Origin of the sequence: Rhizobium sp. CB3090 (assembly GCF_029714285.1) — a bacterium.
GTDB lineage: Bacteria > Pseudomonadota > Alphaproteobacteria > Rhizobiales > Rhizobiaceae > Rhizobium.
Map to the genome: position 1 here is coordinate 169,604 of NZ_CP121665.1, position 57,671 is coordinate 227,274.

The 57,671-nt window shown below is 59.9% G+C and carries 43 protein-coding genes and 10 pseudogenes (2 of these 53 running past the window's edge); 31 read left to right on the forward strand and 22 right to left on the reverse strand.

Annotated features, from left to right (window positions below; all coding sequences use genetic code 11):
* The 4 genes in view from QA646_RS30265 to QA646_RS30280 are tightly spaced (at most 2 nt apart) and all read left to right on the forward strand, a layout consistent with a single transcriptional unit that may run on beyond the window.
* On the forward strand, positions 1–3,032 hold the 3' portion of the coding sequence (locus QA646_RS30265) for a PAS domain-containing protein (RefSeq protein WP_283061081.1). Its footprint begins 1,030 nt before the window's first position; only the last 3,032 of its 4,062 coding nucleotides appear in the window; its start codon lies beyond the left edge, outside the window; the stop codon is at positions 3,030–3,032.
* Positions 3,029–3,670, forward strand: coding sequence for a response regulator (locus QA646_RS30270; protein ID WP_283061082.1), 642 nt, complete (start codon positions 3,029–3,031; stop codon positions 3,668–3,670). Before QA646_RS30265 ends, QA646_RS30270 begins: the two co-directional genes overlap by 4 nt.
* 2 nt (positions 3,671–3,672) lie before the next feature.
* The gene (locus QA646_RS30275) at positions 3,673–4,050 is read left to right on the forward strand and encodes a response regulator (protein WP_283061083.1); all 378 of its coding nucleotides are present in this window, start codon (positions 3,673–3,675) and stop codon (positions 4,048–4,050) included.
* A gap of 1 nt (position 4,051) precedes the next feature.
* Positions 4,052–4,747: a response regulator transcription factor gene (locus QA646_RS30280; RefSeq protein ID WP_283061084.1), complete on the forward strand. Its 696-nt coding sequence runs from the start codon at positions 4,052–4,054 to the stop codon at positions 4,745–4,747.
* A 33-nt stretch (positions 4,748–4,780) separates the two neighbouring features.
* Here QA646_RS30280 and QA646_RS30285 read toward each other — a convergent pair.
* Positions 4,781–5,361, reverse strand: a pseudogene (locus QA646_RS30285) (LysR substrate-binding domain-containing protein).
* A gap of 58 nt (positions 5,362–5,419) precedes the next feature.
* Between QA646_RS30285 and QA646_RS30290 the strand changes: the two are divergent.
* The 7 genes from QA646_RS30290 to QA646_RS30320 all read left to right on the forward strand — a co-directional run bounded on the left by QA646_RS30290 (position 5,420) and on the right by QA646_RS30320 (position 11,412).
* Entirely contained in the window at positions 5,420–6,169 is a 750-nt protein-coding gene (locus QA646_RS30290; RefSeq protein WP_283061085.1) for a glucose 1-dehydrogenase, read from the forward strand.
* Positions 6,170–6,746: 577 nt separating this feature from the next.
* The gene (locus QA646_RS30295) at positions 6,747–7,715 is read left to right on the forward strand and encodes an AraC family transcriptional regulator (RefSeq protein WP_283061086.1); all 969 of its coding nucleotides are present in this window, start codon (positions 6,747–6,749) and stop codon (positions 7,713–7,715) included.
* Between the two features lie 113 nt (positions 7,716–7,828).
* Positions 7,829–8,482 (forward strand): nitroreductase family protein, encoded by a 654-nt coding sequence (locus QA646_RS30300; RefSeq protein ID WP_283061087.1) that lies wholly within the window; start codon positions 7,829–7,831, stop codon positions 8,480–8,482.
* 33 nt (positions 8,483–8,515) lie between these two features.
* The gene (locus QA646_RS30305; protein ID WP_283061088.1) at positions 8,516–9,061 is read left to right on the forward strand and encodes a peroxidase-related enzyme; all 546 of its coding nucleotides are present in this window, start codon (positions 8,516–8,518) and stop codon (positions 9,059–9,061) included.
* 43 nt (positions 9,062–9,104) lie between these two features.
* Positions 9,105–9,875: an NAD(P)H-dependent oxidoreductase gene (locus tag QA646_RS30310; RefSeq protein WP_283061089.1), complete on the forward strand. Its 771-nt coding sequence runs from the start codon at positions 9,105–9,107 to the stop codon at positions 9,873–9,875.
* 8 nt (positions 9,876–9,883) lie between these two features.
* Positions 9,884–10,348: a DUF3788 domain-containing protein gene (locus QA646_RS30315; RefSeq protein ID WP_283061090.1), complete on the forward strand. Its 465-nt coding sequence runs from the start codon at positions 9,884–9,886 to the stop codon at positions 10,346–10,348.
* A 146-nt stretch (positions 10,349–10,494) separates the two neighbouring features.
* Positions 10,495–11,412: an NADP-dependent oxidoreductase gene (locus QA646_RS30320; protein ID WP_283061091.1), complete on the forward strand. Its 918-nt coding sequence runs from the start codon at positions 10,495–10,497 to the stop codon at positions 11,410–11,412.
* Positions 11,413–11,579: 167 nt separating this feature from the next.
* On the opposite strand, the gene QA646_RS30325 is transcribed toward QA646_RS30320, so the two are convergent.
* On the reverse strand, positions 11,580–12,278 hold the full coding sequence (locus QA646_RS30325) for a DUF4336 domain-containing protein (protein WP_283061092.1): 699 nt from the start codon (positions 12,276–12,278) through the stop codon (positions 11,580–11,582).
* A gap of 232 nt (positions 12,279–12,510) precedes the next feature.
* On the opposite strand from QA646_RS30325, the gene QA646_RS30330 reads away from it, so the two are divergent.
* Both QA646_RS30330 and QA646_RS30335 read left to right on the forward strand, forming a co-directional pair.
* On the forward strand, positions 12,511–13,056 hold the full coding sequence (locus QA646_RS30330) for a VOC family protein (RefSeq protein ID WP_349254283.1): 546 nt from the start codon (positions 12,511–12,513) through the stop codon (positions 13,054–13,056).
* A gap of 55 nt (positions 13,057–13,111) precedes the next feature.
* A pseudogene (locus QA646_RS30335) lies at positions 13,112–13,350 on the forward strand (IS6 family transposase); the annotation flags it as partial.
* Positions 13,351–13,468: 118 nt separating this feature from the next.
* Here the strand turns inward: QA646_RS30335 and QA646_RS30340 are convergent.
* From QA646_RS30340 to QA646_RS30365, 6 genes and pseudogenes are all read right to left on the reverse strand, one after another.
* Positions 13,469–14,245 (reverse strand): alpha/beta hydrolase, encoded by a 777-nt coding sequence (locus tag QA646_RS30340; protein ID WP_283061093.1) that lies wholly within the window; start codon positions 14,243–14,245, stop codon positions 13,469–13,471.
* Between the two features lie 83 nt (positions 14,246–14,328).
* Positions 14,329–15,170 (reverse strand): annotated as a pseudogene (locus tag QA646_RS30345) (oxidoreductase).
* A 41-nt stretch (positions 15,171–15,211) separates the two neighbouring features.
* Positions 15,212–15,724, reverse strand: coding sequence for a cytochrome P460 family protein (locus QA646_RS30350; protein ID WP_283061094.1), 513 nt, complete (start codon positions 15,722–15,724; stop codon positions 15,212–15,214).
* 24 nt (positions 15,725–15,748) lie between these two features.
* Complete coding sequence (locus QA646_RS30355) at positions 15,749–16,795, reverse strand: alpha/beta hydrolase (RefSeq protein WP_283061246.1); 1,047 nt, start codon at positions 16,793–16,795, stop codon at positions 15,749–15,751.
* Between the two features lie 75 nt (positions 16,796–16,870).
* Entirely contained in the window at positions 16,871–17,287 is a 417-nt protein-coding gene (locus tag QA646_RS30360) for an organic hydroperoxide resistance protein (protein WP_283061095.1), read from the reverse strand.
* A 33-nt stretch (positions 17,288–17,320) separates the two neighbouring features.
* Positions 17,321–18,595, reverse strand: coding sequence for an epoxide hydrolase family protein (locus tag QA646_RS30365; protein WP_283061247.1), 1,275 nt, complete (start codon positions 18,593–18,595; stop codon positions 17,321–17,323).
* A 255-nt stretch (positions 18,596–18,850) separates the two neighbouring features.
* Between QA646_RS30365 and QA646_RS30370 the strand changes: the two genes are divergently transcribed.
* Positions 18,851–21,700, forward strand: a complete 2,850-nt coding sequence (locus QA646_RS30370; RefSeq protein WP_283061096.1) for a winged helix-turn-helix domain-containing protein — start codon at positions 18,851–18,853, stop codon at positions 21,698–21,700.
* A gap of 604 nt (positions 21,701–22,304) precedes the next feature.
* Here the strand turns inward: QA646_RS30370 and QA646_RS30375 are convergent.
* A complete protein-coding gene (locus tag QA646_RS30375) occupies positions 22,305–23,255 on the reverse strand; it encodes a DUF4118 domain-containing protein (RefSeq protein WP_283061097.1) in 951 nt (316 codons plus the stop codon).
* A 249-nt stretch (positions 23,256–23,504) separates the two neighbouring features.
* Here QA646_RS30375 and QA646_RS30630 point away from each other — a divergent pair.
* Positions 23,505–23,924, forward strand: a pseudogene (locus tag QA646_RS30630) (phosphotransferase); the annotation flags it as partial.
* 299 nt (positions 23,925–24,223) lie between these two features.
* Here QA646_RS30630 and QA646_RS30380 read toward each other — a convergent pair.
* Positions 24,224–25,116 (reverse strand): annotated as a pseudogene (locus QA646_RS30380) (LysR family transcriptional regulator).
* 100 nt (positions 25,117–25,216) lie between these two features.
* Here QA646_RS30380 and QA646_RS30385 point away from each other — a divergent pair.
* Positions 25,217–26,086 carry an NmrA family NAD(P)-binding protein gene (locus tag QA646_RS30385; RefSeq protein WP_283061098.1) on the forward strand — a complete coding sequence of 290 codons (870 nt, stop codon included), beginning with the start codon at positions 25,217–25,219 and terminating at the stop codon, positions 26,084–26,086.
* A gap of 85 nt (positions 26,087–26,171) precedes the next feature.
* Positions 26,172–26,556, forward strand: a pseudogene (locus QA646_RS30390) (exodeoxyribonuclease III); the annotation flags it as partial.
* A 1,241-nt stretch (positions 26,557–27,797) separates the two neighbouring features.
* Here the strand turns inward: QA646_RS30390 and QA646_RS30395 are convergent.
* From QA646_RS30395 to QA646_RS30420, 6 genes are read right to left on the reverse strand one after another with little or no spacing between them, the layout of a single operon-like run.
* Complete coding sequence (locus QA646_RS30395; RefSeq protein WP_283061099.1) at positions 27,798–28,490, reverse strand: amino acid ABC transporter permease; 693 nt, start codon at positions 28,488–28,490, stop codon at positions 27,798–27,800.
* Between the two features lie 19 nt (positions 28,491–28,509).
* A complete protein-coding gene (locus QA646_RS30400) occupies positions 28,510–29,217 on the reverse strand; it encodes an amino acid ABC transporter permease (protein WP_283061100.1) in 708 nt (235 codons plus the stop codon).
* A 56-nt stretch (positions 29,218–29,273) separates the two neighbouring features.
* A complete protein-coding gene (locus QA646_RS30405) occupies positions 29,274–30,092 on the reverse strand; it encodes an amino acid ABC transporter substrate-binding protein (RefSeq protein WP_283061101.1) in 819 nt (272 codons plus the stop codon).
* Positions 30,093–30,107: 15 nt separating this feature from the next.
* Positions 30,108–30,848, reverse strand: coding sequence for an amino acid ABC transporter ATP-binding protein (locus tag QA646_RS30410; protein ID WP_283061102.1), 741 nt, complete (start codon positions 30,846–30,848; stop codon positions 30,108–30,110).
* A gap of 8 nt (positions 30,849–30,856) precedes the next feature.
* Positions 30,857–32,332 (reverse strand): NAD(P)/FAD-dependent oxidoreductase, encoded by a 1,476-nt coding sequence (locus QA646_RS30415; RefSeq protein WP_283061103.1) that lies wholly within the window; start codon positions 32,330–32,332, stop codon positions 30,857–30,859.
* Entirely contained in the window at positions 32,329–33,327 is a 999-nt protein-coding gene (locus QA646_RS30420) for a LysR family transcriptional regulator (RefSeq protein WP_283061104.1), read from the reverse strand. Before QA646_RS30420 ends, QA646_RS30415 begins: the two co-directional genes overlap by 4 nt.
* Positions 33,328–33,485: 158 nt before the next feature.
* Here QA646_RS30420 and QA646_RS30425 point away from each other — a divergent pair, with 158 nt between their 5' ends.
* The 7 genes and pseudogenes from QA646_RS30425 (at position 33,486) to QA646_RS30455 (ending at position 37,497) form a co-directional block, all read left to right on the forward strand.
* Entirely contained in the window at positions 33,486–33,968 is a 483-nt protein-coding gene (locus QA646_RS30425; RefSeq protein ID WP_283061105.1) for a hypothetical protein, read from the forward strand.
* Positions 33,965–34,540, forward strand: a complete 576-nt coding sequence (locus QA646_RS30430) for a peroxidase-related enzyme (RefSeq protein ID WP_283061106.1) — start codon at positions 33,965–33,967, stop codon at positions 34,538–34,540. Before QA646_RS30425 ends, QA646_RS30430 begins: the two co-directional genes overlap by 4 nt.
* A gap of 117 nt (positions 34,541–34,657) precedes the next feature.
* Positions 34,658–35,998, forward strand: coding sequence for a cation diffusion facilitator family transporter (locus tag QA646_RS30435; protein WP_283061107.1), 1,341 nt, complete (start codon positions 34,658–34,660; stop codon positions 35,996–35,998).
* A 79-nt stretch (positions 35,999–36,077) separates the two neighbouring features.
* A complete protein-coding gene (locus QA646_RS30440) occupies positions 36,078–36,356 on the forward strand; it encodes a metal-sensing transcriptional repressor (protein WP_097600902.1) in 279 nt (92 codons plus the stop codon).
* Positions 36,357–36,360: 4 nt separating this feature from the next.
* Positions 36,361–36,615, forward strand: a pseudogene (locus tag QA646_RS30445) (DedA family protein); the annotation flags it as partial.
* Positions 36,539–36,973 (forward strand): annotated as a pseudogene (locus QA646_RS30450) (autotransporter outer membrane beta-barrel domain-containing protein); the annotation flags it as partial. The pseudogenes QA646_RS30445 and QA646_RS30450, both read left to right, overlap by 77 nt.
* A 176-nt stretch (positions 36,974–37,149) precedes the next feature.
* A complete protein-coding gene (locus QA646_RS30455; protein WP_283061108.1) occupies positions 37,150–37,497 on the forward strand; it encodes a hypothetical protein in 348 nt (115 codons plus the stop codon).
* A gap of 106 nt (positions 37,498–37,603) precedes the next feature.
* On the opposite strand, the gene QA646_RS30460 is transcribed toward QA646_RS30455, so the two are convergent.
* Both QA646_RS30460 and QA646_RS30465 read right to left on the reverse strand, forming a co-directional pair.
* Complete coding sequence (locus QA646_RS30460; RefSeq protein ID WP_283061109.1) at positions 37,604–37,879, reverse strand: hypothetical protein; 276 nt, start codon at positions 37,877–37,879, stop codon at positions 37,604–37,606.
* Between the two features lie 332 nt (positions 37,880–38,211).
* Positions 38,212–40,707 carry a methyl-accepting chemotaxis protein gene (locus QA646_RS30465; RefSeq protein WP_283061110.1) on the reverse strand — a complete coding sequence of 832 codons (2,496 nt, stop codon included), beginning with the start codon at positions 40,705–40,707 and terminating at the stop codon, positions 38,212–38,214.
* A 106-nt stretch (positions 40,708–40,813) separates the two neighbouring features.
* On the opposite strand from QA646_RS30465, the gene QA646_RS30470 reads away from it, so the two are divergent.
* The 3 genes from QA646_RS30470 to QA646_RS30480 are packed head-to-tail and all read left to right on the forward strand — an operon-like array spanning position 40,814 to position 41,707.
* Complete coding sequence (locus tag QA646_RS30470; RefSeq protein WP_283061111.1) at positions 40,814–41,056, forward strand: hypothetical protein; 243 nt, start codon at positions 40,814–40,816, stop codon at positions 41,054–41,056.
* Positions 41,046–41,330, forward strand: coding sequence for a hypothetical protein (locus QA646_RS30475; RefSeq protein ID WP_283061112.1), 285 nt, complete (start codon positions 41,046–41,048; stop codon positions 41,328–41,330). Before QA646_RS30470 ends, QA646_RS30475 begins: the two co-directional genes overlap by 11 nt.
* On the forward strand, positions 41,309–41,707 hold the full coding sequence (locus QA646_RS30480; RefSeq protein ID WP_283061113.1) for a hypothetical protein: 399 nt from the start codon (positions 41,309–41,311) through the stop codon (positions 41,705–41,707). The genes QA646_RS30475 and QA646_RS30480 overlap by 22 nt, the downstream gene beginning before the upstream one ends.
* 535 nt (positions 41,708–42,242) lie before the next feature.
* On the opposite strand, the gene lspA is transcribed toward QA646_RS30480, so the two are convergent.
* Complete coding sequence (gene lspA / locus QA646_RS30485) at positions 42,243–42,716, reverse strand: signal peptidase II (protein WP_283061114.1); 474 nt, start codon at positions 42,714–42,716, stop codon at positions 42,243–42,245.
* 939 nt (positions 42,717–43,655) lie between these two features.
* Here lspA and QA646_RS30490 point away from each other — a divergent pair.
* Positions 43,656–44,129, forward strand: coding sequence for a hypothetical protein (locus QA646_RS30490; RefSeq protein ID WP_283061115.1), 474 nt, complete (start codon positions 43,656–43,658; stop codon positions 44,127–44,129).
* A complete protein-coding gene (locus QA646_RS30495; RefSeq protein WP_283061116.1) occupies positions 44,105–44,890 on the forward strand; it encodes a PhzF family phenazine biosynthesis protein in 786 nt (261 codons plus the stop codon). Before QA646_RS30490 ends, QA646_RS30495 begins: the two co-directional genes overlap by 25 nt.
* Before the next feature lie 271 nt (positions 44,891–45,161).
* On the opposite strand, the gene QA646_RS30500 is transcribed toward QA646_RS30495, so the two are convergent.
* Both QA646_RS30500 and QA646_RS30505 read right to left on the reverse strand, forming a co-directional pair.
* Positions 45,162–45,716: an invasion associated locus B family protein gene (locus QA646_RS30500; RefSeq protein ID WP_283061117.1), complete on the reverse strand. Its 555-nt coding sequence runs from the start codon at positions 45,714–45,716 to the stop codon at positions 45,162–45,164.
* A gap of 30 nt (positions 45,717–45,746) precedes the next feature.
* Entirely contained in the window at positions 45,747–54,347 is an 8,601-nt protein-coding gene (locus QA646_RS30505) for an autotransporter-associated beta strand repeat-containing protein (protein ID WP_283061118.1), read from the reverse strand.
* A gap of 738 nt (positions 54,348–55,085) precedes the next feature.
* Here QA646_RS30505 and QA646_RS30510 point away from each other — a divergent pair.
* Positions 55,086–55,214: pseudogene (locus QA646_RS30510) on the forward strand (integrase); the annotation flags it as partial.
* 325 nt (positions 55,215–55,539) lie between these two features.
* Positions 55,540–56,244, forward strand: a complete 705-nt coding sequence (locus QA646_RS30515) for a cell division protein ZapB (RefSeq protein ID WP_283061119.1) — start codon at positions 55,540–55,542, stop codon at positions 56,242–56,244.
* Here QA646_RS30515 and QA646_RS30520 read toward each other — a convergent pair.
* Positions 56,236–57,671, reverse strand: a pseudogene (locus QA646_RS30520) (Tn3 family transposase) (it continues 1,467 nt past the right edge of the window). The gene QA646_RS30515 and the pseudogene QA646_RS30520 overlap by 9 nt on opposite strands.

The following is a 57,671-nucleotide window of genomic DNA, read 5'->3' on the forward strand; positions in this document are numbered from 1 at the left end:
ATTTTTTTGGGCTTGATCTGCAACAGTTGAAGACGCCAGGCACAAGCCAGTTAGCGGCAAACATCGAGACTTTGGTCCACCCAGATGATGCGCCCGGTCTACTGCAGGCGGTGCGCCATGCTGTCGCAACAGGCGAGCCATACTCGATGAAGTATCGCATGCGCCGCTCGGATGGCGTCTATCGCTGGGTCGATGGCCGGGGGGAACCATTGCGAGACGAAGGCGGGAAGATCGTACAATGGTTTGCGATCTCGATCGACATCGATGACGAGGTACGGGCGCAGGAAGCGCTGCGACAGAGCGAACAAAAGCTCCAGCAGCTCATCGACGCGGTGCCTGCTCTAATTTGGGCGACAACGTCGGATGGAATGCCATCCTACATCAACAAACGGTTCAGAGATGTAACGGGGGCCAGTCTGGCGGATATTACGGCACCTGACGGGTCGCCATCGCTCAGTGTCATTCATCCGGAGGATGCCGACGCGGCCCGGCAGGCCATCCAGCATTCGTTCCGCACAGGCGATCCTTACATCCAAAGATATCGTCAGCGCCGAACCGACGGCACTTATCGCTGGACCGAGACGCGCGCAGAGCCGTTGCGGGACGATACCGGCACCATCCTGCAGTGGTACGGCGCCAGTGTCGATATCCACGATCTCGTGATCGCACAAGAGGCTTTGCAACAAAGCGAGCGCCGCTATCGCGACCTGTTTCACTATATGCCCATCGGGCTCGCCCAGGTGGATGCCGGAAAGCTGGTTCCGTTGTTCAAGGAGCTGCGGGCCGAGGCTATCACGGATCTCAAAGCCTATATCGACAAGCATCCCGAATTTCTGGCGCGCGCGCTCGAGGCTCTCGAAATCGAAGAAGCCAACCGTCACCTGACGGAAATGTTGGGAGCTAATGACCAGGAGGAGGTGCGGGGTCCTATCACTCGCTATTGGCAGCCAGGCCTCGCCACCATCCGCCGCGCCATAGAGTCGCGTTATCGCGGCGAGGAGGTCTTTCAAGAGGAAACCAAGGTGGCGCGAATGGACGGCAGCGTCATGCACGTCGTTTTCGCAACTGCCCGCCCCGGCGCCGTCGCCGACAAGAGCCTGGTCGGCTTCATTGACATCACCGAACGCAAGAAGGCCGAGGAGGCGTTGCGCAATCGGGAGCGGGAGCTCTCGCAGCTTGTGGACGCCCTGCCGGTCCACATCTGGAGCTGGACGCCTGCTGGCGAGCTGGCCTACGTCAACAAACGATCTTTGGAGGACCTCGGCCTTTCCAAGGCGAACTTCGAAGATACCGTTCGGGTGGCGCAAAAGCTGGTTCATCCCGAAGATGCCCCCCATGTGCTGCGAGCATCAGCCAATTCTCTTAAAACTGGCGAGGCCTTCATGATGCGGTATCGCCGGCGTTGGAAAGATGGCAACTACCGCTGGATAGAGGCACGCGCGCAGCCTCTGCGCGATCAAGATGGAGCGATCGTTCACTGGTATCAGGTGTCCATCGACATCGACGATCAGGTGCAGGCGGAAGAAGCGCTGAAGAGCAGCAAACGGCAATTGGAGCAGATGATCGACACCCTGCCGATCAACATCCTGAGCTTCGCTCCATCGCGCAGGATGACCTATGCGAGCAGACGATATCTGGACAATGTCGGTCCACCGACACCCGACATCGAGGACTTCGATTCGCTGGCGAGAGATTTGGCTCACCCTGAAGACTTTCCGATCATGTTTCAGAGAGCAAAGAATGGCTTCGCGACCGGCCAGCCTTTCATAAACCGGTTCCGCAGGCGCACCAAGGATGGAGCCTATCGGTGGATCGAAGCCCGCGCGCAGCCTCTGCTCGATGCCGATGGTGCGATCGTGCAATGGTACATAATCTCGATCGATATCGAAGATGAGATGCTTGCGCAGGAGGCGTTGCGAGAAAGAGAACGCTTTCTTTGGCAATTGGTGGAAACGTTGCCGGCAATGATCGATTGCGCCGCGCCGAACGGCGAGCCAGTCTATCGCAGCCAGCAACTCCGGGAGTTCCTTGGCTACGAACTGGAAGACTTGGACGGCACGAAGAAATCACGGCTGAACGGCACGCTCGATGCAGGGGTGCACCCAGAGGATCTTGCTGGGGTCAAGGAACAGTACGCCCGTTGCCTGTCGACCGGCGAGCCCTACGCGCGCAGGCACCGCTTGCGCCGGTTCGATGGCGAATATCGCTGGGTCGAGACGCGAGCCGCGCCGATGCGCGACAATGAAGGCGCAATCGTACAATGGAATGTGATCTGCCTGGATGTCGATGGCGAGGTCCGGATGCAGGAGGAGTTGCGCATGGCGCATGAAAGGCTGGCGCGCGCCAGCCAGGCTGCGAGCCTTGCCGAGCTTTCCGCGTCTATCGCACACGAGGTGAATCAGCCTCTGGCGGCAATCGTCGCCAATTCGCATGCATGCTACCGCTGGCTATCGGCTGATCCCGTCAATGTCGAGCGTGCTAAGATCACCACTGAGCGCGTCATCCGCGATGCCAATTCGGCGGCGGAAGTCGTCAGCCGCGTCCGGGCGCTGTTCAAGCAATCCGTGGAGAATAGGATCAGCCTGTCGCTCTCCGGTGTTATCACGGAAGCGTGCAACCTGGTGGCGGGCGAGGCTTTGCGCCGTCGCATCCGGATCGACATCGACGTGGAAGACAAGCTTCCGCCCATGGCGGTCGACCGCGTCCAGATCCAGCAGGTCCTGATCAATCTCATCCGCAATGGCATGGAGGCAATGGACGCCGTTGCGGGGGAAAAAACCATCGGCGTGCGCGCCCATCGCGCGGGCAGCGAGGTGCAGACCGAAATAGGTGACCGGGGAGACGGCATCGAGTTCCCGGATCAGATCTTCGAACCTTTCTTCACGACGAAAGAGAACGGAATGGGCATGGGTCTCGCTATCTGCCGTTCGATCGTCGAGGCGCATGGCGGGCGTTTATGGGCCGAGAAAAATGAACCGCGTGGCGCGCGGTTCATTTTCACCTTACCAACCGTGGGGAAAGCGGCGCCATGACACCGGATGACTATGTTGTTTTCATCGTCGACGATGACGAGCGCATCAGGGAGGCGCTCGGCGAGCTCCTGGAGACTCACGGCATGCGCGCCATCGCCTTCGGTTCGGCGGGGGACTATGTCGACGCCGACAAGCCGGATCTGCCAGCCTGCCTGATACTCGACGTCGAACTGCCCGATATCAACGGCCTCGAACTGCAGCGGCAAATCGCCGAGGGCGATCATCCGCCGATCGTCTTCATCACCGGCCATGGCGACATCCCTTCCTCTGTGCGGGCGATCAAGCACGGCGCGGTGGATTTTCTCACCAAACCGTTCAGCGACGCGGACCTCATGGCCGCGGTTCACACCGCAATTTTCGAGGATAGGCGAAAGCGATCGGAACGGGCTGAACTAAGCCTTCTGAAGCAGCGTTATCTCGAATTGACGCCACGCGAACGCGATGTGCTGCCGCTCGTGGTCAGCGGCCTGCTCAACAAGCAGGCGGCATCGCAACTCGGAATCAGCGAAGTGACACTGCAAATCCATCGGAGGAATGTAATGCAGAAAATGGCGGCGGCATCGCTCGCCGACCTCGTGCGCATAGCGGAGCGATTGGGAATACCGATCACCCATTCGCGTCGTGCGGGAGGAAATTGAGGATGGAGAAGACAAGACCAATCGTCGCGGTAGTCGATGACGATGCGAGGCTGCTCGAATCGCTGGAGGAACTGCTGGAGTCCGCCGGCTATGAAGCTTGCTGTTTCCGGTCGGCTGAGCATCTGCTCGCCCGCGGCCTGTCGAACCTGGATTTGTTGATCACTGATATTGGCATGTCGGGCACGAACGGCTTTGAGCTTCGTGACACTGTCAACAAGGCGCGTCCGGAACTGCCGGTATTCCTCGTCACAGGCCGCCACGAGATCGCCGATCAGGGCCGTGCCAAAGGCATTGACGGCTTTTTTCGAAAACCATTCGATGCGCCTGCCCTACTCATCGCGATAGGGGAAGCTTTACAGAAATCGAGACATGGAGGGTGACATGAGAATTGACCAGCCGCTCCGAAGAACGGCACCGTTGTCGCGGCAGCACAAGAATGAAGCAATCGAACCGATCGTGATCATCGTTGATGACGATGCGGCTGTTCGCGAGGCCTTGTCGGAACTGATCCTCTCGGCGGGCCTGCAGCCAGTGAGCTTCGCCTCGACCCACGAAGTGCTTGATGCCGACGTACTGGACAGCCCCGGCTGTCTGATCCTTGACGTGCGCATGCCGGGGGCGAGCGGCCTTCACCTGCAGCACCATCTGCTGGAAAGCGGTAATGCGAAGCCGATCATCTTCTTAACCGGTCACGGCGACATTCCGATGACCGTTCAGGCGATGAAAGCAGGCGCTGTCGATTTCCTCACCAAGCCGGTACGCGACCAGACGCTGCTCGATGCCGTGATCGCCGGCATTGCGCTCGACGCGGCGCGACGGGCCAATGCTTTGGTCGTCAAGCGGAATATCGAGCGCCTGGTGACACTGACGCAGCGCGAACGCGAAATCCTGCGCGAGGTAGCACGCGGACGCCTTAACAAGCAGATCGCTTTCGACCTAGGGATAAGTGCAGTCACGGTCAAGTTGCACCGCGCAAATGCCATGCGCAAGATGGGAGCCGGCTCCATCGGCGAGCTGATCAGGGCCTGGGAGACGCTGCCCGCCGCAATGCGGGAGGCCGGTGGCGCCACGTTCTAATAGAGTCAATACGGCCCGAGGAGTGCGTTGTGCTCACATCAACTCAACGGCCCTCGCCTCACGTGCGATGAAGTCGCAGAACAGCTTGACGCGCGATGGCACGGTGCGGCCGAAGGCATGCAAAGCATTGAATGGCAGGCGCGGAAGCGCGATCTCCGATGCAAGAGTTACAAGCGTGCCGGTTTGCAACTCCTTCGCCACCAAGCTCCGCAGCAGATATGCGGCACCCAGTCCTGCAAGTGCCGCCTGGATGAGCGCAGCGCCTGAATCGCAATCGACACGGCCGGCGGGAACAAAGCTGCTGCCGTCCGCCAGGCGCACAGGCTGGATCATGCCGCCGAGCACGTAGCGGGCAAAGGGTACAGTTGCCAGATGTTCGGCGGACAGCGGATTGCCTACGGTCTCAAGAAAAGCCGGAGATGCGACGATTGCCAGCGACAGATCGGCCAGGTGACGGACCATAAGATCGCCCTGCGTCGCGTCGTATCCAGGGCGCGTGCCGCGGCGCTGAAGGAGCCGGCCTGTACCGTTCGCACGAAGGCCATCAATCCAGACGTCTCGCTCAGTAGATTCGGCATTCGCGACTCCGCGGCACAAATCATGTGCCCGTTCATGATCTAACGGCTGAGGGTGCTCAGGTCTATCTCAACCGTAGCTGAAAGGAGATAACCAATGCAGCACCTCAAAGACAAGGTCGCCGTTATTACTGGCGGCAATAGCGGTATCGGCAGGGCAACCGCCAAGCTTTTCGCCGAAGAAGGCGCGAGGGTCATAATCACCGGCCGGCGGCAGGATGTCGTCGACGAAGCAGTGCGCGATATCGGTGATCATGCCATTGGCATCGTGGGCGATGTCGCCGACCTCGAACATCACCGAGAGGTTGTCGACATGGTAGAGAACCATTTTGGTGGCCTCGATATCTATATGGCCAATGCTGGCGTCATCAATCTCACTGCGTCCCACAATGTGACACCGGAAGACTATGATCGCCATTTCGCCATCAATACGCGCGGTGTGTTCTTCGGCGTGCAGACGATCGCACCGCTGATCCGCGATGGCGGCAGCATCATTGTCACGAGTTCACTCGCCGCGACAAAAGTGTTGCCGGACCACGCCGTCTATGCGGGATCGAAAGCCGCCGTCGCCGCCTTCGCGAAGAACTGGGCGATCGAGCTTAAGTCTCGCCGCATCCGCGTCAACATCCTCAGTCCAGGGCCGGTTGAAACCGAAATCCTCGGCAAGCTCGGCGTATCAGATGCTGAGCGCCCGGCATTCGAGGATCACATGGCATCGCTCATCCCGGCGGGGCGGCTGGGGCAGCCGGAAGAGCTGGCGCGCGCCGCGCTCTTCCTCGCCTCAGATGCGGGGAGCTTCGTCAACGGGATCGAACTTCATGCCGACGGCGGCATGACCCTGGCTTGAAAGGACCGGAAAATGCAGAATACAGGCTCCCGGTCAGCCGATCGGGAGTCGGGGCCGACCGGAAGTGAACGGGGCGGCGTGACGCAGCAGCAGGTCGAACGGGCTCGACATGCCGCCGACGATTCGCCCGCCATCTTTTCATGACCACAACCCATCTAACGCTTTTTCTGCTCCACCTTCCTCACAAGCTACATGGCTATCAGCGTCAGTGGTCAAATCGCAGTCTGTCCGGATGTGCAACACCGCCGTCCGACGCAACTGTCTCGTTGCCCATTGCTCGGTCCAGCAAGCGGAGATTGCCGATTGGCCATTAACCTGTGCAATCGCATTGCAGTTGAAGGGATACGAATCTGCGACCCATTATTTACTTCGTCAGCGAAATCAATTTGTCATCGCTCCGCAGCCTGACGGTTGTGAGGAAACCGGGTTTTCAGGTTACCCGATTAGATACACTTTGATCCAATCCACTGCGCAAAACCCGCTCCTTCACCGCGAATTATGGCCGTCACAGCCATGGAGTGCGTCTGGTTATCGTGCAATATGTTGGAACGCCTGAACCGTAGATTTCCGAGGTCCCATGTCTGAACTCGATTGGCTGAGCCAGCTACTGCAAATCATCACGGTTACCGGCCAGCTCGAGGTACGCTGTGCCTACGGCGCTCCGTGGCGCATTAGCTGGAACCGGGCTGCGGCGAACGAAATTCCCTATCACGTCATCGTCAGGGGCCGGGCGATCTTTGAGGATCCGGAGGCAAGGACCCGGCGAGAATTGACGAGCGGCGATATCGTGCTGCTGCCACATGGTGCGGCCCATGTATTGCACGACGGCAGCGGGCAGACGCCAGTCCCTACTCAGCAACGGCAGAGTGCTGCCGGCTGGACGCTGAGCGAGAACGACAGCAACGACGAGCAACTCGACCTGTTGTGTGGCCGGTTCTTCATCGCCCCACCTCATGATCGGCTGATCCGCAACTACCTGCCCCTCGATCTGGTTGCACGGACCATGGATGGCCCCGGAGAAGAGGGGGTCGTGTCCGCAACTGGCCAACTCTCCAGTCTGGTGGGACTGATGCGCATGGAAGCGGCCGGCGACCGACCGGGAGGACGCGCCGTTCTCAATGCACTATCTTCGGCTCTTTTTACGCTGGTGTTGCGCGCAGCCAGCGAGTCCGCACAGGCTCCCGAGGGTTTGTTGGCGTTGGCCGGCCACCCGCGATTGGCGCCGGCAATCAGCGCCATGCTCGCTGATCCGGCCAAGCCTTGGAAACTGCCTGATTTGGCGGGCCTGTGTGGCATGTCCCGGGCCACGTTCATGCGACACTTCCAGGACAGGCTCGGTTGCTCGGCGCTAGACCTGTTGACTGATCTGCGCATTAGTCTGGCTGCGAACGAGCTCAAGAAGCCGGCGATCAGTACCGAGGCAATCGCCGAAACGGTCGGCTATCAATCCGTTTCGGCATTCCGGCGTGTGTTCGCCGAGAAGATGGGGATGACGCCAGGGGAGTGGCGCAGGCTGGCGCAGACCGGCGCGAAAAGAGCGATCTAGCGCTCACCTAAGATTTGATCCTTTCGAGCATTATATTGAGGCAATTCAGTCTCGATAATATCGCCGACGTTCGTAAAATCGGCTCCGTAATCACTTGATGAGGGAGCCACCCAATGAACTACATCAGCAACACAGCCTGCGAAACTGCGCCGACGAATGCGGTCATCGAAATCATCCTCAGCCGCAGCGCCGCCAAATATTACGACACCACCGCCACACTGAGCCACGATCAGATCCGGGATCTGGTGCGCATCGGCACGTCGGCGCCGACGTCATTCCACCTGCAGAACTGGCGGTTTATCGCGGTGCGCACGCCTGAAGCCAAGGCCCGGCTCCATCCGATCGCCTGGAAGCAGCCCGCGATCATCGACGCCGCGGTGACTTTTATCATCGTGGGCCAATTGGCCGATGCCAGCACCGTTCCCGAGCGTCTAGCGCCGGTCGTGGAAGCCGGCATCATGCCCGCCCACCTGGTGCCGGAATGGGAAGCACCCGCTCGCAGCCTCTATGACAATCAGCCGCAACGGCAGCGTGACGAGGCGGTGCGTTCTGCGACCTTTGGTACCGCCGCAATCATCTATGCGGCGCGCTCGCTTGGCCTCGGGTCGACGCCGATGATCGGCTTCGACGCGGAAGCCGTGCATCGCGAGTTCGGCCTCGCCGAAGATGAAATCCCGGTGATGCTCTTGACCGTCGGACCCGAGCGGTCTGGCAACTGGCCGCAGAAGCCACGCCTGCCCGTGGCCGACGTCCTGTCCTTCGCATAACCCACAACTCAATCAACATTTATGGAGACTACCATGACCAGAACGACCGTTCTGACGCCGGAAAAGGTGCCGGCTGCATCCAAAGAGACCTTCGATGCTTTCACGAGAAACATCGGCTTCACCCCAAACATGATGGCGGCCTTTGCGCAAAGCCCGATCGCCTTCAACGCATGGGCTGCCCTGCTCGGCTCACTCAGCAAGGCGCTTGACGTGAGGACACGAGACAGCATCGGCCTTGCTGTCTCCGAAGTGAATGGCTGCAACTATTGTCTCACGGTTCACAGCTTCACCGCCGAACATATGGCAAAGCAGTCAGCCGATGAGATCATTCTCGCTCGCAAGGGCCACGCGAATGACCCGAAGCGGGATGCGGCAGTGCAGTTCGCGCGCAAGGTGATCGAGACCCGAGGGCAAGTCGGCGATGCTGATCTGCAGACTGTTCGCGATGCCGGGTTCACCGAAGCGAACATCATCGAGATCGTCGCACTGGTGGCCATGTACACGCTGACGAACCTGTTCAACAACGTCTTCGATCCCGACAAAGACTTTCCCGCCGTTGCCCCGGCCGGCGCGATCTGAGTTCTGCTTTCTCGCAACCTCATGAAGCTGTTGGATCAATCCCATGAACATTCTCCACATCGATAGCAGTCCGCGCCAACAATCAGATAGCCGTCAGCTTTCGGCGGCGATCGTTAAAAGGCTTCTTGAGGTTGCGCCTGGCGCGGACATCATCCGGCGTGATTTAGGCGCCGATCCCCTACCTCAAACCGTAGCCCTTTATGCCGCCGCACTGGCGTCGCCGGCTACTTTGGCCGCCCCGCCGGCAGGGTCGCTGGATCTTTCCAAACAGCTTATTCGGGAGGTCGAAGCGGCAGATGCGGTCGTCATCGGAACGCCGATGCACAATCTGACCATTCCCTCGGTCCTCAAGGCCTGGATTGACCAGATCCTGCGTGTCGGCCGTACAATGAAATCAACGCCGACCGGAAAAGTCGGAATGCTTCGCGACCGTTCGGTCTTTGTCGGCGTGGTATCCGGTGGATTCTTCACCGGCGAGCGCGCCAACCAACCGGATTTTCTGACGCCCTATCTGTCCGTCGCGCTCAGCTCCATCGGGCTGAAGAGCCAGCAGTTTCTGCCACTTCAAGGAACTGCCTTCCTTGGCTGGGAGCATGCGGCAGAGGCGAGAGACAAGACGCTTGCGGCTCTGGACCTCACCGCCGTTGAGGAGCGCCTGACCGAAATCCAGCATCAACCCGTAATGATCGCGAACGTCGGCTGGATGCATGCCGACCTCCCCTCGCTCAGCGAGCGTCGCCACGCGCACACTGAGGACACAAGGCTTCGAACGTCCGCACATCAACCATCCGGCGCAGCCGGACCATCAACATGAGGCTTCAGATGATTTTATCTACGTCTACGCTTCCCAAGGTCGGTGACAGGATCACCGGCAATTCGACACCACCCGATGACGGCGCCCTCTGCGAATGGTTGGGCTCGGATGCATATGGTCAATGGATCGAACTTCGGACCTGGATCGACACGTCCTACCCCGGAGTGTTCGCACCGGACTGGCTTTACGGCGGAAAGAATCGCGGTTGGTCCCTGCGCTTCAAGAAGACCAAGGCGCTTACCACGTTGGTGCCGGAATACCGGCGGTTCTCTGCCATCGTCGTGATGGGCAGAGCCGAACGTGAGAAGTTCGAGGAACGGCGTTATTTTTGGCGGCCGCAATTGGTCAGAGCCTACGATGACGCAAAGACCTATACCGACGGGAAATGGCTGACACTTCCAGTTTCGTCCAAAGATGAGCTGCATGACGTGACAGAGCTTTTGGCGATGAAGCGTCCGCCACTCCCACACTGACGATCCCGTCATCTGCAATAGTTCCGTTCAGGAGCTGACACCGAGCGAACCGCAAAGGACATCTACCCACAGCCACCTAAGGGAGATCCAAGTGGTCTTCCACGCTGTATCACCACAATCATCAAAACATCTAAGGAGACAAATCGATGAAAGCGATCATAGCAACCGACGAAGCCGCCGGCACGGCCGGCATGTCATTGGCGGAGCGGCCACAGCCGCAGGCGGCGATAAATGACGTCATCGTTGAAGTACACGCGTCGGGCTTTGTACCAACCGAACTGAGCTGGCCCTCCACCTGGACCGATCGCGTCGGCCAAAGACGAACGCCATCAATTCCAGGTCATGAGTTCGCCGGCGTGGTAACGGGTCTCGGCTATGGTACGACCGGCCTGTCGGTGGGACAGCGCGTGTTCGGCCTGACGGATTGGTACCGCGACGGTACCCTGGCGGAATATGTGGTCGTGGAGGCCCGCAACCTCGCGCCGCTACCGGGCGACGTGGAGTTCACGGTGGGTGCCAGCCTGCCGATCTCTGGCCTGACCGCCTGGCAGGGACTGTTCCAACATGGCCGTCTTCAGGCCGGCGAGAGCGTCCTTGTACATGGCGCCGCCGGTGCAGTCGGTTCGATCGCGACGCAGCTGGCTCGCGAATTCGGAGCCTATGTCATCGCTACCGGGCGTGCCGCCGACCGGCAGAAGTCGCTCGAGTTTGGCGCAAACGAGTTCGTCGATCTGACAAATGACACGCTTGAGGAGATTGGGAGCGTCGATCTCGTGCTTGACATGATCGGCGGCGAGATCCAGAGGCGCTCCGCAGGTCTGGTACGACCCGGAGGTACGCTCGTTTCCGTCGTTGGACCGGTTGAAGCGCGTCCCGCCGACGGTCTGGCGATTGATTTCGTGGTCGAATCTGATCGTGTTCAACTCAGCGAAATCGTTCAGCGGGTGCGTGACGGACGCATTCGGACGAACATTGGCAACATCTCTATGCTCAATAATGCTGTCGCCGCATTCAACTCGACGGAGCGCCGGACAGGCAAGACGATCATCCGCACTCGCGCATGAGAGACTTCGGGCGTGAGATTCAGCCGATGGTTAGCTGGTCGGCCCACAGTCGACTAATGACGGCCGGAGTTGCTCCGGCCGTGGGGTGCCCCATGACCTTCTCCTATTTTGTAAGATCGGCGAGTAGCTGCCATTCGGCGACCGCCTCATTGCCGACGTTAGGACTACTAAACCAGCCATGAAAAGGCACGCCGCAAAAAGGCGTCGCCACCCGTCCGGACAACCTCACCATGCGCCACGACGACGTGCTCGGGATGTTTTCCGATCAACTCACGAATCTTTGGGCGCGCGGTTGCGCGATGGCGGAAACTGATTCGATAGTCAATCGGCGGATACCCCCATCCTTCGATCATTTTCGAAAATTTTGCGATTGGCCGCATCCACCAGGGCCAATGGTGTTTCAAGAACGTCTCGCTGAAGGTCTGTGAGAGGTCGGCGATTATGGCAGTGCGCGATGCGCGGTGAAAGAAAATCAGTTCGTCCATGAATGGCGAATTGGTGAAATAGAACTGGTCGATCTGTCCTTTCCATTCGGCTGGCGGCTCGTCAGTCAGATCTCCGGAAAAATGGAGTTCCTTGCATTTGGCGATTGTCGCCGCCGTCGCCCATAAACTCGCTCCCGGAAACGCGGCCTGCCACTCGCCTAGAAACAGGTAGTGCAGCTTGTTGGGGCTCACTATATGCCGAACGGGCCCCAGCGCCCGAATCTCAGCCTCGATCGCAGCCGTCCTTTCGACCGGCGACCACAACCACAGCCCTTCATCGGCAAGACGCACGACGGCCATGCGTGTCGGATAATCGAATCCTTTGAACGAGACGATTCCGCCATCGGCAATCCATAAATTCGATCCCAGCGGCTCCAGCATGGTCGCTAAGTCTAGTCCGCCAGATGAACACTTTCCACCCGATAAGACGGTCGCCGCGCGATGACTGGCTACAAGTTACCGGCATGCGGAATAGACCAAAGGCGGCTGCCTGCATCAATTTGATTGCACGCCCCCATTAGCTCAAATGCTGGGATCGGTCTGCCTGGTAGTGAAGCCAACATCTACCTGAACGTCTGGCTTGAGGGCGCGTTCCTGCCAGTTAGCAGCTGGTGTGCCGCGCTATGCAGGAGATACGCGACAGGCCGAGGCTTCAAAAGTCGCGTGCAACATACGCCCGACAAAGAGCGTTTTTCACAAAGTTCCGTCACATAATCAAGAAGAGACCATGCGACCGCGCTTCGGGATAATTGCGCTGGCTGTCGACGACTTGCAGGCTTCGCTCGAGTTCTACCGAGACGGGCTCGGCCTGAAATCCGAAGGTATCATCGGCGACCAATGGGAACACGGCGCAATTGCCTTGTTCAAACTTGAAGGCGGCATGGCACTGTGCCTGTTCCCTCGCTCCGATCTCGCTTTGGACGCCAAGGTAGCTCAGGGGTCGCCAAGCGCGACGGAATTTAGCATAGGCCACAACGTTGACAGCGAGGCGGAGGTCGATCGCATCATCGACCTTGCCAAGAAGGCGGGCGCGCGCATCACCGTTCAACCGGAAAAGAAATTCTGGGGCGGCTATTCGGGATATTTTCAGGACCCCGACGGACATCTTTGGGAAGTGCTGTTCAATCCGAATTTCCTGCCGGATGACATCGTGACGTGAGGGAGCGGCATCGTCAAATTAACGAAGCGTGGATGACGATGGGAGATGACGGGCCATGACAGACCGTGATCCGCTTTATCACCGCCATCGCTTTCCTCCCGAGATCATCCCTTCGCCTACGCTGTGTGGCTCTATTTCCGCGTTCCCCTCAGCCTTCGGATGGTCGAGGATATGCTGGCGGCGCGGGGGATCATTGTCTCGCACCTGACTGTCCGGCTTTGGGCGGAGAAATTCGGACGTGCCTTCGCCAACAAGATCCGCCGGCGCTCATCCGGTCGGCTCGGCGACAGGTGGGTAAAAATCGCTCGGGCATGAACCACAGTGGTGCGAGCAGGCTATGATTGCCTCGCGTCCGTTAAGTTTACGATGCCGTTCGATGACCTCCGGCCCACCGGTTCGGCTCATTTCGCTTTCATCGCGATGCCTTCGTAGCCGCCTTCTCGATGAGGCCGGCTACGGATTTCGGATTTGAAACCATCACCACATGAGAGGCACCCTTGACTACCACGGTATCCCGAGAGTGCGCCCGTGCAGCCATGAAGGCCGAGGCTTCCGGTGGGATGTTCTTATCTCCGTCTCCGTAGATGAACCAGCTTGGGATATTCTTCCCCGCCGCTTCCGTTTGGGGCTCGTTCAGCGCGGCTTCTTCAATGGGTCTTTGCGTCGCTGCCATGATCCTGGCTTCGGCTTCAGGGACATCGGCAGCGAACTGCTCATGGAACTTGTCCTGCTGGATGTAGAGATCCTTGCCTCCGCTTGACAGGGCGACTGGCGGCGCGAGAGTCGGACCAAGCGTGCTTCCGGGAAATTTTCCGGCGAGTTGCGCGGCGGTCTCGCCCGCATCCGGCGCGAATGCCGCGACATAGACCAGCTCCTTAACGTTTGCATGGCCTTCGGCCGCTTGGCTGATGACGGAGCCGCCGTAGGAGTGCCCAACGAGGACGACGGGCGATTTGATTGAGCCAAGGATGTCAGAGACGTCGCCGGCATCATTTTTAACGCCACGCAACGGATTGGCGACAGCCACGACGGGATAGCCATCCTTCTCCAGGATTTTGACGACGCCGTTCCAGCTCGACGAATCCGCAAACGCGCCGTGAACCAGAACGATAGTGGGTTTGTCGGCCTGCGCATATGCATTGCCGAACGAAGCGCTGGCGATTGCCAAGGCTGCAAGCAGTGTTTTCATCTGACATGTCCTTCATGGTTGATCGAAATCGGCGGCTATGGTGGCCGTTCCAGACGATGCGAACATCGGAGTCGCTCCAGTGATTAGCCGCGCGCGCTGGATTCCTGCGGGAAATCCGTGGACAGGCTCAGCTCTCGCCAGCGGCGGAGCTCTTCCAGTTTCGTACGATCGGCCTGCTCGATCGCCTCTATGGCATCGCTCCCAAGCGGCAGGCGTAATGGTGGTCGATCCATCGCAGCAACCTTGAGGACAACCTTCGCGGCCCGCGCCGGGTCGCCGGGTTGTCGGCCATTGAAGGCTCGCTGCATGCGAGCTGCGGCGCCCACGACCTGGTCGTATTCGGACCTTCCGGCTTTCAGCAAGGTTGAAGATCCCGCGAAATCGGTCCGGAAGCCCCCCGGCTCGATGACCGTGACCTTGACGCCGATCAAACCCATTTCCTGAGCAAGCACCTCGGAAAAGCCTTCCACACCCCATTTCGCGGTTGAATACGCCGCGCGACCCGGAACGCCTATGCGTCCGCCGACCGACGAAAACTGGATGATGTGGCCGCGGCGCTGCTCGCGCATTATCGGAATGGCGGCCTTGGTCACGATGATCGTCCCGAAGAGGTTTGTCTCCAACTGCCTGCGGAATTCATCAAGATCCGTATCCTCGACTGAATTGACATTGCCGTAACCGGCATTGTTGGCGAGGACGTCAAGCCCGCCAAAGCCGCCAGACGGACGGCCGCTTGAGCGGCGGACGGATCGGTGACATCGAGCGCAGTGACCCGGACGGCTTCACCATGGCGCTCCGTGAGATCGGCCAGTTGCGCGGGATCACGCGCTGTTGCGATGAGGCGGTGACCCGCGTCCAGTACCGCTTCGGATAAGGCGCGGCCGATGCCTCGCGAACTTCCAGTAATCAGCCATCGTTGTGACATGGCCTTTTCCTTTCTGGGCAGCAGCACTGCCAATGCATGGGCTACGGCGCGAACCGTGTGAAGACGTAGTCGTGTCCCTGAACGCGCGCCGCGTGGCAGGCGAAGCAGCTCTGGTGCTGAGCCTCATCGACCGGCTTGCTGTCGAAAAACCGGCCGAAGCCCCAGCCGCCGGTAGCTGCGTATTTCTTCGAATCCTTGACCATGACCTGGACGGTTGTCGCCGCGCCGGGAACAGATGCAGGTTCGAATTCGGGCGATTGAGCTCGCTTCCATGCTAGCTTGACGAGGACGGTGCCATCCGGAAACGGCAGCGTGCCAGCCCGATATGCTTCGATTGCAACTGAATTCCCGACGACTGCACGAAGCTCGTTCAGCGGGTCCGCTTCCAGCGCTGGCGCAACCAGTTCCCACCCCCGGTAGCCGTCTGGGATCGTCACGCCGTAGATCGGCGACGCGTTCGTCGCGTCCGAACCCGCGCCGGCTCCAAGCGCGGTGCCCGCGGCTCCGACCAATGTCGCTACCAGCCCGGCCAGTGCAAGACTAGGGCGTCTCATCGCGATGTTCCTTCTGTCGAGTGGCTAAAAGCGGTCGACGTCGATGACTGCCTGGGCGAAGGCCTGAGGTGCCTCCTGCGGCAGGTTGTGACCGATGCCGCCCGCGATCAGCCGGTGCTCATACTTGCCGGAAAATTTCTTGGCGTAGACCGCGGGGTTCGGATGGGGTGCGCCATTCGCATCGCCCTCCATCGTAATCGTCGGCACGCTGATCGTCGGAAACGTGGCGAGCTTCTTTTCCAGGTCGTCGTATTCCGGTTCGCCATCGGCGAGGCCGAGCCGCCAGCGATAGTTGTGGATGACGATATCGACATGGTCCGGATTCGCGAAGGCTGCCGCGCTCAGTGCGAAAGTGGTGTCGTCGAACTTCCATTGCGGAGAGGCGAGCTGCCAGATGAGCCTGGCGAAATCGCCGGTGTTTTTCGCATAACCGGCACGGCCACGTTCGGTAGCGAAGTAGTACTGGTACCACCACTGGAGCTCGGCCTGCGGCGGCAGTGGAGCCTCGTTCGCCGCTTGACTACCAATCAGATAGCCACTGACCGATACCATCGCCCTGCAGCGATCGGGCCAGAGCGCAGCAACGATGTTGGCGGTCCGCGCGCCCCAATCGTAGCCGGCGACAACGGCCTTCTGGATTCCGAGGGCATTCATCAACGCGATGACGTCGGAACCGAGCGCTGCCTGCTGGCCGTTCCGTGCAGTCGCGTCCGACAGGAAGCTTGTCGTCCCGTAGCCGCGCAGATAGGGCACAATCACCCGATACCCTGCTTTCGCAAGCAAAGGCGCGACGTCGACATAGCTATAGATATCATAAGGCCAACCGTGCAGAAGGATGACCGGCGGTCCGTCCGAAGGACCGTCCTCGGCATATCCGACGTTGAGCAGACCCGCGTTGATCCGCTTCAGCGAAGCAAATGACGTCCGTCGCTTTGTTGCGCCGGAAGTGTCGGCTTGCGTACCGACATCTTGTGCACTCGCGATGCCAATAGCACCAAGCTGCGCCGTGGCTAGGGTGGCGGCAGTGATGCCGAACAGGCGCCGGCGGGAATGGTCGATTTCTTCCGGAATTCTGACTATGTTCATTGCTCTGGTGTCCTTCGGTGTGCCATTGGCCGGCGATCCGATCAACGATCAGCCGACGGGCTAAATGACATTGATTTCGACTTCGATGTTGCCGCGTGTGGCCTTCGAATAGGGGCAGGCCTGATGCGCTGCATCCACGACAGCTCGGGCAATGTCGCGGTCGAGACCAGGGAGGCTCACATTGAGCCGCGCGCCGAGAAAGTAAGCGCCCTCGTCGGTGTTGAGTTCCACTTCCGCATCGATCGTCGCGCCAGCAGGCAGTGCAACGTTCATCTTGCGAGCAGCGATCGCCATCGCGCCCTCGAAGCACGCCGACCAGCCGGCAGCAAAAAGCTGTTCCGGATTGGTACCGCCTCCCGTGCCGCCGGGTGCTGACAGCCGAATATCCAGCTTTCCGTCGGAGCTGCGGGAAGCGCCGTCCCGGCCGCCGGTGGTGCGGACTTTGGCGGTGTAGAGCCGTTTTGCCTGTATGGTCATATCGTCGTTCCTCGTTGTGAAAATGAGCGCCGATCAGCGCAATGACCTGAAGGCCGCCCGAACTTCTCGGGTAAAGATTTCCGGCTGTTCCCACGCTGCGAAATGGCCACCGTTCTCTGCTTTATTGAAGTAGACGAGGTTGTGGTAACAACGCTCGGCCCAGCTTTGAGGCGCGCAATAGATCTCCCCGGGGAATACCGTCACCGCCACAGGAAGCTGAGGAATGTCTACGGCGTTGAAGTTGTTCGAATGGTCTTCCCAGTAGATTTGAGCCGCAGAGGTTCCGGTTGCGGTGAGCCAGTAGAGGGAGATGTCATCGAGCATCTCGTCCTTCGTCAGGACCCGCTCGGGGTGCCCACCGCTGTAGGTCCACTGGGCGAACTTCTCGTAGATCCACGCGGCCAGGCCGACCGGGGAATCGACCAATGAGTAGCCAATCGTCTGTGGCCGGGTGACCATCATGGCTGCATAGCCCGAGCTGTCTTTGTAGAAGGTATCCAGGGCGTCGAACGCTGCCCGTTCGTCCTCCGTCAGATCGCGCGGGGCGGGTCCGCCCGCGGCGAGAATAGCCGCGATTTCCTTCGGCACGGTTCCAGGCATATTGACGTGTATGCCAATCAGTCCGGGCACGTTCTGAAGCGCCATGCGATGAGAAATCACCGAGCCACAGTCCCCGCCTTGCGAGACGTAACGCTCATATCCGAGGCGCTTCATGAGGACCGCCCAGGCACGACCAACATGATCGGAGCTCCAACCGGTCATCGTCGGTTTCCCCGAAAAACCGAAGCCGGGAATGGAGGGTATGACTAGGTGAAACGCATCCTCTGCAGCACCCCCATGCGCAGTGGGATCGGTGAGCGGGCCGATGACTTTGAGGAACTCGAGGACTGAGCCGGGCCAGCCATGCGTCATGATCATCGGCATGGCCTTCTCATGCGGAGAACGGACGTGGATGAAGTGAATGTCGAGGCCATCGATCTCGGTGGTGAACATCGGCAGCATGTTCAGTCTGGCCTCCACTTTCCGCCAGTCGTAGTCGCCCATCCAGTAGCCGACGAGATCCTGAAGTTCCGCCAGTTGCACGCCCTGAGATTGATCCTGAACATTCTCTCGACCGGGCCAGCGCGCTACGGCCAGACGTCGACGCAAATCGACGATTGCTTCATCCGGAATATTGATCTGGAAGGGGCGTACAGCCTCCCTGTCGACGGCAGTGCTCGCCTTCACAGGAAGCAGTCCGAGCGCGCCAGCAGCCACTGATCCGGCAAGCAGGTGGCGCCGCGTGAGTGACAGGGACGGGGTGGGCATGATCATTCTCTCCTTGGATCGGCAGAGGGTCTGCTTCGACATATAAAGAAGGATCGCCTGACAAGCCCGTTATGCGTTATGAGGGATTGTTAGCGTTCATGGGCAGAGGGAAGTGTTGGAAGCAGTCAGCCACCAAGTTTTTCTTGCAGATCCTCAACGGCACGGGAAACCATCCTTCATGCACGACGCGATAAGGTGCGGTCGTCTTGAGCAGAATATTGTTTCAGACCTCCACAAGTCGCAAAGGATGACGGCATGACGCAATCGGCGAGCGAGACGATTTCGTTTGGCGCCTTCTCCTTGAATGCGAGTGAACGGCTTCTGCTTCACGGCGGGATGCCGGTGGAGCTCGGCAGTCGCGCGTTCGACATCCTGGTCGTTTTGACCGGATGCCCGAATGAAGTCGTCAGCAAGCAAGAACTGCTGGATCGTGTTTGGCCCGATGTAACCGTCGAGGAAGGCAGTTTGCGGTTTCACATCGCCAATCTGCGCAAGGCATTGGGCGATGGAAAGGACAGCTCGAGATACATCTCAACCCTGTCTGGACGCGGCTATTGCTTTGTAGCGCCAATCCAGCGGTCGAGCCAGCGTGACGATGTCTCAGGAGAGATCCCCTCCAGTTTCCCAAAGGCCAATTTGCCGGGCCGACTCGTCCGCATGGTGGGGCGATCCGACGACATTGCAGCCCTCTCCGCTCTGCTGGCCGAAAAACGGTTTGTGACGATCGTCGGCACGGGCGGGATCGGCAAGACGACCGTTGCGGTTGCGGCGGGCCATGATCTCGTCCGATCCTTCGATGGCGCCGTGCATTTCGTGGATCTCGGGGCGTTGGGCGATCCCTTCCAGGTTGTAGCGACGATCACCTCAACTCTTGGAGTTTCGTTTCAATCCGAAGACCTCGTATCAGCCCTGGCTACATATCTGGCGGACAAGCGAATTCTCCTGATCCTCGACACCTGCGAACATGTCATCGAAGCAGTGGCGGATCTCGCATGCCGCATCTTTTCCGCTGCGCCGCAGGTTCACCTGCTTGCGACGAGCCGCGAGCCGCTCAACGTCGAGGGCGAACACGTCCTTAAACTGGCGCCGCTCGCCTGCCCCCCGGACGGACGGGATCTTACCGCCACGATGGCGCAGCGCTTTCCGGCGATCCAACTGTTTATGGAGCGGGCCGCCGCAAGTGGGGCTCGCCTCGACCTTGACGACGCCGATGCTGCGGTCGTAGCCGCCATTTGCCGAAAGCTTGATGGGGTGCCGCTCGCGATTGAGTTGGCGGCTGGACGGGTCGCAAGCTACGGTATCCAGAAGACGGCCACCCTCCTCAATGAACGCCTGTCTTTGCTCTGGACCGGGCGGCGAACCGCACCGCCGCGCCAGAGGACCCTCCAGGCCACGCTGGACTGGAGCTCCAGTCTGCTATCTGAATTCGAGCGGCAATTGCTTCGCCGCCTTGCCGTGTTCGTCGGCCACTTCCCGATCGATGCCGCGCTCGCCGTAGTGACGAGCGCCAGTATCGATGAGACGATGGTTTTCGCGGCCTTCGACAGCCTTGTCGCTAAGTCGATGGTCGCGACACGACCCGCCGGAGCGACGATGCGCTATCGGTTGCTGGACACCACGCGCGCCTACGCCCTTCATCTCGATGTCGAGGAAGCTGAGTTCGCCGACTTGGCCGCCCGCCACGCGATCTATTATATGCAGTGGCTCAAAGAGACCGGCGCCGAATGGCCGACTCTGTCGAGCGCGGCACAACGGGCGCTGCACCTCGACGGTCTTGCTAATGTGCGCGCGGCCCTGGATTGGTGTTTTGGACCCATCGGAAACACGCAAGTCGGCATTCGCCTTGCCGCCGCTGCGGCTCCTGTCTTTCTGTCGATGTCCTTGCTGACCGAATGCCATCGCTGGACAGCGAAGGCCATAGAGGCTCTCGACGAGGCCACGCGCGACGGGCGCGAGGAGATGCATCTCCGGGCAGCGATGGGGGTCTCGCTGATGTTCACGCACGGCGGCAGAGGTGCCGCGCGCGTCGCATTGGAAAAAAGCTTGGCAATCGCGGAGGAGCGCGGCGACGGGCTGGAGCAGCTTCAGGTTCTCGGTCCCCTGCAGATGTTTCACCTGCGCACTGGAGAATTCAGGATCGCCCTGGATTATGCAGAGCGCTGCTCCTCACTGGCGGAAGCCCTGGAGGATGGCGGCTCCGCGACGTTGGCATACTCTCTCATGGGTATTTCGCTCCACCTCAACGGTGAGTTCGGTCGCGCGCGGACGGCACTGGAAGCTGCGTTACGAATAGGGCCGCGATCAAATCAAACCACAACCAATTATCTAGGTTTCGACGGGAGGATTCTGGCCGGCGCGATACTCGCCAGGAACCTGTGGCTGCAGGGGCTTTCCGACCAAGCGGTCGAGCAAGCCCTGCGCACGATTGCGGAGGCAGAAACTCTAGACCACCCTCTCACGCTGTCCATCGCCTTGGTCTGGGTCGTATCGGTATTCCTCTGGGTCGGCGATCTCGAACGCGCGGACATCCACACCGATCGCCTTCTCTCAACTGCCGAACTCCATTCGCTACGCCCTTATCTCGCGGTCGGTCGCGGCTTTATGGGCGAACTGGCCATCCGTCGAGGTAACGTCGACAATGGCGTCCTTAGCTTGCAGCATTGCATTCGTGAGCTCCATAAGGCACCCTACGAGCTGCTCGGTACGCCGCTCACACTCTCGCTGCTTGAAGGCTTGGCAGCAGCTGGCCGGGTCACGGAAGGGTTGGAGCTCGTGGACGAGACCATTCGGGCGGTCGAGGCGAACGGTGATTCGTGCTACATGGCAGAGTTGCTTCGTGTGAAGGGCGGCCTTGTGCTTGCGGCATCACAATCTAACAGCGACAACGCGGCAAAGTGCCTGACGCGGTCGCTTGAGGTCAGCCGCTTTCAGGGCGCGCGGGCTTGGGAGTTGCGCACCGCAACCCACCTAGCGGCACTCCTGGCCGCTCGCAATGAGCACAAGAGTGCCCGAGAGCTTCTTCAACCGCTGTTCGAACAGTTCGTGAAAGATCCAAACTCTGCCGACCTGAGGTCTGCTGCTCGCCTGCTTGCAACGTTGAGGTAATTTGAATTCCGTTCACTGGAGAAGATTGGTCACTCTCTAGTATGCCAGCTTATTAGTAGTGACGGCTGGCACTTGCGATACTAGCTCATCAACCTTGAGGCGAAATAATTCATAACAAGGCGGGAAGAAGTTTTGCACAGGATTGAGCTAAGATCTTCTCAACTACTCCCGAATTTTTGGCAATCGGCGCCATTGTGATCTGACGCCAGCGTCGATCCGCCATGCATCAGGTGTGACGGTCATCGATCTTGTGAAAGTGCCAATGAAATTGGGAACGTCCGGATATCCGCAGTCCGCGGCGACGTCCGTTAGGCGAACTCTCCCTTCCGAAGCAATAGACAAACGCGCTCCAGACGCGCTTGCCGAAGAAAGTCTCGGAAAGATCTGAGCCCTAACATCCTTGCGAGCCGCGCAACGGCTGCCCGCACGCCATGGTAACCGAAGCTACGTTTCCGACGGCGATAAGGGCGGGCGGGGATGGAGGTCAACGGCAAATACTCCGCTTTGATGCTCGCGAGGCACAAAGATGCCCAACCGAAATAGCCACGAATGCGACGGCAGACAGCAAGGCACATCTACGATCCGATCCAGTTCGTTCCCCTCCTTAGCCCCTGCACAAAACGACATGGCACGCCACCCCATTCGGGTGAAACTCGATCGTTGCTTCCCCTTCTCCAGGGCCGAGAACGCGTTCAATCAACTGACTTCCAAAACCTCGTTGCTCCGGCACTTTGACCAAAGGTCCACCGATTTCTTTCCAGTAAATGTGAATGGCGTCCACGTCCTGCCGCCATTCAATGCTGATGCGGCCGTTTGCCGACAGCGAGCCGTATTTAACCGAATTCGTCAGCAACTCGTTGAAGACCAGAGCCAGCTTGACTGCAAGCTCGGGCGGAACCACGACGTGAGGCCCGCTTAAGCTAATGCGATCCGGTGAAACCGATCCTGATACCGCCTTAAGCAAACCCTGCAGATCCCGATTGGAGACCGGATCGGACATTCGCAAGACCGTCGCCATGGCAAGAAGGCGTTCACTGAACACCTGACGCTGTGCCGGGTCGACGTTCTTGAACGTCCGCTTCGCCAATGCGTCGGTCATTTGAAGGAGGTTGCTGATGCGGTGTTTCATCTCCCCCGCGATCAGCTCGGATTGCTCTTCGGCTTGCCGCAAGGCGCGCACAAGCAGGTGCATAAGATGCGCAGTCGCGATGATCAGTGCGCTCGCCAGGAAGAACACAACCAATCCGATCCAAGACTGCTGCGTGAGCGCAAACGAATTGATAGCGGGGAGCCACGCGTAGGCGGAAACGACCGCTGCCAGAATGGTGGTAAGCAAACCACAATAGATACCGCCGAAAGTGCTGGCGACCATCACCGCCGGGAACATGGTGATGAATGGCAGACCGGTAACAGCAGGCTCCATCAAATAGCGTAAAAGGCTCGCGATGCCGACAGCCGATACGGCAATTATAACTGTGCGACGAATGGGGACGCGACCCTGCGGCAAATGCGATGCAAATCGCTTGGTCAGCCGGAAATTCGATGCCTCGTTCATATGCGTGCCCCGATGACGCGCTCAGACTTGGAGCGAGCTGTGCCCGCACAGAAAATAATAATAACGTCTTTGTCTAAGTCGAGAGAAAAGCAATCGCGCGCGAGAGGACCAATCAGATGCATCGTTGACGCTGCGGGGCGGAAGGCTCATTTGTTCCTACATGGCAAAATTGAAGAACAGTGACTATGCGGCGCCTAGCGTCGTGAACCTTCTCTATTTCTCCCGTCATTCTAATCAAGGATATCGCCAATAGGGTGGGAAGCACTCAGCCAATGGGGTGAAGACGCGGTTCAAATCGAGCCACTTGCGGGTGAAGTCGCTGACGACATTTGGAGCGTTCGCGTCCGCGGGGAGATCGTGGTTGGTCATCTCGGTTCCAGGACCGACGCTGATCTCGCATGGGAAACTGACCTCCTCCAACACCTCGACCATAAAAGTATGACCGTTCCAGTGCCAATCCCGACGATTGACGACCGCCTGTTCGTGACGGTCTGGTAGTGATGAAATACATCGAGGGTGGACCACCTCAGACGAAGTCCGATTGGCGGCGGGTGGTCGATACGCTTCGCAAGCTGCATCGATTGAAGCAGGGTTGGCCACAGCGCCCTGGTCGACCGATCTCTGCAAGCCGAAACTGGAACGAGGGTCAATCTTGCCGCGATGCGCCCGATGGCTCATCATTGTCCTGCACGACCGCGCTCAGACGGTGGCCGCGGGTACACGTCGGGCGCGCGGTGCATTATGTTTACGCCATTGGGAATAATGCAATCAACAAAGTCTGGAGGCATTTGTCGGGCTCAAATGCGGTCTTTGCGAGCGACGGAATACGTTCGAGAGAAAAGAATTCGTCCGAAAGTTGGGCGCGCGCCTAGCGTGTCGCGGCTGCAGCGTCGCCTCGCAATGGGACGCGAGCGCATGAGCGGGCCAGGCTGCGACGAAAGCTAGACCCGCTATCCCTGCCTTGAAGATTACCCCTCGACGTAGGCGGCGAGCTCGTCCGGCTTGCCGTGCGGAAAGGCCTCCTTCAAATGCTCCAAGAACGCCGACACGCGGGCGCTGAGCAACCGCCGCGATGGATAGAGTGCCCAGAGACTGATCTCGGAACCTGCGACCTCTCCCCATTTCACCATCCTACCTGAAGCGATGTCACCTCCGACGAGGGAGATCGGAAGACGCGCCGCCCCAACTCCCATCCTGACGGCATCGCGGACATTCAACAGCGAAGAAAGGCTGAGGACAGTCTCTACGGTGAAGGAGACCACTCCCACGTCTGTCGTGATAGTCCAAGCATTCCTCGATCTGGGCGGGCCGCGCACGACGACAGGAACGACGGCGTCGTCCTTCGGGTAATTCATCCCTGCCGGTGCGACGGCTACCAGTCGGTCTCTCAGGAAGACACATCCGACGAGGCTGTTGTCCGGATCGGGGTTCACCCGGATCACTAGATCGTAGCCTTCCTCGACCATGTCGACGGCTCGGTCTTCCGTCGTGACCTCCAGCCTCACTTGCGGAAACTTCAGAGCGAAGCTGGCGGCGAGCCTTCCCATCGCCATCTGGGAGAACAGCAACGGCGCGCTGATGCGCAGCCTCCCCTGCGGCCTGTCTCCTCCCGCCGCGATCGCGGATGCGGTCTCGTCAAGTTCGGTAAGGAGCGCTCCGGAGCGCTGGTGCAGAGCCCGTCCCTCCTCTGTAAGCTTCAGCGTTCTGGCACCGCGCTCGAGCAGCCGCATGCCGAGACTGGCTTCCAGTTCCGCGACACGCCGGGAAGCGTCGCCTTAGGACGTCCGGTCGCACGCGCCGCCTTTCCAAAGCCACCATGCCGGGCGACGAGTACGAAATCGGCGAGGCCAAGAAGATCCATAGATGTTCCACCAATGAAACGAGGCGTCCAAATTATCGGTCTATTGGATCATTAGTGATCCATCCATATTCGGGTTGTCAACAACCAACGGAGAACTTCCATGACAATCCTCGTAATCGGTGCAACCGGCCGCGTCGGCCACCATGTCGTCGATCAGCTCGTATCCCGCAACGCCAAGGTACGTGTCCTGACCCGCGACGCCTCCAAGGCCAACTTCCCAATCGACGTCGAAGTCGTACAAGGCGAGATTCTCGACCTCGACTCGCTGCGCAAGGCCTTCAAGAGTGTCCGCACTCTCTTCCTCCTCAATGCCGTGACGGGCGACGAGTTCGCACAGGCGATCATCGCCCTCAACATCGCTAAGGAAGCAGGCGCTGATCGCGTCGTCTACCTGTCGGTCTTCGATGCCGATCGTGCCGTAAACGTACCGCACTTCGCAGTGAAGTCGGGCGCGGAGCGGATGCTCAAGGCGATGGACTTCAGCGCGACGATCCTGCGCCCGAGCTACTTCATCGACAACGAAGTCATGATCAAGGACATCGTTCTGAACCACGGCGTCTACCCGATGCCGATCGGAAGCAAGGGCGTCGCCATGGTGGACGCTCGCGATATCGCCGAGGTGGCGGCGATCGAACTGATCCGCCGCGACGAAGCGCCGGGCAAGCTTCCGATCGAGACCATCAACCTCGTCGGACCGGACACGCTGACGGGAGAAGGCGTCGCCGCCATCTGGTCGGAAATTCTGGGCCGTCCCATCGTCTACGGCGGCGACGATCCGAGCGGCTTCGAGCAGACCATGACGACGTTCATGCCGAAGTGGACGGCTTATGAAATGCGCCTGATGGCCGAGCGATATGTCAGCGACGGCATGATCCCGGAAGAAGGCGACGTCGAGCATCTGGTTAAGATACTCAGCCGGCCGTTGCATTCCTACCGCGAAACTGCCGCGTCGCTTGCGGCCGCGAACTGACAACTCCGGCTTCAAACGCCGGGAAGAGCAACGGGAACCATCGGCGATCGGAGGTCATTCCTCCTCATCACCGAGGTTCCTTTGCATGAAGATCGCCACATACAACGTAAACGGCATCAATGGCCGGCTGGAAGTGCTCCTGCGCTGGCTGAAGGAAGATAAGCCTGACGTCGTGTGCCTGCAGGAACTGAAGACGACGGACGACAAGTTTCCGCGGCGGGAACTGGAAAAGGCCGGGTACGGCGCCATCTGGCAAGGCCAGAAGAGCTGGAACGGCGTCGCCATCCTAGCACGGGGTCAGGGACCCGCTTCTGACTCGGAAGGGCCTGCCCGGCGATCCCGACGACAGTCATTCCCGCTACATCGAGGCGGCCGTCAACGGTATTTTGATCGGAGGCCTGTATCTTCCGAACGGCAATCCGGCTCCGGGGCCGAAGTTCGATTACAAGATCGCCTGGTTTCGCCGGCTGCACGGCATGCAATAATTTCAACAAGATAGCGCGGCGCTTAAATTGAGATTGAGCAGTTAATTTGAGATTCAGGCTTCGATTTTGGCACTTAATTTGAGATTCGTCGCCGTCGAAAAGATGACTGCCTTCGGCCAAACTTCATCAGAAAATGCTAAATATCACAAAAGGCTATTGCCAAAACCGAAGGTGCCACACGCCGAAAATCGCGCACTAGAGGACTATCTGCCCCCATTTCCGGGGTTCTTCATCTATTTCCCTGATCGCCGCAATTTGGCGCCCAAGCTGCGCGCGCTCATTGACCATGTTCGCGCATACAGAGTGACCCCGCTCCAGTCACCCAGCCGCTAAATCCGGATCGTTCTTCCTCAGACGCCTAGAACGCGCTGGTAAGACGCTCGTCCAGCGAGGTGAGACCATCTGGATCCGCCGCTTTAGGGACCAAGTGCTGCCGATGATAGGCAAGGACTTGTTGATCATTGACGAACTGAGGTGCCACTGAATCACAGAACGTGAGGATGAACCGGAGAAAAGTAGGTTCGCCTGATCGGCGGCACCAAACGCGAGACACCGGAAGAGATCCACGAGTGGATCAGCAAGCAGGTTCGCCTGGAACTCGCTGATCTTTCCGGTCACCACGGATCTCGCGCCGAACTCGATATCGCCACGCGCTTCATCGTCGGCGCTTCTTGAGGTGATGCACTGGTGGCTTCATTGCGAGATCGACATCACCCCACGGAAATCGACAGGATGTTCCAGCAAATGGTTTTCGATGGAGTGAAGCGCGGACTTGGCGGCCCTGACGCCGATAGTTAGCATGATCGTGGTACGCTTATGGTCGCGCCAAGGCATCGAAACTGCAGCGCCTTGTTCTAGTAGGGGCGCGCATGTCGTCATCACCGGCGGCCGCGTCTTTACGCGCCCGGCTCAGTTCTCCCATTGCGCCTCGGCGAGAACACTTGCCACCAGTTGATCCTGTCCCGCCGGCTCGGCAGGGACGATCAAGGTGATCATCTCCCGTTATCCGCTGGATTTGCTTATGAACGTGACCAACCGCGTTCTTCGCGAACCATCACAGCATCAGTCTGATTAAAAAAGTCTCGTTCGAACCGCACGCTGTCAACATCGCAGGCGGCGACGGTGCGGCCTTCAACAGCAGTGCCAGGGAAAGATGGCCGAGGCACCATCGACCGCAAACCGGAACGGTTTCAGCGGCAAACCGAGGATATCGCGAAGGTCCTAATTTAAGTTCGCACCCTCAAGGCCCGCTCGGTCCTGTCAGCGATCTGGGTTACGGCATAGGCGATCACCATGTAGATCACCACGGCGACGAGGAACGCTTCGAGGTAGTAGAAGTTCAGCGCCGCGGTCAATTGCGACTGTGCGAAGATGTCGACCACCTCGATGGCGAAGCCAAGCGACAGCGCCTTCATGATCACCATGAACGAGTTGGCGAGATCCGGGATGGCCGCGACGATCACCTGCGGCAGCATGACCCGGCGGAAGAGCTGGCTCTTCTTGTAGCCGAGCGAATAGGCGGCGTCCGCCTGTCCCGTGTCGAACGAGTTCAGCGCGCCCTTGACCACTTCGGCCTGGAAAGCCGCGACGCAGGCAGTCAATGCAACGATGAGCGTCACCCAGTTCGGCGTCGAATGACCGTTGTAGTCGACGCCGACCATCGACGTCAGAAACTGCAGCGTCGACGGAAGTCCATAATAGGCAAGGAAGATCACCACTACCATCGGGACGCCCTTGAACGCCACCTTGTAGGCGACAACGAGCTGGCGAAGGACGGGTGTCCGTCGGTACTCGACCATGGCGAACAGGCTGCCGATGATCGTCGAGAAGACGAAGATGGCGAGGGCCATGGCAAGCGTCAGCGGCACTGCGGAGAGGATGTCCCAGAGGTCGGGAAGAAGAACTTCGATATCGAACATGGTGGGCTCCTTCCTTGGATCAGACGCTTGCCATCAATGGCGCCCTCACGGGCGCAGCACTCGGGGCGAACTTGCCGGAACGAAGCTCGAAGAAGCGGACGATCAGCCAAGCGGCAAGGCAGAGGACCGAATAGAGCACCGCCAATACGAGGTAGGTTTCGAACTGATACTGGTTGTAGTCCCTTTCCATGACGAGGTGCGCGGTCGCCATGACGTCGGCGGCGCCGATGTACATCACGAGCGCGACGTTGTGGATCAGGTAGATAATCGAATTGCCATAGCCCGGAAGCGCGATGTGGACGGCCTGCGGAGCGACCACGCGTAAAAGCTTCTGACGGAATGTGTAGCCGAGACTATCGGCAGCATCGTGCTGGCCTCGTTCGACGGCGAGATAGGCCGGACGCATGACCTCCGACAGATAGCCGCCGTGATAGAGGCTGAGGCCAAGCATGGCGGCGATCGTCGGCGAGACGAAGTCGTCGATACCAAATACGCCGACAAGCACCGGAAGGCCATAAAATGCGACGAACAACTGCAGGACGACGGGGACGCTGCGGGCGTAGGAGACGTAGAGGTCAGCCAGGTGGCTGATCACCGGAATCCTGCGCACACGGAAGGTCGTTGCAATCAACGCCAGCACGAAGCCGGCGGCCATGGCCACGAAGGTGATCGCAAGCGTCAGCGGCAGGGCCGACAAAAGCTCGGGTATCATGACGGAAAGGTCCACGATGGAACACTCCTTGTTTCAGACTATGGCCACGTCGCCGGCTTCGAAGCCGGGCGTTACTTCATGTACGTGGTGATGTCCTCGCCGAACCACTTCTGCGAGAGCTTGGCGAGCGTGCCGTCGGCCTTGAGTTCCTTCAGCGCTTTGTCGAAGCCGTCGGCGAGCGCCTTGTTCTCTTCCGAACGGTGGATCAGCACGAAGGTGTTGTTGATCGCGACTGGTTCGCTCGCCTGCACGTTCAGCTTCTGCTCGTCGATAACCGTCTGCTCGCCGAGATTCGACGGCAGGACGAGCGCATCGTACTTGCCGTTCTCGACTTCCTTCAGACGGTCCGGATAAGGGATGCCTGCGCTCGAAGCGGTGATCTCGATCTTGTAGTCGGGGTTCTTTTCCTGCCAAGCCGTCGCGAACTTGTAGATCCCGCCGCCGGCCGTCACGGGTACGATCTTCTTGCCGACCAGATCCTTCATTTCCTTGATGCCGCTGTCCTTGCGGCTGTAGATCTTGATCAGGCTGGCGCCGATCGGAGCTTCCGGAATGAGAAACTGCTTCTCACGAGCCGGGGCGCGGTAGTAGCCGCCCGTCGCCACGTCGTACTTGCCCGTCGCAAGGCCAGTCTCCTGCGCGATGTCGGCGGCGCCCTCCATCACGAACTTGTACTGGGGAAGCTTGGCGTTGACGGCCTTCAGCACGTCCGGCTCGTAGCCCTGCGGCTCCACACCGATCGCGCCCCAAGACAGCGGCTTGGATTCAGCCGCGGTGGCGATCTTGATCGTGCGGACGTCCTCTGCGAACGAGGCGGTTGCGAATGCGATCGCGACGCCTGCTACGGCGAGACCGAGACCACGGCGAGAGATTGAACTCATAGAAGTCATGTCAGGCGTCCTTTCTTACTGAATCGCGCGTTCGGAATTGAGGAACTGAGCGAGGCGCGGGTTGGAAGGGCTATCGAAGATTTCGGACGGACTGCCGTCGGCTGCGACGACACCCCGGTCCATGAAGACGATGCGGTTCGAGATATTCTTCGCGAACTGCATCTCGTGCGTGACGAGAAGAGAAGTGATGCCCGAGGACGTTACATCCTTGATCACCTTCAGCACCTCGTTCACGAGCTCGGGATCAAGCGAGGATGTGGGCTCGTCGAAGAGCATCACGTCCGGCTTGACCGCGAGTGCTCGGGCAATGCCCGTTCTCTGGAGCTGACCGCCGGAAAGCTGGGACGGATAGTGGTCGAGCTTGTCGGAAAGCCCTACCCGCTCGAGTTCCTGCAGCGCGATGCTGCGAGCCTCTTCCTTCGACTTGCCCTGCACAACGACTTGCGGATCCATCACGTTCTGGATGACCGTCATGTTCTTGAAGACGTTGAACTGCTGGAACACCATCGCCGTGCGCAGGCGGATCGCCTGTACGGCCGCCTTGTCCGGGCGTGCGAAGTCCATCCTGATGTCATCGAAAGCGATGGTTCCGGACGCTGGCTTCGCCAGGTGATTGATGCACTTCAAGAGCGTCGTCTTGCCGGTCCCGCTCGGACCGATGATCGAAACCACATCGCCTCGTTTCACCGAGAGATCGACGCCGTTCAGGATCTGGGTGCTGCCGTAGGACAGCTTCAGGTTCTTGATCTCAAGCATTTCGGGTCTCAGGTCCTTTCGGAGGATAGTTCGGGAAGCGCTTCGGTATCGTCATCGGCCCACTCGTCGCCGAGCAGTTCCGGCGTGTCGAACGCCTGGAGGTTTGCAAAGTGCTTTTCGCGGTCTTCGACGAAGAGTGATCTGACGATCCCGCGTGCCAGGCGGTCCGCGCCCTCGCTGATTGCCGGGATGTCGCCCGTCAGCTTGCCGTGACTCAGCGTCGCCGGAAAATTGAAGCAATGGATCTTCGCCAAGGTCGGGCACGAACCCGGTTCCCTCTCAAGGAACTCGAACGTGTCTCCGAGATCGGGCGACCCTTCGAGCTCTCCATTTTCCATTCCTGATGGCGTCGGGAAGCGGTCCCGCCAGAGACGGATGTGTGGTTCGAAGGCGGCCAGTTCCGGCCGATTGGCCAAGTCGATCTTGAAGCCAGTACCGAAGATGAGGAAGTCGACCGGATAGCTGCCGCGCGGCGTAGTCACGACGACGTGGTCGCCGTCCTGCCGCAGGGCGGTGATCGGGCTTTCGAGATGAAGGTGAGCCTGCTCGAACGAACTGACCCGCAGGACGCTCGGCCGCGGCGGAGGCGTCTGCTGGCCCATGGCATAGTTCAGGAAGCGCCACTTCCATTCGTCTGGCAGCCCGGCAAATCCATGTACCACGCCCTGGCTGCCGATGCCGGTGAACTTGTTGATCCGCGGCAGCTCCTTGCGCCGTACGAACATGTCGAGACGATCGGCCCCGGCTTCGAGAGCGGTCGCGGCATTGTCCATGGCCGATGCACCAGCTCCGATCACCCCCACCCGCTTGCCGCGGAGCGCCGGGAAATCGACTTCGTCGGCGGTATGCGCCCAGAACTTACGGTCGACTTGGTCCGCGATATCAGGAACGAACGGACCGCCGAGGCCATCGCGCCCAGTCGCCAGCACCACATGGCGCGCAATAATCGTGTCCTTCGCACCATCCTGACTGCACACGACATCAAGCATGCCGTCCTCGCGGGCGAGGATCGCGTGAACCGAAACGCCGTTCCTTACGGGCAGCTCCAGCACCTTCCGATACCAGATGAGATACTCCATCCAGATTTCACGCGGCGCCCGGTCGAGCGCGACCCACGCCTTCCGGCCGAAGCGCGCTTCGTAGTAGGCGCGGAACGTGAGAGCGGGCAGTCCCATCGCGGGACCGGTAAGCTGCTTGGGAGAACGAAGCGTCCGCATCCGGGCGAATGTGACCCACGGCCCTTCCTGCCCTGCGGGCGCTTTGTCGAGGACAAGATGGTTGGCAACGCCGAGGCGCTTCAGCATTCCGGAGGCAACGAGTCCCGCCATGCCGCCGCCGATGATGACAACGTCGACGACATTCTGGCCATCGGCTTCACGAGCAGGAACCCAAGCCTTGGCGGGCAACTCCAACCATGAAAGGTCCTGGCGCAGACGCTCCTCGAGCGCGACGAGGTTATCAGGAAGCGTGGAAAGGTCGCTCATGTGGGCGTTCCTTCAGAAACGATGGCTTGCCCGTAGACGGTGTCAGCCAGCGCATCCGTTCCGTTTGCCTCCAGCAGGCGGCAGCCGGGCATCGAAAGGGCCTGCATCCGTGCGGCGTCGATCACTGCGGTGACCGTCGGCGTGAGCGGTAGTGCCGCAGCGGAGATCGCGCCAAACAGGAACGAAACGGTCTGGTCGACTGCGCGCATGACGATGCCGTCCAACGGCACGCCGCAGACGGTGGCCGGCTCAACGATGGCGACGCCTAGTCCGGCGCGGACGAGCGAAAGCGCCGTCAGCGAAGCGTTCACGTCGATGATGCGCTCCGGCGCGACCCCTGCCCGCTCGAGCGCTTCATCGATGCGATGACGGAGGCGGTAAGGATTGGCGAGCGTGATGATCCGGCGATCTGCGAGATCCGCCAGGCGCACGACCTCGTCCGCGGCCAAAGGATCGTCTGCACCGATGGCGATGACGCAGGGCGCTTCCGCGATCCAGTGGATATCGAGGCCGGGATGTTCCAGCGGGAGGCTTGATATTCCGAGATCCGCCGAGCGGGCGACCACCGCCTGAACCACATTCTCCGCCGCGAGTGCCTGGACGTGGAGATGACGGGGAATGAGATCGCCTTGGACGGCTGCCAGCGCCTGCGGCAGGATCCCGGCGGCGAGCGACGGCGTCGCGGCCACTGTCAGCGTCGCCGGCTCGTCACGGCCGATCGCCTCCGCCCGTTCACGGATATGGATGAGGCTGGCAAGATGACGTTCCACCTCGGCATGAAAGCGCAGCCCGCGCGAGGTCGGCTGGATGCGCCCGCTGCTTCTGTGAAGAAGCGCGTAGCCCAGATCGGCCTCCAGGTCCTGGATCAGTCGGGAAACTGCTGGCTGCGAACGTCCGAGCAGACGAGCCGCGCCGGTTACGCTCCCTGCGGACATTACCGCCGCGAAGGCTTCAAGCTGTCGGACGTCGATCGAGTTGCTATGCATATAAGACATCAACCATTGTCCTTCATGTTATTAAAGCATGAGTTTTCCATTAAATCACTGGACAATAGATAATTATTTCACATGGAAGTCCACCGGTCATGCTAATTTGACATGGACAATGGTGAGGCCTATCTGGTGCTCTCCGCGAGATGCAAAGGAGCTTCCCCTTGACACTCATCGAAACTCTTGCCGCCGTAAGGCCTGGCTCGGCCCTTGCCGAAGCGATGGAGAAGCGTGCTGAGATCCTGCGCCTGAGTGAGGCCGCGCACGACGCCGTGCTCCTTCCCCGTGATCCGGGCGGCCTGTCCCACGGTTTGCGAGCCGCTCTTGCCGCGCGCATGGCCCGGCACAACGGCAACGAAGCGCTCGCCGATCACTACGACGGACTGGTGAAACGGGCCGCAGAAGATTCAACGGCGTTGCTCGCGCAACCCGGCACGAACGTGGATGACGGCCGGACCGCCGAGATCGTCCGTCACGCCGACCGACTGACGCTGGCGCCGCGCGATTCGACCCGTGGCCACATCGAAACATTACGAAGCGTCGGCGTTGGCGACGCCGACATCGTCCGCCTTTCGGAGTTGGCCGCCTTCGTGAACTACCAGGTGCGCGTCATCGCAGGATTGGCGCTGATCGGAGCAAGACAATGAGCGAAGTCGTACACAGCTTCACCACCACGGTTCCGCGCTGGCAGCCATATGTTGTTCCGGTCGACCTTGAGACAGCCACCGAGGAACAGCGCGAAGCGATGCAGGTCACCCCGTCCAACAAGGGCATCTCGACCTATGTCCTGACACTCGCACACGACCCGGAATCGCTTGCGGTCCGCTCCCCACTGTTCAATCTGATCATGTATGGGAAGGACGGGCTTTCATTGGGCGAGCGCGAGTTGGGAGCCACGGCCGCGTCTGTCGTCAATCGATGTGTCTACTGCGCCGCCGTCCACGCGTCCCGGTTCATCAACTATACCAAGCGGACCGAGGTGATCGACGCGATCTTCGCCGATGAACTCGACGCGGAACTCGACGAGCACCTGCAGGCGATCTTCGACTTCTCTGCACATCTGTCGACGACGCCCCCGAGAGCTACGCAGGCGGACGCCCAGGATCTGGCCAACGTTGGCCTTTCCGAGCTTGAATCCCTGGACCTTGTCCTATCGTCTGCGATCTTTGGCTGGGCGAACCGCCTGATGCATACACTTGGCGAACCCGTCAAGGATTGAGCGCTGGCGGATCCACCCGGTTGCGTGCCGCTAATCGCGGAATAGCCCCGGGCGTTCCAACTTGACGCATCCCGTCCAGGGGGATAGGTAGGTGACCTATCGCACTCGAGGTCTGCAATGTTCGCCAACGTCAAGCAATGGTTCGGCTTCGGCCACGCCGATCACGCGCACGGCCATAGCCATGGCTCGCATAGTCATTCGCATGGAGACGAGGGCAGCCATGGCCATACGCACGGCGTCATCGATCCGAGCATTGCATCTTCCGAGCGGGGTATCTGGGCGATCAAATGGTCCTTCGTCATCCTGGCGATCACAGCGTTGCTGCAGCTCGTCGTCGTCTTCACTTCGGGAAGCGTCGCTCTGTTGGCCGACACCATCCACAACATCGGCGACGCCGCCACCGCCATCCCGCTCTGGATCGCCTTCACGCTCGTCCGCCGGAAGCCGACCAGGACCTTCAACTATGGCCTCGGCAGGGTCGAGGACCTTGCCGGGATGGTGATCGTCCTGATCATCCTGTTCAGTGCGATCGTTGCCGGATACGAGGCGATCGACCGCCTTATGAACCCGCAGCCCATCACGCAGCTTCTGGCGGTGGCCGCCGCCGGGGTGATCGGCTTCATCGGCAACGAAGCGGTGGCGGTGTTCCGCATCCGCGTGGGCAGACAGATGAACAGCGCCGCCCTGATCGCCGACGGCTACCACGCCCGCACCGACGGCCTCACGAGCCTGGCGGTGGTGCTCGGCGCGGTCGGGGTCTGGATGGGCTTCCCGCTCGCCGATCCGATCATCGGTCTGCTGATTACCATCGCGATCTTCGGCATCGTCTGGCAGTCGGCGCGGTCCGTCATCACCCGCGGCCTCGACGGCGTGGAGCCGGGAACGGCGGAGGAAGTCCGTCACGCGGCAGAGCACGTCAAGGGAATCGACCAGGTCGTGGACGTGAAGGCACGGTGGCTGGGCCACAAGCTGCATGCCGACGTCACCATCGCCGTCGACCCATCCAAGACAGTCGCCGAGGCGAATGCGTTGGTCACCGCTCTCCGGAACGAGATGACCGCCCACCTGCCGGCGCTCGCCACGGCGACCATCCAGCTCGATTCCGCCGGCGTTCCCGCGGCGGCCGATCACGGACATCACCATGCCCCGGCTCCGTTCGCGGTAAGTTCCCGTTTGGCGACCGGACTGCTGGAGATTATCGATACGCCCGAGGGCGAGCGCATGCGGCTTTCTATCTCGAAGCACGCGCATGGACTGGAGGCGGTCGTCGAAATCGCCCGCGAAAGCGGCGTGGAACGGTTGCCGCTCCTTCCCTCCTCCGTGGATCATCATGCGTTGATCAGCACGGTCGCGCCCGCCGAACCGCACGAGTTCGACGCCGTGCTGAAGCTGATGGCGGGCATCGAGGTCGACGACCTTCCGTTCCGAATGGAAGAACCGGAAGGGCACCATCACTGACCTTCCCCCAGCGGTTCTTGCGGCGTAACGTCCGTCGGCCAGAGCCGCGATAGAGTCTTCTGGACTGGAAATGGACACGATGACCGAACCGCACACGCATGCCACCCATCCCGAAATCGTCAAGCGCCTCAAGCGTGCAGAAGGCCACCTCCGCAGCGTCATCGCCATGATCGAGGGCGGCAAGCCGTGCCTAGACATTGCCCAGCAGCTCTCGGCGGTGGAGAAGGCGATCGTGAACGCTAAGCGGACGCTGATCCAGGACCATCTCGACCACTGCCTTGAGGAGACGGTCGGCGCCCTGCCGCTCGACAAGCGACAGTCGATCGACGAGTTCAAGACGATCACGAAATACCTATAGGCCGATGCTTGATGTCGCCGCATATGGCGGACTGTTCCTCGCCGCATTCGCGGCCGCGACCATCCTGCCGATGCAGTCTGAGGCGGCCCTCGTCGGCCTCATTCTCACGGAACGGTATTCGACGATCCTGCTCGTCGCCGTCGCCAGCTTCGGCAACGTCTCCGGATCGGTGGCCAACTGGTTCCTCGGGCGCTGGATCGAGCGGTTCCGGGACCATCGATGGTTCCCGGTCTCCTCCGCCGCGCTGGAGCGCGCGCAGCCCGCTCGACGCCTCGACCTATCACACCGTGACCGTCGACAATTACGTCGGTAACTCCGGCGTGCTTGCCCTCCACACCGCGCTTGGCGGCGATACCTCGCCGACGGACCGGCTCGTCGTCACCGGCGACACCTCCGGCACCAGCACCGTCAAGGTGATCAATGTCGGTGGTGCCGGCGCGCAGACCGTGGAGGGCATCAGGATTGTTACGGTCGGTGGCGCATCGAATGGCACCTTCAGCCTGGCCGGGGATTACACGTTCCAGGGACAGCAGGCGGTGATCGGCGGGGCATACGCCTATCGTCTCTACAAGGGAGGGGTTTCGATGCCCGCTGATGGCGACTGGTATCTGCGCTCCGCCTATACTCTTCCGGCTGCTCCGACCGATCCCGTGCCGGCTCCGCAACAGAGTGGTCTCACCCTGCCTCTCGAATATTTTCCTGCACCATGTGCTGGAATGAGTGGTTCGAGATCGAGGTACGACCGCGGCTTCGCGGGACCTGCACCCTCGCACGGTACGCCGACGACGCCGTCATGGCATTCGACAATATCGTCGATGCCCAACGGGTCCTGGCAGTGCTGGGTAAGCGTCTTGAACGGTTCGGGCTTACGCTTCATCCCGACAAGACACGCCTCGTTGACTTTCGCCCGCGAAAGAAGGAGCACACACGGCATCCCGAAACGGATGGCGCTAACTTTGACTTTCTCGGCCTGACCCACGTATGGGGACGGTCGCTCAGAGGAAAAGACATGGTGAAAATCGGCATTGGTCGATCCGCGACCAGCATCGCCACCTCTCCTCCATGCTGCGGGGCCACTTCGCCTACTATGGTGTTGGTGGGAATAGTCGACGGGTGCGATGGTTCGCCAATCAGGTCGTGAGGATATGGCAGAAGTGGTTGTCGCGGCGAGATCGCCAAAGCGTCGTCCGGTGGGCGCGCCTCAACGAGATCCTGAAACGCCACCCGCTGCCACTGGCCAGGATCGTTCATAAGTTTGCCACCGTCAGCCAAGCTCTACCATGAGGAACCGGATGCGGGAAATCCGCTCGTCCGGGTCTGTGAGGGGTGGTGATGGTAACGTCCCCACCTACTCGGCACAGCGCGTGATTGCCGACGCGGAACTGGCCGACGTCGTCAGACACGATCACCGTGTTGCCCATTAGGCCGTGGTGACGGATAGAACCCCACAGGCCGGCCTCGGCATGCGTGCCGATCTCCTGTCGGTCGAAGATGTCGATACCCTTTTCAGCCAGATGCGTCATGAATGGCACCTGGTTGCAGAAGCGCTGCGGTTCAAGAGCGCGAAGTCCGGCAGGAATGGCCGCATCTGTTGAGTTTCAGCTCGGTTTGCACGACTTTTTCATTTCGCATTGTACCAACTGATTGCGTTTCTCGTGTTGATCGAAAACATTTTCTTGCGGTGTGGGCGGATCCGTCCGAAATGAAAAACTGGATCAAAATTCGTGCGATAATCAATAATCGAGAAGCTGAAAGCTCAAAAGTGGTTGACCTGAACACGCCGAATAGAGAAGAGCCCTTCATCGGACAGTCGTGTAGTCAGCCTGGATCAAAAGGCGATTAACAACCCTCGGCGTTACGCTGCCGCGGTCCGCAGTCCGACACGCGTTGAACGGCGGGTTGCGAACTGCGCAACCAACTGAGCCAGCTTTTCGGTCTCGTGCACGAGAGTTTGTGATGCGGCGGTTGTCTCCTCGACCATGGCGGCGTTCTGTTGCGTAACCTTATCCATCTCGTCGCCAGCCATGGAAACTTCCCGAAGGCTCACGGCCTGCTCTCTGGCCGCCATCGCAATCTTGTCTATGATGGCGCTAATGCCGCCCACCTGTTCGCAGATTTCCCTAAGCGACATCCCCGTCTCGTCAACAAGCTTGACGCCTGTTGTGACCTGAGCTGTCGAGGTTGAAATCAACCCCTTGATCTCGCGAGCGGCACCCGCAGATCTTTGGGCAAGTTCGCGCACTTCTTGTGCGACCACGGCGAAGCCTTTGCCCGCTTCCCCGGCTCGAGCAGCCTCCACCCCCGCATTGAGTGCCAGCAGGTTCGTCTGGAATGCGATTTCGTCGATCACACCGATGATGCTGCCGATCTTTGCGGACGAATCCTGGATTTCGCTCATCGCACTTATTGCGCGCTCCACCACCGCTCCGCCGCTTTCCGCATTTGTCTTGGCGAGCGCGACTGTCTTCTCGGCGTGGCCCGCACCATCAGCAGTGGTGTTGATGCCGGTGGCCACCTCGCCAAGAGCGGCAACCGTTTCTTCGAGGGAGGCGGCCTGCTGCTCCGTCCGGCGGGCAAGATCGTTGGATGCGCTTGATATTTCGAACAATCCTGACTGAATGGTCCCGACACTCAGGATGACAGCGTCGATCGCCTCCTCCAAAGTGGAAACCGCACTGTTGAAGTGGTCTCTGATCCCTTCATATCTCGAATCGACCGCTCCGACGCGTGCTGTCAGGTCTCCTTTGGAAAGTGCATCCAGACCGCTGGAAATCTGGCGGAACGCGTGTTCCATCGCCTGTGCTTCCGTCATACGTTCAGCTTCACGTTCAAGCCGCATATTTTCCGCCTGCCGCCTTTCGCGGTCGGCCTCGGCTTCGGCATTGATCCGGGCGCGGTCATTTTCCTGGAACACCTGCAGAGCGCCGATCATCTCCCCGATTTCGTTATCGGTTTTGGCGAGCTCCAGATGCGTGTCAGATTCTCCCCTGGCCAGTCGCGCCATTGCCTGCGCAACTTGCATCATAGGCCGTGCAACCGAGCGGACCATGAAGAACGCAATCGCCATAGCCAGCACGAGGCTGAACAAGCCAGCCCCCCACATCCAGGACGTACCCTGATTACCCTGGAGCTCGGATTTCAACGCAATTTCGCCTGCGATCTTAACAATACCCTCGGTGACGCCTTGTGATGTCGACACGACCAGCGAAGCCTGCTGATCGAACGATGCCAAATTCGTCTTCAAGGCGTTGACAGTCTCGCCCAATTGGGCAAGTTCGGCGGTCATATCATTGCCGGACGTCTTGGCCAGCATGCCGCCCATAGCTTGCGCCTTTTCCAGGCCTGCAGTGATAATCGCGGCGGCGTCATCGGAGGGTTGGAGGCGATATCGCTCGACTTGAACCAGGGTATCCTTCAACACAGTGGCGAAGTTGCGTGCAGTTCCGGACACGATACGTGCTTTAGATCGCGCGTTGTCCTTCTCGCTTTTGGAGGCCAGTTCCGTTTCTGCCGATTTGCGGAGCGCCTCGTTGAGCTTCTGAGAGGTGGCGGAAATTTTGGCGAAAAGCGCAAAGTCCTGCGTCGACGATAAAGCTGAGCCGTTGTCTTTCGACAGGGTTGTCTGGATCTCCGCGAAGGTGTTTGCCAGGCTGCTGACGATCGGCTGGATGTCGGGTGTTCCTCCAAGCTTGACAACTTCAGCCAGGCTGACCTGGGCACGAGCCATGGGTTCTGCGATCTGATCGGGCGATATCTGGCGACCTAATGCGGAGCCTTTTACCAGTGCCAATTCGACAGCATTCATCCCGTCGCTGAAATTGCCGGCGTTTTGGGTAAGGATACGGATGGTGTTTAGACTAATCAATGCGTTGTTCGAATTGGTCTCGGCCTGGTTGGCGACATCCTGCGCACTCTTCTCAGCCTGCTCAGCCGAGGAAACCAAGCTTCCGGTCGCATCACGCAGAGCGACGGCTGCTTTCTGAACCGCGTCCTGAGAGACTGCGAGAGCTTTGACCGCATTCGACATCATCGAGATGCCATCCGAGAGCTGCGAGCCTTCTTCTTTTGACAGCGCCAGAGAATTGAGCATTGCTTGCGCCGTGTCGAGGGCGCTGACTGCTTCATCGATCCGCTTGGGTTCTTTGCTGACAAGATACTGGATGATGGCGCCTTCAGCCTTATTGGCTCCAATAAGTACCTTTGAAGTATCGACAGTCTGAGACACGGCACCTGTCAAGCTTCCAATACCGCGAATTCCGACAAACGCGACCAGGACAACCGATATGAGCAATAAAGCCATCCCACTCGATGTTCTGAAACCGATAGACTTCACCTTTTGGGACAGTTTCATGCTCTAACCTCTCTGTCGCGGTGTAACGCCGCCCAAGCACTCATCGAATGCTAAGAAGAATGGATAAAAAAGTGCTTAAATCCGTTGCCAAGATTAGAAACGCAAATTGCTTCATCATCTCGATAAGTACGCCGATCTTGACGCGAGCGGGCAATTGGCGGCATCCGATCATCGGTGTGGGCAGACTCCTGCCATCAAAGAACCCGTGCTGCCCGACCGCAAGCCGTCCGCCGAAAACTCCCCAACCGCCAATCCCACCATCGCCGCCCGCTGCTTGAGGATCGCATTGACCGATTGGGGATCGAGTGCCCGCCTCGGCACCGTGGCCGCGCCGCAGAGTGCTTCTTGATGACAGCGTCACCCGGCGGGGCACGTTTATTCCGCCGGACCCATTCGGGCGGAAAGTGCTCGAATTCCGCCGGCGCAGCGAGATAGCAGTCCACCTGATGGAGCAGAAGGACGAAGGCAGCGCCTACGATCAGGATTCACGAACTGAGCAGCGTGATGACGGGCCGCAAGGCAGGGGACCGCAAGTTTCGGCGCAGTCGGCCGAGACGCGTCTCGTGGAATTGATCGACAAATTTACGAAGGAGACGGGAATATGGCAAATCTCGACGTTATAAAAGCCTCGTTCGCCGACATGAACGAGCAGATGGAGATCATCAAGAAACATCTGCCGTCCGATCGGCAGCCGCAGATCGACAAGTTACATGGCAAACTCCGAGGGTCGCAAGCGCGGATGCTAGCCATCCAGGAAGGCATCGAGAAGAGGCGTGGCGCCGTCGAGGGCGACCGTTTTGTCGCTCCCATCAAGTATGAATTCCGCCAGTTTGTGGCCGAACAGCTTGCGCCGTCATTCGCTATGTCACCCGCAAGGACACCGACAAGCAAGCCGTTGCCTTCACGGATCATGGCGACAAGGTCGAAATCAACACATGGAAAGATCGCGAGGCTGTGCTTGCCGCCATTTAGGTTGCCTCGAAAAAATGGGGTAGCCTGACAATCAGTGGCACCGAGAGTTACAAGAGCCTCGCCATCGAACTTGCCGCTGTCCGCGCCGAGCGCTCCATCGAACAGAATCCGCCAACGCCGATACCGGCCGACATCAACCAGTCGCCGGAGATCGAGCGGCAGCGCCAGGTTCAACAGGAATTACTCACCGAAAAGCAGGCGAACTGCGAGGAGGAAGCCAAGAGGGACAGAGAATGTCACAAGCCGAAGCAACGACAGTGATTGGGACTCCTGTCCTAATTTAAGGTCGGCGGTTATGGGCATACCGAGGAACAGTATGCGTGGCGCGCCGGATGGACAGCATTGTAATGATTATCGCGAGATTCTGACGCGCTTTTTCATTTCGCGGTGGTCCAATCGACCTTTAAACGCTGTTTACGGACGAGATGATAGCCCGGATATTGTTGGTCAACGCGAAGTGAAAAAGTGGGTAAAGTCGTGCTGCAATTCAATAAAGACAGCACTCATCTATGGCACCGGCAGCTCCATAGGTCGCGGCGCCGTAAATTCCTAATAATTTTCAGTCAGAAGTGAGCCTTAGGCGTTCTTCCATTGAAGACCAGCGCCATGGCTATGCCGAGAAAGACGAAAATGTCAGCGACATTAAACGAGTAAGGATTCGTAATTCCGCAGCAGCTCATGTTCAGGAAATCGGCCACAGCGCCGTAGGCGATCCGGTCAAGGGCATTTCCGAGCGCTCCGCCAATGACAAATCCTATCGCTACCGGCATAAATCTGCCAGTAGTGTTACGCGCCCAAGCTATCAGCGCCAACGAAACAAGCACATCGAATGCAGCCAATACCCAACGGTTGGCGTAGTGGTTGAGCATTCCGAAATCGACGCCCTCGTTCCACGCCATCAAAAACTGAAGATAGGGTGGCGACACAGGAAGGACGTGAAGGGACGCTAAATCCAACCATTGGATAACGATCAGCTTAGAAACTTGATCGAGCGTGATCGCGATTAGCGCTGCGATGGCCATCCGAAGTAGTTGCATCACCTAAGCTCCTTAGATGTGGTCGCAAGCGCCGCCGTTTTAGGTACGAACGCCCTATTCTCGACGTCACCGTTGCTCGCTGATTCGAACCCCGATCGCCCCCGTGTGTAATGGTGGAAAAGATCTTCGTCGAGATGGCTCTCCATTTTGAGCAGATCACCTTCGCTCTTATGATCGCCGTAGACACGTCTATCGAGTCGCGCCTCTTTCGTGCCTCGCATTTATTGCCGGCTGCCCGCACACTCGACTCGGGCAACCGAAAGCAACGAGTTGGTCGTCAGCGTATGAATAAAGCCGGATCTGCTGCCGCGAAGTGAGCTAATTGGTCACGAAGGCTTTGAGAAATGCAGGTCTGGCGATCAGGCTAAGTGCCGAGGTGAGATAACGCCACTTGCATCGAGATGATCAACCCGGAGGCGCTCCATTCGCGCGAAATTCGTCCGCGGAGTGCAGCCGTAACGATCGCCCGTTCAAGCTGCCCGCCAAAACCTTCTGCGCGAGGCGCGGCGTCCATTGTCGGACACCCGTCTCGGCCCAGATCAGGTGAAGGTTTTGTCCCTCAGTCAAGCATTGGATGGACAGTTCGCCTTCGACGGAGAGGCATCCATATTTGGCGGAATTGGTCGCAAACTCGTGAAAAAGTACGCGCAAGCGACGTCACAGCCGTTCCTCCGACAGCCATGTTCGTCCCTCCAATTTTAATCCTCGTCTGCGACGCATTGCGAAACGGCGCGACAATGGCTTCCAGCAGCGCAAACAATGTCGTCTTGCGATTGCCGTTCACTTCGCCGTCGATGAGGTCAGGCAAGATGAGATCATGAGCGCGCGTTAGAGCGCCAAGCGTTCATGCAGTCCGTCTGCCAGTTCGTCCACGCTTTGTGCTGAACGCTTGGTCTGGGAAATCAGGGCCGACGCTACCGAAAAGAGATTCTTGATGCGGTGGTTGATTTCCCGGAGCAGGAGCTTTTGACGATATTCGAGGCGACGACGTTCCGAAATGTCTCTGGCAATCTTCGATGCGCCGATGATTTTGCCTCTTTTTCCACGAAAGGGCGAGATCGTGACAGAAACCTCGACAAGGTTGCCATCCTTGCGCTTTCGCACCGTCTCGAAATCGTCAATCCGCTCGCCACGGCGGATTCTTTCAAGAATGGCATCCTCTTCCTGTATCCGATCCTCGGGAATCAGAATGAGAATGGACTGCCCGATCGCTTCAGCCGCCGAAAAGCCGAAGATGCGTTCCGCACTCGCGTTCCAGGTCGTGATTGCGACATTATGGAGCAAGTGCCACAAAGCATCGACGTGTCCCTTGAAATTGTCACGGCGACAACAAGCGAATTGACTGCTTGGTCAATCAGCGGCTGTCTGGAGCAAATGAACGGAGACTTATGTTGGTACAGATTTTCCAGGTAGACGCCTTCACGCGGCGGCGCTTTGGCGGCAATCCGGCTGCCGTGATGATCCTCGAAAGCTTCCTCGATGATGCGCGTCTGCAGGACATCGCCGCCGAGAATAATCTCGCAGAGACCGCATTCCTGGTTCGTGACGGCGCCGACTATCGTTTGCGTTGGTTCACCCCGACCGTTGAGGTGCCTCTATGCGGCCATGCCACGCTCGCAAGCGCTGCCGTGGTTCTTGAGCGGCTTGAGCCGGGTCGGGAGGTCGTAACCTTCCATTCCGCAAGCGGCCCGCTCGTCGTCTCCCGTTCGGGGGACAGCTACGTTATGGACTTTCCGGCTCGGCCCATGCTTGCCACTTCCACGCCCGAGGCGCTGACCGCCGCGATCGGGCAGAACCCGACCGAGACTTTGGTGGATCAGCATAACTATCTCGCGGTCATGGAAACTGCCGAACAGGTTCGGAAACTGGCACCTGATCTCGGGGTAGTCACCCTACTTGGCCGGGCTGGCCTGATTGTCACCGCACCGGGCGACGATGGTTATGACTGCGTCAGCCGCTATTTCGCCCCCGCCAAAGGCATTCCTGAAGATCCGGTCACGGGCGGAGCGCATTGCGCGCTCGCGCCCTACTGGGCGAGCCGGCTCGGCAAAACCAGCCTACGCGCATTCCAGGCCTCCGCGCGTGGTGGTGAGCTACGTTGCCGTACTTTCGGCGAGCGCGTTGAGCTTGAGGGTTCCTGCGTTTTCTACCTCGAAGGCCAGGCAGAAATCTGATGCTGCCATCCGGACCGCTTGTGTTTTCAGCAGCGCCGACATAGTTCCGGCATTATAGAGCCCTTCGCTTGAATCGTATGGAAATTAGCCGCTGTCGCCGAATGCGGCTGTTGGATATCGAAAGAAGCCGGAGCGCTTGCGGAGCATGCTCACCAACTCGCGCGACGGAGCAACGGCCAAACTGCATATCCTGCGCGAAATTGAACACGCTGGCGCGCGCATGGAGGATATCCCGTGGCCGGCATCGCGATCGATCTCGGCCGCTGGATCTTCAGTTGCTTCCAAGCGCAGCGAGACGGTCGACAGCGGCTGGAAGACCTTTGAGGGAGATAGGAAGCGTCAGTTCCTTTGCGTCCATGCCTTGAACCTTGACCTTAAGCGACGTGCCGGTTTTGAGGGCAACCACGGCTTTTGCGTCGAAACCCAAAGAAACGAGGCACCCCGCCGGCAGGCACGTCGAAAACCGAAGCGGCTTCTGCGGTGCGGCGTCATCGATCTGTAGAACGACGCCGGCATCAAGGGCAAGCCCGAACGGCAGGATGAGGTTTCCAGCGAGCGTTCCATCGGCGTTTCGCCTGAGTTCGATCGCCATCACCCGCTGCCCGTTCTGCTGCGTCTGCTGCTGTGAGACGGTGCAGATGGCCTGGGGAGTGCTCTGGCAAGCGAGGCTCCAATCCTGATAGGTCTCCTGCAGGGACGAGGCGCCGTTCGGCAGTTTGGAAACACCATCCTGCGCGAATGCGGAGCCCGCCAGCGCAAGAAGCGCCACAGCTACTGAAGAGAATTTGGAAGAAGAGAAGCCTGCCACCGTTAAAAACCTTTCCACGTTGCATTCGGATTTGAAGGCCGCCAAGCCCTACCAGCTGACCTTGAAGCCGACCTTTGCGCCGGCGGCGTTGCTGTCGCCGAAGTCGGCCAAGCTGGTCCGGGCGAAGGCCTCGCCGTAGACGGTGGTCCTGCCGCCAAGGTTCAATGACCCGCCGAGCCCGACTCCACCCCACAAGGGCTGATTCTTGCTGGCGAGGCTGGCACCGGACACGTTGACGTTCGAGCCGTCGAGGAAATCATAATAGAGGTTGGCGATCCCATAGACATGCGATCGGTTGATCTGTCCGGCGGCATTTTTCCATCCACTCTCATAATCAGCCGAAAGACCGATCCTGCTGATCAGCGATTGGCCATCATCGAGCGACACGCGGGCGCCATAGGGGTCGGTGAAGTCGTCGAATCGCACCGAAGAATAGCTGAGCTGAGCCTGCGGCGTCAGCGACCAATTGTCGTGAAGCGAGAACTTCTGGCCGGTCTCGATGCTGAGTGCATAGCCGAAGCCGTTATTGCCCTCGGTGAGCTTTCTCCCGAGAGTTGCGGAGGCGAGATCGGTGTCGTACCAGGTCGCCTGTGCCTGGGCGTCGGCGTAGAAGCCGCTATTGCCGTACCAGGTGAGCGAGCCGCCGAGACCATAGCCGTTGGCATCGATCGAGCCTGTCCCGAAGATCGACGAAACATTCGACGAGACCGTTCCGTAGTGGAGGGAGAGCGCGCCGGTCAAGGCGCCTGCTTCGCTGTCGTAGAACAGTCCATCAAGACCGGCCTCGAACTTCCATGTCGTAGCGGTGTAATCGGCGCCTGTCGTCGATCGCTCGGGATCGAACTTTGAATGTGCCGCCTCGATGCGCGCCCAGATGGCCTTTCCGCCCGCTGGCGTCTGGTCGAGTATGTCCGTGCCCTGCGCCATGGCCTCACCATTGCCCCACGACCGGTTGCCGATGCGCTGCTGCAGGGTGTCGAGCTCGTTGAAGCTCTGCAGGACGCCGGCATAGGCCTCATAGAGCGGCACGCCTGGTGCATAAAGCGGTTGCGGAGCCGGCACGGGATCGGTCGGAGCAGCCGGAAGCGTATAGGCGGAGCGCAAATACCAGTCGCCGTCGGATGGTGTCGAGACGCCGCCCTTGTAGAGGCGGTAAGCATAGGCGCCGCCGATCACCGCCTGCTGTCCCTGGAACGTGTAATCCCCGGCCAGGCTGAAGACACCATTCGATGCACCACCGACGCTCACGATCTTGATACCGTCCGTCGTCTGGGCGCCGGCGCCGCCGACATTCATCACCTTGACGGTGCTGGTGCCGGAGGTGTCGCCGGTTACGACGAGCCGGTCCGTCGGAGAAGCATCGCCGCCAAGCGCGGTGTGAAGAGCAAGCACGCCGCCGTTGCCGATGTAATTGTCGACCGTGGCGGTGTGGTAGGTCGAGGCGTCGAGCGGGTTGGATGGCGCGGCATAGGCGACTGTTCCGGCATTGCTCAGCGTCGTGAGCGAGGAATTGCCGGTCACGCTCCAGCGGCTGGATGCATCGATCGTCATCGCCACCGGATCGATCGAACCGGAGAGGACCGAGCCGTTCGTCAAGTTGACGAGGCCGGTGCTGGAAGCATCCGACATGATATTGCCGTTCAGCGTCGCGCTGCTGGCTGTGAAGGTGACATTGCTGCCGTTGGTGAGCTGCAAAATATCGCCGTTGCTGGAACCGAGATTGGGTGCGCCGGAGATATTGATGTTCGCATTGCCGCCGTCGGCGAGAATGGCCGGCCCGGCACTGGATGTGAGTGCGCCGCCGGAGATATTGACCTGGCTCGCCGTACCGCCGCCCGCAAGCGTCAGAGCGACCATCCCCGAAACCGAGCCCCCCGCGACATTGACGGTGCTGCCGCCATTGACCGTCACCGCCCCTGCACCGCCAGCCGCTTGCGTGAACGTGCCGCCGGCATTCACCGTCACCTGATCGATAGTTCCTTGATTGACCAGCGTGCCGCCATCGATCGTGGTGCCGCCGGTATAGCTATTGTTCCCGGCCAGAACCAGCGTGCCAGCGTCGGTCTTGACGAGCTGGCTGGTGCCGGCAAGCTCCGATGCGATGGTGGAGGTAATGGCAGCTCCGGCGCTAGTGCCGTCGCCAACACGGATCGTTGTCGTGGGGCCGCCGACCAGCTCGATGGCGCCGCCCTGAATGACATAGCCGTCGGTCATGAACTGCATGCCCGAGGCGGTCACCTGACCATGGCTGTTGTCCACCGTCACCGTGCCGGTATTGCCGGCAAAGACGGCAAAGGCGGCTTGGCGGTAAGGGGCGTTGACGACGCCAGTGCTGTTGGTCCAGTTGTCGTTTTCGGTCGAGACTTGCCAAACCCCGTCGCCGCCATTGATGACCCCGCTGCCCCTCGCACCGGAGCCGCCATCCCAATAGTTCAGGGTCAGTCCGGCCGTATTGACCAGGTTGACCTGGTGGGCGATGGCGGTCTGGAGAAAGTAGTCCGTCGACGGGATCGATCCGAAAGAAAGACCGTTGTCGGTCAGCGTGCCCGCATAGTTGAACAGGCGGTAGGCACCGGGGCCGAATATGCCGCCTGACGGGACAGTCACATTGAGCGTGCCATCGAGTACTAGGTTGCCACCGACGGTCGTCACGTCGTTGAGGGAGTTACCGGGCGCATTCGCTTGGCCTAAGCTGTAGTTCAGGATCGAGCCGCCCGAGAGCGTCAGGTTGCCAGCGATGGAGAGCGTGCCGGGCGTGCCGTTCGCGGAACCGGGCGATAGCGTCGCCCCGTCGGCAATCGCAACATTGCCGCCGATCGTGCCGCTGCCGCCGAGCGTGGCGCCGTTTTGAACCGAGGTCAGGCCTGTCGCCTCGCCCTGGTTGCCGTTGACATAGAGGCTGCCAGCCGAGACGGTTGTGGTGCCGGCATAGCTGTTGGCGCCGGTCAGCGTCAGCGCCGCAGCCCCCGTCTTGGTGAAACCGCCGACGCCATCGATCGCGCCGTTAGCGGTCAGGTCGCCGATCGTCTCAAAGGTGCCGCTGCCGGCCCCGAGCGTGGCGCCACGCGCAAGCGCAAGGGTCGTCGTGTTGCGCAACGTGCCGCCATCGAGGATTAGGTTCCCCGACACGGCGCCGAGATTGGCGTCGCTTGTAAACTGCAGCGTACCCTGGTTGATGCGGGTGCCGCCGGTAAAGGTATTGTCGCCGGTCAGCACCAATGTGCCGAGATCGGTCTTGACGAGCTGCGAATTGCCCTGGAGGACGGATGCGATAGTCGCCGTATAGCTGGCGCCTGCCGACGTGCCATCGCCAACACGGATGATCGATTGCGGCCCGACAAGGGTGACGCTGTCGCCCTGTACTGTGTAGCCGTTGGTTGCGAACTGCATGCCGGCGGCCTGCACCTGGCCGTTGGTATTGTCGACCTGGACCGTGCCTGCCGTGCCGGCGAAGATGGCGAAGCTGCCATTGGAGAACCGTGCGTTCAGATGCCCTGTGTCATCGGTCCAGTTGTCGTCGCCGGCGGCCCGCCATGTGCCGTTGCCGCCGTTGACAAGATCGTTGGATTTGGGACCGGCATCCCCGTCCCAGTAATTGAGAGTCAGGCCGGCGATGTTGACTAGATTGATCTGGTTTGCGACCGAGGTCTGCACAATATAGTTGGGTGAGTTGTCGGCCAGCCCGAGATTGGTCAACGTGCCGTCATAGCTGATGACGCGGTAGATGCCCGGCCCGAAATTGCCTCCTGGTGTCTCCGATACATTCAAGAGGCCGCCAAGGGTCAGATTGCCGTGCACAAGGGTCAGGTCGTTGTAGGGTCCGCCGACCATGCCTGCCTGCCCGAAATTGTAGTTCAGTGTCGAGTTGGCGGCAAGGGTGAGATTGCCGTTGATCGTCAATGTGCTGGGCGTCGAACCGACATTGCCCGGATTGAGAGCGCCGTTGTCGAGCACACTGACATTACCGCCGATCGTGCCTATGCCGCCAATCGTGCCGCCGGCCTCCACCGTGGTCGCCCCGGTTGCCGCAGACTGATCGCCGTTGACGATGAGCGTGCCTGTATGCACATTCGTCGCGCCGGCATAGCTGTTGTTGGCGGTCAGGATCGTTACACCGCTGCCGCTCTGATCGAGGCCGCCGGTGCCGGAGATGAGCCCGCCAAAGCTGTAGGTGTCGTTGCGGTTGAAGGTGAGCGTGCCGTTATCGACGACATTGCCGGTAATCGAGCCGCTCGCACCGCCATTGCCGAGCTGCAAGGTGCCTGCTGCGATCGTCGTGCCGCCGGCATAGTTATTGTCGGCGGCAAGCACGAGTGTGCCAGTGCCGCTCTTGGTAAGAGCCCCTGTCCCGCCAATGGCACTGCGGAGCGTCAGCGTCGTCAGATTGTCGGTGTCGAAGATGCCGCCGCCGGCACTGAGCGTTGCTGCGCGCGCCGAGGTGAACGACCCAGTCGTGTGCAGGGCGCCGCCATTGAAAGTGAGCGCGCCGGCCGCATCGCCGAGATTGGCGTCGGACGCTACCTGGACTGTGCCGCCATTGATGACGGTGCCGCCTTGGTAGCTGTTGGCACCATTAAGAACCAGCGTGCCGCTGCCTGTCTTGGTGAGCGTACCGGCGCCGCCGACCGAGCCGCCGAGGCTGATGGTATCCAGCGCATCGAACGTGCCGCCGCCCGTGTTGAGCGTGACCGTTCGGTTCGAGACGACAGATGCCGTATTGGTGAGTGTGGCACCGTCCAGGCTGAGCGGACCGTTTGCAGCACCGAGGTTGGCATCGGAGGATATTTGCAGCGTGCCGCCATTGATGGCGGTGCCGCCGGTATAGCTGTTGCTTCCAGACAGAACCAATGTGCCGAGATCGCTCTTCACGAGTTCGCTGCTGCCTGTGAGATTGGAGGCGATCGTCGCGGCAAAGGCGGCACCTGCCGTCGAGCCGTCGCCGACGCGGATGGTTGACTGCGGCCCAACCAGCTCGACATCGCCGCCCTGGATTGCGTAGCCATTCGTGGCGAACTGCATGCCGGCTGCCTGCACCTGGCCGTTGGTGTTGTCGACCGTTACAGTGCCTGGAGCCCCCTGGAAGATGGCGAAGCTGCCATTGGCGAAGGGAGCGGCGAAGAGGCCGGTACCATCCGTCCAGTTCTGGTCGCCCGCGGCCCGCCAGGTGCCATTGCCGCCATCGATGACGCTATTGGAATGCGGACCGACGTCGCCGTCCCAATAGCTGAGCGTCAGTCCCGTCGAGTTGACGAGGTTCACCTGGTTTGCCACCGCCGTCTGCACGAAATAGTTCGGATCGGTGATATCGAGGCCGTTGTTGGTGAGCGTGCCGCCATAGTTGAAGATGCGGTAGACGCCTGGGCCGAAGGTGCCGCCAGCTGTCTGTGTGACATTGAGCGTGCCGTCGAGGGTCAGATTGCCGCCCACGGTGATCAGGTCGTTGAGCGAACCACCGGAGGCGTTCGCCTGGCCGAAATTGACGTTGATGTTCGAGGCACTGTTGAGCGCCAGCGCACCATTGATGGTCAAGGTGCCGGGGGCATTGCCGGCAGCACCAGGGGAAAGCGTGCCGCCACCGGTCACTGTAACGTCGCCGCCGATGGTTCCAATACCCCCGAGGGTGGCACCGCTCGCAACCGTGGTAAGCCCCGTCGCCGCCGACTGGTCGCCGTTGACGAGCAAGGTGCCGGCATTGACGTTGGTCGCGCCACTGTAACTGTTGATGCCGGACAGTGTCGTAATCCCGCTGCCGAGGTTACTCACCGTGCCAGTGCCGGAGATCGCGCCGGCAAAAGAATAGGCGTCCGATCGGTCGAATGCGAGCGTACCGTTGTTCGTCACATCGCCACTGATCGAGCCCGACACGCCGCCGTTGCCGAGCTGCAGCGTGCCCGCAGAGATCGTTGTCCCGCCGGTATAGCCGTTGTTCGCTGTCAGGACAGTCGTGCCGGAGCCGATCTGATTGACCGCGCCACTGCCGGAGATCAATCCGGCGAAGGTGTAGGTGTCCGATCGGTCGAATGCGAGCGTGCCGTTGTTGGTTACATCGCCGATGATCGAGCCCGACACGCCGCCGTTGCCGAGCTGCAGCGTGCCCGCAGAGATCGTTGTCCCGCCGGTATAGCCGTTATTGGCCGTAAGGACAGTCGTGCCGGAGCCGATCTGATTGACCGCGCCACTGCCGGAAATTAGTCCGGCGAAGGTAGAAGTGTCCGAACGATCGAACACGAGCGTGCCGTTGTTGGTTACATCGCCGATGATCGAGCCCGACACGCCGCCATTGCCGAGCTGCAGCGTGCCCGCGGAGATCGTCGTCCCGCCGGTATAGCCGTTATTGGCCGTAAGGACAGTCGTGCCGGAGCCGATCTGATTGACCGCGCCACTGCCGGAAATTAGTCCGGCGAAGGTGGAAGTGTCCGAACGATCGAACACGAGCGTGCCGTTGTTGGTTACATCGCCGATGATCGAGCCCGACACGCCGCCGTTGCCGAGCTGCAGCGTGCCCGCAGAGATCGTTGTCCCGCCGGTATAGCCGTTGTTCGCTGTCAGGACAGTCGTGCCGGAGCCGATTTGGCTGACCGAGCCGCTGCCGGAGATCAATCCGGCGAAGGTGTAGGTGTCCGATCGGTCGAAGGCGAGTATGCCATTGTTGGTCACATCGCCACTGATCGAGCCCGACGTGCCTCCGTTGCCGAGCTGCAGGGTGCCCGACGCGATCGTCGTGTCGCCGGTGTAGCTGTTGTTGGCCGTCAGGACGGTGGTGCCGGAGCCGATCTGATTGACCGCGCCGCTGCCGGAAATCAGCCCGCCGAAGGTCGAGGTATCGGAGCGGTCGAAGACGAGCGTGCCGTTGTTCGTCACGTCGCCGGTGATCGCGCCGGACGTACCGCCGTTGCCGAGCTGCAGCGTGCCCGCCGAAATCGTCGTACCGCCGGTGTAGCTGTTGTTGGCCGTCAGGACGGTGGTGCCGGAGCCGATCTGATTGACCCCGCCGCTGCCGGAAATCAGTCCGGCGAAGTTAGAGGTATCGGATCGGTCGAAGGCGAGCGTGCCGTTGTTGGTCACATCGCCGCTGATCGAGCCGGACGCGCCGCCATTGCCGAGCTGCAGCGTGCCAGCCGAGATCGTCGTACCGCCGGTGTAGCCATTGTCTGACGTCAGGATCGTCGTGCCGGAGCCGATCTGGTTGACCGCGCCACTGCCGGAAATCAGTCCGGCGAAGGTGTAGGTGTCCGATCGGTCGAAGGCCAGCGTGCCGTTGTTTGACACGTCCCCCGTGATGCTGCCCGACGTGCTTGCGCTGCCGAGCTGCAGCGTGCCGGCCGAAATCGTGGTGCCGCCCGCGTAGCTGTTGTTGCCGGTGAACACCGCCGTGCCGGTGCCTATCTTGGTGAGCGCGCCCGTGCCGCTGAACGGCGACGCAGCGGTGACATTGAAGGCGCCGGTATCGAGCGTGAGCCCGCCAGCAGCGATGTTGAGGCCGGTGCCGGTAAAGCCGCTGATGAAGGCCGGGCTTTGGCCGCTGGCGGTGGCGCGCAGCGTGGCGCCGTCGAAATTGGCCTGCACCGTTCCTGGACCGGCTGTCAGCTGCCCCGTGGAAAGGGTGCTGCCCCCAGATAGGTTGAGCGTGGCCGTTGAGGCCGCCACGGCGGTCATTGTCACCGTATTGGCAGTCGCAGCCGCTCCGTTGGAAACCGTCAACGTACCCTGGCCATAGGCACCGATGTTGAGTGCCGCGCTGGTGTTCAACTGGGAGCCCGCGCCGGAGACGGTCACCGTGCCGGTTCCCGCTCCACTCAGGTTGTTGCCAGCGATCGTGATAATGCCGGTGGCGGTCACCAATGCGCCGTTTGTCACGTTGAGCGTACCGCTGCCGGTTCCTGAATTGCCCTGGCCCCTGCCGACCGTCAAAAATCCACCCACATTCCAGCTGGATCCTGCACCGGAAATATTGGCGGTGCTGGTGGTGAACGATCCGAACATGAATGTGTCGCCCGAGGTCAGCGTCCCGCCCCCCGTGACATTCAGCGTCCCCGTGGCCGCGCTACCGGCCCCACCGAAATTCAAGGTTCCCAGACTGACGCTTGCACCATTGGCGATGTTCAGCGTACCTGTACTGCCATTGTTGAAACCGATTCGAGTTTGGGCAGAACTCGACCAGGACGATCCAGCGCCTGTGACCGTGACGGTCCCGTTTCCGGCTTGGCCAATGTAGTTCGTGCCCGTCGTGACGCTGGACGACAGCATGCTCCCGTTCTGAATCGTCAGCACGCTCGTGCCTGTCGTCGTGCCCATCTGCAAGTTGCCGATCGTCGAACTCGCCGCGCCGGACACACCCAGCACCGCAGGATTGGGCGAGTTCGTGTTGATCGTCACCGTGCCGGTGCCGTTCGGGGCCGTGCCCGTCGACCAGTTGCTGCCGACCGTCCAATCAGTACTCGTCGTGCCCTTCCAGACCTGCGCACCGGCCGGGGCCGGCCAGCCGCACGCGACCATCGTACCGAGACTGACACCGGCCAACAGCGCGTGAGATCGGCGCTTCCAGTCTCTGCCTTTGCCGCGCCCAACTGAAGAAAACACGGTCGAAAAACGGCGGCTACGGCTTTTGATTTTCGCGCGCTGGGCAACGGCGATCGCAATCGACGACATGATTGTTCTTTCGATCCTGCTGTTTGACGGCATAGAGACCGGTTTGCCCATGACGGGCAGACGGGAATGAAGCGACCGTCGACCGGTTATCCGTATCGAGGTTCTCTTAAGAGGCTAGCGGTAGCGGGACTACCATCACTAGGGGCCCGGCTTGCGCCGTCACGGCGGCAATAGCCTTCGCAAGCGGCGCTTTGAGCAGGGTAGATAATGAGTGCGGCGTCATCAACGCGGGTTAAAGGACCCCGTCGTCTCCTGCGATATGGCTCACAATGACTGGAAACATCGTCGCCTGCTTGAATTACCAAACCATACTCCACATAACCTATTGGTTAATTACGCCTTTCTCGACGAATCGAGCCTTATTAGGATTGCAGAAAACGGTGGGATTGTATTTCAGAATGTTTCTATGCGTATCTAAAAATTGCTATCCTTGTGAATAATTGCAACGTATTGTTGTCAAAATGTTACTTCAGTTCCGATCGCAACCGTTGCGAGCAGATAGCGGCATTTTGCTGTTCCGCTCAACAACGCCGGCGCGAATTGCGCACAGGTCACGTCATGGTTGCAGCCAGATTGAGACGCCAACCAACACTATGCCGTCGGCTGAGGATTCACGGCAAATTAAGAAGGGATATGTATTCGCTGTCCATGCGAATGCCGACGAGGTCTCGGATCGCGACGGGAGATCAAAACTCAAGAATGACGGGGACCGCTAAAGCAACCCACCCTGAACGCGACTCCTCGGCCGAAGTCGACGGGCGCTACGTTCAGAAACAGCTTGGCCATGCCAGTGCGGAAATGACCCGCAAATATCAGCGGCGCCGCGATCGTTTCCAGATCAATCTCACCAAGGCGTCGGGGCTTTGAGGCCCCTCCCCTGCCGGGATCATGAAATCGTTAGGTGAAAAGCGGGCGGCGGATTTTCAGCTTACCGCTTCAATTGAAATCGGGAAGTGGAAGCCACAGCCACCAAATCTTCCCCACTTACCCCCACGTGTAAGTGGGGCATTTTGGTTGGCGGACTTTCGCCGAGGACCGTAGAGAAGTGTGCACAAGCGCGTGGTCTGCGATTTGATTTCCGGCGCTGGGATTCCTTGGCTGGGGCAAATCATGATTCAGTCTCGGGATGGCAAAGAGACGGCTTCCCTCCCCTGAGCATGCCGAGACGCTTTCGCTGAAGGCGTTGCGCAGTTTGGTGACCGGCCTGTTGGAACGAGCGGAGCGGGCTGAAGTTCGCCTTGCGAGACTTGAGGCCGAGAACGCGGCCCTTCGTGAAGAAAACGCGGCGCTTCGCCTGGAAAACACCCGTCTGAAGGTCGAGAACCAACTTTTGCGCGACGAGATCGCGCGGCTGAAGAACCTGCCGCCGCGCCCGCCGTTTCGACCATCCGGCATGGAGAAAGCAACCGATGGCGCGAGCGACAAGCCGGCGGGCAAGAAGAGGCCACGCGGCCCGAAGCTCGATGTGAAGCGGGTCAGCCGAGAGGAGGTTTTACGTGCAAACGTTCCGGCCGGTTCGCGCTTCAAAGGCTACAAAAGCTGCTTCGTGCGGGAACTGGTTCTCACGGCCGAGCTTGTGCACTACCGGCGGGAATGCTGGATCATGCCAGATGGGAAGACGGTGATCGCGCCGCTGCCCATGGGGATCATGGGCGGCTACGGCCCGAACATCAGGCGGCTCTGCCTGATGCTGCATGCGCAAGGACAGGTGACGACTGGGCGGCTGACGACGTTGTTGAATGATGTCGGCGTCGAGATCTCTAAGCGCCAGGTCGTGCGCCTTCTGACCAAAGAGCTGGATGGGTTTGTCGCCGAGGACGCGGCGGTGCTGCATGCCGGCCTGGTGTCGTCCTCCTATATGGGGTCATTTGCGGGAGGGGGCGATATACTACCTTAACGGCGGCCATCGATATTCTCCCGTGAGCGTTATATGCTCCCATCCGAGCGGTGAGACATGAGGCAGGAGCCCAAGGTCGATCTGCTCACCGCTGTCAATTTGCTCGGCAACGATTTCGCCGAGCTTCCATGCGTTCCAATAGATGATGACGGCTGTGAGGAGGTTGAGGCCAGCAATTCGATGTTGCTGTCCGTCGGACGAGCGGTCTCGAATTTCACCTCGCCTGTTGAAGTTGACCGCACGCTTCAGGGCATGATGCGCCTCGCCCTTGTTCAATCCGATTTGCGCCCGGCGCTGTAGATCAATGTCGCTCAGCCAGTCGAGCATGAAGATAGAGCGCTCGAGACGCCCGACCTCTCTGAGCGCCACTGCCAGGCTGTTCTGACGTGGATAGGCGGCAAGTTTTCGAAGAATTTGGCTGGGCACGACGGTCCCGGCGGCCATGCTGGCGGCGAGCCGCAGGATATCGGGCCAATTTTCACGGATTAGCCGAATGTTGATCCGGCCGCCGATCATCGGCTGAAGCACGGGGGCACCTCGTTGATCGCGGGAACATAGATCCGCTTGTCCGGCAGGTCGCGGATTCTCGGTGCGAACCGGAAGCCGAGAACAGAGCAGATGGCAAAAACATGATCCGTAAAGCCGCCCGTATCAGCATAATGCTCGCGGATTTGCCTTCCGGTGTCATTCTGCAACAGACCATCGAGAATATAGGGCGCTTCGTGAGCAGTCGCGGGAATAACCTGCGTCGAATATGGTGCATATTGATCAGAGACGTGACTGTATGCCGAAAGCCCAGGCTCATTGCCATACCGGGCATTGACGACGTTCAATGCTTCTCCGGTCGACCCTGCGGCGAAGTGCTGACCATCAGAAGACGAAGTGGTTCCGTCACCCCAGAAGCGGGCCATAGGTAATTTCGACTGTGCCTCAACAATCATCGCAAGGGCGCGTGCCGTTGTCTCCTCTCTAACGTGCCATTTACCGATCCGCAGCAACTCCCAGAAAGTGTGAGTGTCGCTGGCGTCAGCCATCTTCCTGAGACCGAGATTGACGCCGTCAGCGAGCAGAACAGTCAGGATACCAATGCGGTCGCCGCAGGCGATACCCGTACGGAGATCGGTGAAGGCATCGGTGAAGTGCAGCTTTTCATCGACCTCAATGAGGATGTCCGTGATCCGAACGAGCGGCATGCTTTCATAGAGTTTCAGGACGAGTGCGGCAGCCTCCTCTGGTGTCGCCTTTTCGAGCCGATCGATCTGAAGCCTGCCGTCGACGATGGCCCCACCTGCAAGAATACCAGCCTCGTTGGCACATTCGATTTGCGTCATGCCGCGTTTGAGGATCTGGCTTCGCTGGCGAAGCCAGTCGTCGGCTTCCAGCGGAACAGCCAGCCGTGCAGTTTCGGAGACGGTTTCAATCGGGAC

What these genes read in the sequence shown, in the direction of transcription:
- QA646_RS30270 (WP_283061082.1), top strand. Translation starts at nt 3,029, where the DNA reads ATGACACCGGATGACTATGTTGTTTTCATCGTCGACGATGACGAGCGC.
- QA646_RS30275 (WP_283061083.1), top strand. Translation starts at nt 3,673, where the DNA reads ATGGAGAAGACAAGACCAATCGTCGCGGTAGTCGATGACGATGCGAGG.
- QA646_RS30280 (WP_283061084.1), top strand. Translation starts at nt 4,052, where the DNA reads ATGAGAATTGACCAGCCGCTCCGAAGAACGGCACCGTTGTCGCGGCAG.
- QA646_RS30290 (WP_283061085.1), top strand. Translation starts at nt 5,420, where the DNA reads ATGCAGCACCTCAAAGACAAGGTCGCCGTTATTACTGGCGGCAATAGC.
- QA646_RS30295 (WP_283061086.1), top strand. Translation starts at nt 6,747, where the DNA reads ATGTCTGAACTCGATTGGCTGAGCCAGCTACTGCAAATCATCACGGTT.
- QA646_RS30300 (WP_283061087.1), top strand. Translation starts at nt 7,829, where the DNA reads ATGAACTACATCAGCAACACAGCCTGCGAAACTGCGCCGACGAATGCG.
- QA646_RS30305 (WP_283061088.1), top strand. Translation starts at nt 8,516, where the DNA reads ATGACCAGAACGACCGTTCTGACGCCGGAAAAGGTGCCGGCTGCATCC.
- QA646_RS30310 (WP_283061089.1), top strand. Translation starts at nt 9,105, where the DNA reads ATGAACATTCTCCACATCGATAGCAGTCCGCGCCAACAATCAGATAGC.
- QA646_RS30315 (WP_283061090.1), top strand. Translation starts at nt 9,884, where the DNA reads ATGATTTTATCTACGTCTACGCTTCCCAAGGTCGGTGACAGGATCACC.
- QA646_RS30320 (WP_283061091.1), top strand. Translation starts at nt 10,495, where the DNA reads ATGAAAGCGATCATAGCAACCGACGAAGCCGCCGGCACGGCCGGCATG.
- QA646_RS30325 (WP_283061092.1), bottom strand. Translation starts at nt 12,278, where the DNA reads ATGCTGGAGCCGCTGGGATCGAATTTATGGATTGCCGATGGCGGAATC.
- QA646_RS30340 (WP_283061093.1), bottom strand. Translation starts at nt 14,245, where the DNA reads ATGAAAACACTGCTTGCAGCCTTGGCAATCGCCAGCGCTTCGTTCGGC.
- QA646_RS30350 (WP_283061094.1), bottom strand. Translation starts at nt 15,724, where the DNA reads ATGAGACGCCCTAGTCTTGCACTGGCCGGGCTGGTAGCGACATTGGTC.
- QA646_RS30360 (WP_283061095.1), bottom strand. Translation starts at nt 17,287, where the DNA reads ATGACCATACAGGCAAAACGGCTCTACACCGCCAAAGTCCGCACCACC.
- QA646_RS30365 (WP_283061247.1), bottom strand. Translation starts at nt 18,595, where the DNA reads ATGCCCACCCCGTCCCTGTCACTCACGCGGCGCCACCTGCTTGCCGGA.
- QA646_RS30370 (WP_283061096.1), top strand. Translation starts at nt 18,851, where the DNA reads ATGACGCAATCGGCGAGCGAGACGATTTCGTTTGGCGCCTTCTCCTTG.
- QA646_RS30375 (WP_283061097.1), bottom strand. Translation starts at nt 23,255, where the DNA reads ATGAACGAGGCATCGAATTTCCGGCTGACCAAGCGATTTGCATCGCAT.
- QA646_RS30385 (WP_283061098.1), top strand. Translation starts at nt 25,217, where the DNA reads ATGACAATCCTCGTAATCGGTGCAACCGGCCGCGTCGGCCACCATGTC.
- QA646_RS30395 (WP_283061099.1), bottom strand. Translation starts at nt 28,490, where the DNA reads ATGTTCGATATCGAAGTTCTTCTTCCCGACCTCTGGGACATCCTCTCC.
- QA646_RS30405 (WP_283061101.1), bottom strand. Translation starts at nt 30,092, where the DNA reads ATGACTTCTATGAGTTCAATCTCTCGCCGTGGTCTCGGTCTCGCCGTA.
- QA646_RS30410 (WP_283061102.1), bottom strand. Translation starts at nt 30,848, where the DNA reads ATGCTTGAGATCAAGAACCTGAAGCTGTCCTACGGCAGCACCCAGATC.
- QA646_RS30415 (WP_283061103.1), bottom strand. Translation starts at nt 32,332, where the DNA reads ATGAGCGACCTTTCCACGCTTCCTGATAACCTCGTCGCGCTCGAGGAG.
- QA646_RS30420 (WP_283061104.1), bottom strand. Translation starts at nt 33,327, where the DNA reads ATGTCTTATATGCATAGCAACTCGATCGACGTCCGACAGCTTGAAGCC.
- QA646_RS30430 (WP_283061106.1), top strand. Translation starts at nt 33,965, where the DNA reads ATGAGCGAAGTCGTACACAGCTTCACCACCACGGTTCCGCGCTGGCAG.
- QA646_RS30435 (WP_283061107.1), top strand. Translation starts at nt 34,658, where the DNA reads ATGTTCGCCAACGTCAAGCAATGGTTCGGCTTCGGCCACGCCGATCAC.
- QA646_RS30440 (WP_097600902.1), top strand. Translation starts at nt 36,078, where the DNA reads ATGACCGAACCGCACACGCATGCCACCCATCCCGAAATCGTCAAGCGC.
- QA646_RS30455 (WP_283061108.1), top strand. Translation starts at nt 37,150, where the DNA reads ATGGCATTCGACAATATCGTCGATGCCCAACGGGTCCTGGCAGTGCTG.
- QA646_RS30460 (WP_283061109.1), bottom strand. Translation starts at nt 37,879, where the DNA reads ATGACGCATCTGGCTGAAAAGGGTATCGACATCTTCGACCGACAGGAG.
- QA646_RS30465 (WP_283061110.1), bottom strand. Translation starts at nt 40,707, where the DNA reads ATGAAACTGTCCCAAAAGGTGAAGTCTATCGGTTTCAGAACATCGAGT.
- QA646_RS30480 (WP_283061113.1), top strand. Translation starts at nt 41,309, where the DNA reads ATGGCAAATCTCGACGTTATAAAAGCCTCGTTCGCCGACATGAACGAG.
- lspA (WP_283061114.1), bottom strand. Translation starts at nt 42,716, where the DNA reads ATGCAACTACTTCGGATGGCCATCGCAGCGCTAATCGCGATCACGCTC.
- QA646_RS30495 (WP_283061116.1), top strand. Translation starts at nt 44,105, where the DNA reads ATGTTGGTACAGATTTTCCAGGTAGACGCCTTCACGCGGCGGCGCTTT.
- QA646_RS30505 (WP_283061118.1), bottom strand. Translation starts at nt 54,347, where the DNA reads ATGTCGTCGATTGCGATCGCCGTTGCCCAGCGCGCGAAAATCAAAAGC.